The sequence below is a fragment of the Bavariicoccus seileri WCC 4188 genome (assembly GCF_000421665.1).
In the GTDB taxonomy this organism is placed as follows: Bacteria; Bacillota; Bacilli; order Lactobacillales; family Aerococcaceae; genus Bavariicoccus; species Bavariicoccus seileri.
In genome coordinates this window covers 1-51,584 of sequence record NZ_ATXL01000012.1, presented here as the reverse complement: position 1 = coordinate 51,584, position 51,584 = coordinate 1, and the positions used below count along the sequence as shown (strand labels likewise).

The 51,584-nt window shown below is 38.3% G+C and carries 45 protein-coding genes and 2 pseudogenes; 19 read left to right on the top strand and 28 right to left on the bottom strand.

The genetic code is table 11. The features are described from left to right. Window positions 1-19 precede the first annotated feature (19 nt). The 5 genes from H541_RS11525 to H541_RS0104090 all read right to left on the bottom strand — a co-directional run bounded on the left by H541_RS11525 (window position 20) and on the right by H541_RS0104090 (window position 5,696). Window positions 20-2,398, bottom strand: coding sequence for an LTA synthase family protein (locus tag H541_RS11525; RefSeq protein ID WP_022796076.1), 2,379 nt, complete (start codon window positions 2,396-2,398; stop codon window positions 20-22). Window positions 2,399-3,094: 696 nt separating this feature from the next. Beyond that, a complete protein-coding gene (locus H541_RS0104105; RefSeq protein ID WP_022796075.1) occupies window positions 3,095-4,312 on the bottom strand; it encodes a tyrosine-type recombinase/integrase in 1,218 nt (405 codons plus the stop codon). 81 nt (window positions 4,313-4,393) lie between these two features. Beyond that, complete coding sequence (locus tag H541_RS0104100) at window positions 4,394-4,597, bottom strand: excisionase (protein ID WP_022796074.1); 204 nt, start codon at window positions 4,595-4,597, stop codon at window positions 4,394-4,396. A gap of 449 nt (window positions 4,598-5,046) precedes the next feature. Next, a complete protein-coding gene (locus H541_RS0104095; RefSeq protein WP_022796073.1) occupies window positions 5,047-5,277 on the bottom strand; it encodes a helix-turn-helix domain-containing protein in 231 nt (76 codons plus the stop codon). Next, entirely contained in the window at window positions 5,274-5,696 is a 423-nt protein-coding gene (locus H541_RS0104090) for an RNA polymerase sigma factor (protein WP_026501610.1), read from the bottom strand. The genes H541_RS0104095 and H541_RS0104090 overlap by 4 nt, the downstream gene beginning before the upstream one ends. Window positions 5,697-6,242: 546 nt before the next feature. Between H541_RS0104090 and H541_RS0104085 the strand changes: the two genes are divergently transcribed. Then, on the top strand, window positions 6,243-6,596 hold the full coding sequence (locus H541_RS0104085) for a helix-turn-helix transcriptional regulator (protein WP_022796071.1): 354 nt from the start codon (window positions 6,243-6,245) through the stop codon (window positions 6,594-6,596). Between the two features lie 56 nt (window positions 6,597-6,652). On the opposite strand, the gene H541_RS12915 is transcribed toward H541_RS0104085, so the two are convergent. From H541_RS12915 to H541_RS0104055, 7 genes are all read right to left on the bottom strand, one after another. Then, entirely contained in the window at window positions 6,653-6,823 is a 171-nt protein-coding gene (locus tag H541_RS12915) for a cysteine-rich KTR domain-containing protein (protein WP_084684519.1), read from the bottom strand. Window positions 6,824-6,898: 75 nt separating this feature from the next. Beyond that, window positions 6,899-8,326 (bottom strand): ABC transporter ATP-binding protein, encoded by a 1,428-nt coding sequence (locus tag H541_RS0104080; protein WP_022796070.1) that lies wholly within the window; start codon window positions 8,324-8,326, stop codon window positions 6,899-6,901. Then, window positions 8,327-9,058, bottom strand: coding sequence for an energy-coupling factor transporter transmembrane component T (locus tag H541_RS0104075; protein ID WP_022796069.1), 732 nt, complete (start codon window positions 9,056-9,058; stop codon window positions 8,327-8,329). It lies immediately after the preceding gene. Continuing rightward, window positions 9,059-9,637 (bottom strand): MptD family putative ECF transporter S component, encoded by a 579-nt coding sequence (locus H541_RS0104070; protein WP_022796068.1) that lies wholly within the window; start codon window positions 9,635-9,637, stop codon window positions 9,059-9,061. Window positions 9,638-9,683: 46 nt separating this feature from the next. Continuing rightward, a complete protein-coding gene (locus tag H541_RS0104065) occupies window positions 9,684-11,408 on the bottom strand; it encodes an ABC transporter ATP-binding protein (protein ID WP_022796067.1) in 1,725 nt (574 codons plus the stop codon). A gap of 1 nt (window position 11,409) precedes the next feature. Continuing rightward, the gene (locus H541_RS0104060; protein WP_022796066.1) at window positions 11,410-13,146 is read right to left on the bottom strand and encodes an ABC transporter ATP-binding protein; all 1,737 of its coding nucleotides are present in this window, start codon (window positions 13,144-13,146) and stop codon (window positions 11,410-11,412) included. 168 nt (window positions 13,147-13,314) lie between these two features. Then, a complete protein-coding gene (locus tag H541_RS0104055) occupies window positions 13,315-14,277 on the bottom strand; it encodes a helix-turn-helix transcriptional regulator (RefSeq protein WP_022796065.1) in 963 nt (320 codons plus the stop codon). A gap of 303 nt (window positions 14,278-14,580) precedes the next feature. On the opposite strand from H541_RS0104055, the gene H541_RS11520 reads away from it, so the two are divergent. Further along, the gene (locus H541_RS11520; RefSeq protein ID WP_022796064.1) at window positions 14,581-15,231 is read left to right on the top strand and encodes a metal-dependent transcriptional regulator; all 651 of its coding nucleotides are present in this window, start codon (window positions 14,581-14,583) and stop codon (window positions 15,229-15,231) included. Window positions 15,232-15,343: 112 nt separating this feature from the next. On the opposite strand, the gene H541_RS0104045 is transcribed toward H541_RS11520, so the two are convergent. From H541_RS0104045 to H541_RS13380, 10 genes and pseudogenes are all read right to left on the bottom strand, one after another. Beyond that, the gene (locus H541_RS0104045) at window positions 15,344-16,258 is read right to left on the bottom strand and encodes a conjugal transfer protein (protein WP_026501608.1); all 915 of its coding nucleotides are present in this window, start codon (window positions 16,256-16,258) and stop codon (window positions 15,344-15,346) included. Between the two features lie 16 nt (window positions 16,259-16,274). Further along, window positions 16,275-17,273 (bottom strand): bifunctional lytic transglycosylase/C40 family peptidase, encoded by a 999-nt coding sequence (locus tag H541_RS0104040; RefSeq protein WP_022796062.1) that lies wholly within the window; start codon window positions 17,271-17,273, stop codon window positions 16,275-16,277. Then, window positions 17,270-18,907 (bottom strand): annotated as a pseudogene (locus H541_RS11515) (CD3337/EF1877 family mobilome membrane protein); the annotation flags it as partial. The gene H541_RS0104040 and the pseudogene H541_RS11515, both read right to left, overlap by 4 nt. Before the next feature lie 181 nt (window positions 18,908-19,088). Continuing rightward, entirely contained in the window at window positions 19,089-19,997 is a 909-nt protein-coding gene (locus H541_RS13505; RefSeq protein WP_205617802.1) for an IS3 family transposase, read from the bottom strand. Next, complete coding sequence (locus H541_RS13500) at window positions 19,988-20,671, bottom strand: helix-turn-helix domain-containing protein (protein WP_026501606.1); 684 nt, start codon at window positions 20,669-20,671, stop codon at window positions 19,988-19,990. Before H541_RS13500 ends, H541_RS13505 begins: the two co-directional genes overlap by 10 nt. 35 nt (window positions 20,672-20,706) lie before the next feature. Then, window positions 20,707-21,315: pseudogene (locus H541_RS0104020) on the bottom strand (CD3337/EF1877 family mobilome membrane protein); the annotation flags it as partial. Beyond that, window positions 21,312-23,765 (bottom strand): conjugal transfer ATPase TcpF, encoded by a 2,454-nt coding sequence (gene tcpF / locus H541_RS0104015; protein WP_022796059.1) that lies wholly within the window; start codon window positions 23,763-23,765, stop codon window positions 21,312-21,314. The pseudogene H541_RS0104020 and the gene tcpF, both read right to left, overlap by 4 nt. Beyond that, complete coding sequence (locus H541_RS11510) at window positions 23,749-24,141, bottom strand: conjugal transfer protein (RefSeq protein ID WP_033420767.1); 393 nt, start codon at window positions 24,139-24,141, stop codon at window positions 23,749-23,751. Before H541_RS11510 ends, tcpF begins: the two co-directional genes overlap by 17 nt. A gap of 163 nt (window positions 24,142-24,304) precedes the next feature. Next, entirely contained in the window at window positions 24,305-24,577 is a 273-nt protein-coding gene (locus tag H541_RS0104005) for a DUF6809 family protein (protein ID WP_022796057.1), read from the bottom strand. A gap of 19 nt (window positions 24,578-24,596) precedes the next feature. After that, window positions 24,597-24,764 (bottom strand): hypothetical protein, encoded by a 168-nt coding sequence (locus H541_RS13380; RefSeq protein WP_022796056.1) that lies wholly within the window; start codon window positions 24,762-24,764, stop codon window positions 24,597-24,599. Window positions 24,765-24,898: 134 nt separating this feature from the next. On the opposite strand from H541_RS13380, the gene H541_RS0103995 reads away from it, so the two are divergent. After that, on the top strand, window positions 24,899-25,135 hold the full coding sequence (locus H541_RS0103995) for a helix-turn-helix domain-containing protein (protein ID WP_026501604.1): 237 nt from the start codon (window positions 24,899-24,901) through the stop codon (window positions 25,133-25,135). A 136-nt stretch (window positions 25,136-25,271) separates the two neighbouring features. Here the strand turns inward: H541_RS0103995 and H541_RS0103990 are convergent, their stop codons facing one another. From H541_RS0103990 to H541_RS0103965, 6 genes are all read right to left on the bottom strand, one after another. Next, the gene (locus tag H541_RS0103990; protein WP_022796054.1) at window positions 25,272-25,769 is read right to left on the bottom strand and encodes an antirestriction protein ArdA; all 498 of its coding nucleotides are present in this window, start codon (window positions 25,767-25,769) and stop codon (window positions 25,272-25,274) included. A gap of 116 nt (window positions 25,770-25,885) precedes the next feature. Next, window positions 25,886-26,107 carry a hypothetical protein gene (locus H541_RS0103985; RefSeq protein WP_022796053.1) on the bottom strand — a complete coding sequence of 74 codons (222 nt, stop codon included), beginning with the start codon at window positions 26,105-26,107 and terminating at the stop codon, window positions 25,886-25,888. A gap of 44 nt (window positions 26,108-26,151) precedes the next feature. Then, a complete protein-coding gene (mobT, locus tag H541_RS0103980; RefSeq protein WP_026501603.1) occupies window positions 26,152-27,348 on the bottom strand; it encodes a MobT family relaxase in 1,197 nt (398 codons plus the stop codon). Window positions 27,349-27,522: 174 nt separating this feature from the next. Next, on the bottom strand, window positions 27,523-28,917 hold the full coding sequence (locus H541_RS0103975; protein WP_022796052.1) for an FtsK/SpoIIIE domain-containing protein: 1,395 nt from the start codon (window positions 28,915-28,917) through the stop codon (window positions 27,523-27,525). 39 nt (window positions 28,918-28,956) lie between these two features. Continuing rightward, a complete protein-coding gene (locus H541_RS0103970; RefSeq protein WP_022796051.1) occupies window positions 28,957-29,343 on the bottom strand; it encodes a YdcP family protein in 387 nt (128 codons plus the stop codon). A gap of 15 nt (window positions 29,344-29,358) precedes the next feature. Beyond that, the gene (locus H541_RS0103965; RefSeq protein ID WP_026501602.1) at window positions 29,359-29,673 is read right to left on the bottom strand and encodes a YdcP family protein; all 315 of its coding nucleotides are present in this window, start codon (window positions 29,671-29,673) and stop codon (window positions 29,359-29,361) included. Window positions 29,674-30,174: 501 nt separating this feature from the next. Here H541_RS0103965 and H541_RS0103960 point away from each other — a divergent pair. The 16 genes from H541_RS0103960 to rlmD all read left to right on the top strand — a co-directional run bounded on the left by H541_RS0103960 (window position 30,175) and on the right by rlmD (window position 51,408). Beyond that, window positions 30,175-31,365, top strand: coding sequence for a class I SAM-dependent rRNA methyltransferase (locus H541_RS0103960; protein WP_022796050.1), 1,191 nt, complete (start codon window positions 30,175-30,177; stop codon window positions 31,363-31,365). 105 nt (window positions 31,366-31,470) lie between these two features. Continuing rightward, complete coding sequence (locus tag H541_RS0103955; protein ID WP_022796049.1) at window positions 31,471-32,172, top strand: ABC transporter ATP-binding protein; 702 nt, start codon at window positions 31,471-31,473, stop codon at window positions 32,170-32,172. Between the two features lie 10 nt (window positions 32,173-32,182). Next, a complete protein-coding gene (locus H541_RS0103950) occupies window positions 32,183-34,924 on the top strand; it encodes an ABC transporter permease (RefSeq protein ID WP_022796048.1) in 2,742 nt (913 codons plus the stop codon). A 157-nt stretch (window positions 34,925-35,081) separates the two neighbouring features. Further along, on the top strand, window positions 35,082-35,594 hold the full coding sequence (locus tag H541_RS0103945) for a hypothetical protein (protein WP_022796047.1): 513 nt from the start codon (window positions 35,082-35,084) through the stop codon (window positions 35,592-35,594). Between the two features lie 346 nt (window positions 35,595-35,940). Next, on the top strand, window positions 35,941-36,855 hold the full coding sequence (locus H541_RS11505) for a M15 family metallopeptidase (protein WP_022796046.1): 915 nt from the start codon (window positions 35,941-35,943) through the stop codon (window positions 36,853-36,855). Further along, window positions 36,852-38,216: a CapA family protein gene (locus tag H541_RS11500; protein ID WP_022796045.1), complete on the top strand. Its 1,365-nt coding sequence runs from the start codon at window positions 36,852-36,854 to the stop codon at window positions 38,214-38,216. Before H541_RS11505 ends, H541_RS11500 begins: the two co-directional genes overlap by 4 nt. A gap of 2 nt (window positions 38,217-38,218) precedes the next feature. Then, a complete protein-coding gene (locus H541_RS0103930; RefSeq protein WP_022796044.1) occupies window positions 38,219-38,839 on the top strand; it encodes a glycoside hydrolase family 73 protein in 621 nt (206 codons plus the stop codon). 67 nt (window positions 38,840-38,906) lie between these two features. Further along, window positions 38,907-40,052: an ATP-grasp domain-containing protein gene (locus H541_RS0103925; protein ID WP_022796043.1), complete on the top strand. Its 1,146-nt coding sequence runs from the start codon at window positions 38,907-38,909 to the stop codon at window positions 40,050-40,052. Window positions 40,053-40,180: 128 nt separating this feature from the next. After that, complete coding sequence (gene pcrA / locus H541_RS0103920) at window positions 40,181-42,412, top strand: DNA helicase PcrA (protein WP_033420769.1); 2,232 nt, start codon at window positions 40,181-40,183, stop codon at window positions 42,410-42,412. A 95-nt stretch (window positions 42,413-42,507) separates the two neighbouring features. Continuing rightward, window positions 42,508-44,520 carry an NAD-dependent DNA ligase LigA gene (gene ligA, locus H541_RS0103915; protein ID WP_022796041.1) on the top strand — a complete coding sequence of 671 codons (2,013 nt, stop codon included), beginning with the start codon at window positions 42,508-42,510 and terminating at the stop codon, window positions 44,518-44,520. Then, complete coding sequence (locus H541_RS11495) at window positions 44,513-45,691, top strand: CamS family sex pheromone protein (RefSeq protein ID WP_022796040.1); 1,179 nt, start codon at window positions 44,513-44,515, stop codon at window positions 45,689-45,691. The genes ligA and H541_RS11495 overlap by 8 nt, the downstream gene beginning before the upstream one ends. Before the next feature lie 104 nt (window positions 45,692-45,795). Further along, window positions 45,796-46,104, top strand: coding sequence for an Asp-tRNA(Asn)/Glu-tRNA(Gln) amidotransferase subunit GatC (gene gatC / locus H541_RS0103905; RefSeq protein WP_022796039.1), 309 nt, complete (start codon window positions 45,796-45,798; stop codon window positions 46,102-46,104). Then, window positions 46,101-47,570: an Asp-tRNA(Asn)/Glu-tRNA(Gln) amidotransferase subunit GatA gene (gene gatA / locus H541_RS0103900; RefSeq protein WP_022796038.1), complete on the top strand. Its 1,470-nt coding sequence runs from the start codon at window positions 46,101-46,103 to the stop codon at window positions 47,568-47,570. The genes gatC and gatA overlap by 4 nt, the downstream gene beginning before the upstream one ends. Then, complete coding sequence (gene gatB, locus H541_RS0103895) at window positions 47,567-48,997, top strand: Asp-tRNA(Asn)/Glu-tRNA(Gln) amidotransferase subunit GatB (RefSeq protein WP_022796037.1); 1,431 nt, start codon at window positions 47,567-47,569, stop codon at window positions 48,995-48,997. The genes gatA and gatB overlap by 4 nt, the downstream gene beginning before the upstream one ends. 61 nt (window positions 48,998-49,058) lie before the next feature. Next, window positions 49,059-50,045, top strand: coding sequence for a diacylglycerol kinase (locus H541_RS0103890; RefSeq protein WP_022796036.1), 987 nt, complete (start codon window positions 49,059-49,061; stop codon window positions 50,043-50,045). A 7-nt stretch (window positions 50,046-50,052) separates the two neighbouring features. Beyond that, window positions 50,053-51,408 carry a 23S rRNA (uracil(1939)-C(5))-methyltransferase RlmD gene (gene rlmD / locus H541_RS0103885; protein ID WP_022796035.1) on the top strand — a complete coding sequence of 452 codons (1,356 nt, stop codon included), beginning with the start codon at window positions 50,053-50,055 and terminating at the stop codon, window positions 51,406-51,408. Window positions 51,409-51,584: the final 176 nt, after the last annotated feature.

The following is a 51,584-nucleotide window of genomic DNA, read 5'->3' as shown; positions in this document are numbered from 1 at the left end:
TTAGTTTTAAAATATGAAATTATTGTTCTGATGACCCTGATGTATCAGTTGTACTCTCTTCGTCTTTTGGTGTTAGTGGAGACGATTCGATTAAATCATTATAATCAGGAATATTTTTACGCTTACTATTTTCTTTAGCGGCTTCTATCGTTGATTCTAGTTCAGGAGCGGTTGTACGATACAAGCCCAAGCTCGTTTCCCCATTGTTTTTATACAACAAGGATGTGTTCTTATCTCCTATTTCTTCGTTCACTTGCTTAATGCGTTGTAAGTTCTTCGTGTAATCATACTGCGTCTTATCAACAGCTTTCAAGCCTTCAGGTTGGTAGAAACGGAGCAAGTCGTTAGATAGGATATCTTGTGAGTAGCCAAGTGGCTTTTGAGCATCCTCCACCATCGCTTGGACCTTTGTTTGTTCTTCCTCTGTTAGATCTGTTAACAATTCACCAGTCTTCGTATCATAGATTTCACTACCAATGACAGTATAGTCTGGTGTGACGAGATTCCCGTTACGGAAAACAACTTGTTGTTTACGATCTGTTGCAAGTAAATCGTGACCAAACATGATGTAATCTTTCGTATCAATCCCTAGCAAGTGTAGGAGAGTTGGAAGCATATCGATTTGACCGCCGTAGGTCTCACTGATGCCACCGCTGACACCATCTTCCTCGCTCATTCCTGGGATGTAGAACATCGCAGGAACACGTTGTAACATAGCGTTATCATAATCGTCCCAATTATCGACGTCAGCATCTGGTAAGACCGTCGCCAGAGATTTATTTCTAGAATTAGAAATGCCATAATGGTCGCCATAGAAAACAAAGATTGTATCATCATATAAACCAGATTCTTTCATATAATCAAAAAATTCAGACAACGCTTCATCTGCATAATGTACAGTTGAGAAGTATCCGTTAACCGTTTCATCTCCAGTTTCTACTGGTGGGTAATCACTATTTTCTTCATCATATGGGAATGGGAAGTGATTAGAAACCGTTATGAATTTCGTATAGAATGGTTGTTGTAATTGTTCAAGATAAGGAATACTGTCTCTATAGAATAGTTTATCTTTTAGTCCGTATTCTAGAGAGTTTTCTTTTGTTAAAGTGTAATAGTTAGAGTCGAAGAAATAGTCAACACCAAAGGCTTTGTAAGTATCATTTCTATTCCAGAATGATCCAACGTTTCCATGGAATACTGCACTAGTATAACCACCATTTTGTTTCAAAATAGAAGATGCAGCTTGGAAGGTATTATCTGAACCGTATTGTGATAGGGCAGATCCTTGAGATAATCCAAAAATCGAATTCTCCATCATCAATTCAGCATCGGATGATTTACCTTGTCCAACTTGATGGAACACATTATCAAAAGCAAAGGTATCTTTACTATGGTAGATACTGTTCAAGAAAGGTGTGACAGGAACATCATTTCCAGCTTCATCCTTAGCTGTGTAATCGATTAAGAATTGTTGCATACTTTCTAAGTGCAAGACAACTACATTTTTACCTTTTGCGACGCCGTAGTATTCCGGGTTACCTTCGACTTGATGGCTATCAATGTAGGAGGTTATCTCTTCCATTTCAGTGCCATCCGCATTGGCTCTCACTTGACTCGCATGGGCAGTCTTAGCAACGTCATAGCCTGAGAAGAAGTTAAGGCCTAAATACTTAACGATATAGGTACGATCAAAGGTCCGAAGTAACAACTGCGGGCGACTGATATCTGCTAATTGCAAGTTGACAGCGAAGAGTAATCCGGCAGTGATGAAAATAGTAGAGGCATAACGTTTGCTGAATTTATAGCTAACAGCATCTCTACTAAGTTTCTTCTTGGTGACTATAAACAGAATAGGAATATCTAAGAAATAGATGATATCATGTGGTCGCATCAGCTTAGCGAGTGAACCGACAATGCCAACTAGATTTCCAGCATTTTGTGATCCAAATAACGCTTTGAAGGTCATAAAATCACTGAACTCACGGTAATACATAATATTTCCATAGAGAATAATCGTTTGAAGTACGACCAATAGAAGTAACACACGTCTCGTCGTTTTGTTATTCGAAAATAAAAGGCTAATGCCATAAAAAGCTAAACCTGTAGCAAGAGGGTTGATCCACAAAATTAGATGTTGGAACCAACCATCGACTCCAAGAGAGAAATCAAGGTAGTAAGCAATAATCGTTTTAACCCACAATAGTAAAACAGCAAATAAAACTAGTTTCACCCGTGGGTGGCGCATATTCTTTTGGAAAGAATTCCAGTGACGACCTACTCGTTCCTTAAAAGGTCTTTTTTCTTGATAGTCATCATGATTATCGTTGTTGTCATTACTATTGTTAGTTTGTTTGGGGTGCCGTTTTAGAAACGACATCCAGTTTTTATTATTAGTCATAAGTTGATCTCCTATTAATAAGCTAGCGACTAGTCATGCTGTAACACTTAGTAACAACACGTCTCTGATAGCTCTCTTCAGATAGGTGTTTGATATGAGAAACAAGTCACATGAATAGCCAAAAATGTTACTATCAACGCTATCAAATTTCGTCACGAAATAACAGTATAAACTCTTAATAAACAAAAAGCTACTCACTCTCAAAATCTTATAAGAGACTTAAAGAGTGCTTTTAGCATGCAAATAGGTATGAAGGGTCATTGGCCAAAAAAATAGCCGACGTCTTCATAGCTAGGTCAAAAAGTAACTGTTTGGTCGGTAATACGACGATATACTAAAAAAATGTAAATCATTGATGTATTGTAAATTATTGATGTATTTAATGTAATGATAATGACAAAAAAAGTCAATGAAAAGGGCTAAGTGCTTTCATTCAACAAAACGTCTCTAAAGATTGATATGACAACAAAATTAACGTATTATCAGGAGTGCGACGTGTAGGATAAGTTAATAGTTTATTATAAACAAAGTATAAATTTCGGATTATCTTTTTATATATTCTTATATGCTCGTATAGCTTTATTCTATGGGCTTTCGAGCATTTTTACTGTCGGTAGATACTTCACGTTTCTTTGCACATTTCCTCATGTCTTAGCTGTCAAAAGTGGTAAATAAGTAGTAAGTTCATCTGTACTACTAAGCAATAAGACGCTCCTGTTGCTTCCCTTTTTCCAAGCGTACCACTTCTCCCATTGCTGAATCGAACGTTGCATGTGCGTAATAGTTTAGTGTCATGGTTATATTTGCGTGACCCATGATGTACTGTAATGCTTTTGGATTCATACCCAAATTTGCATAGTTGGTACAGAAGGTATGTCGCAAAATATGTGGAGTGATGTGCGGTAACTTTTCCTCGTTATACTTATTGTACTTCTTAACAAGGCGTTTCAGCATAGAGTAATAATCACCTGATGTTTTAGGATAGTCCTTTCTATTAAGAAAGAGGAAATCACTATATCCATCAATCTCAACACACTTACCATTTTTACGATTGGCTAACACCCGCTTAAACGCTTGATAGACTTCTTCAACCATTGGAACTTGACGCTCGCCACTTTTGGTCTTTGGTGTTTCAATGTAGTACCCAGTTTCAGTATCTCTCAATAGCTGATGGTCTATATTGATAAGACGATTCTCAAAATCTAAATCTGAAAGTGTCAAACCACCAAACTCTGAAATACGAAGACCTGTTTTTAAGAGTATCAGAATTTCATCATAATTCTTACTGTAGGTCTTATCAGCTTTCGCATAGGCTAACAGTTTTTCTTCCTGTTCTTTTGTTAATACAATTTTAGGAATAGTATCATCATCAATGACCGTATTCAGTTGAAAGTCAAAGGGATTCTTCCGAACACAATCATCTTCTATAGCAATATAGAATGAAGCCTTTAAGGAACGTTTATAGTTATTGATGGTTTGATAAGCATAACCATTTTCGCTCATTCTTATCGCCCATTCCTTAGCGTCAGATGGCTTAATACTGTCAATACTTCTTACGCCCAACTTGTCATTCTTCAAAATATCCATAAGATATTTACGTCCAGTTTGAGTGGTTTTTCTAACCTTTGGTCTTTGAGCGTTTTGTTTTGCGTAAAGCTGGCAGAGTGTCATTTTCTTGCCTACAACATCAATACCATCATGAATGTCTTTCTGTATTTCTGCGATTTTCTCTCGAAGAGGAATACAATCTCGTTTTCCTGCTGGTATTCTATCTGTAGGTACAAGTTTCCATGAGTAAACAAATTGTGGCTCTCCAAATGAATCCGTATATTTGTATAAGTATCTTCCGTCTTTTCGTTGGCTCTCTCCAGTCTTTAAAATTCGACCTTTATTGTCACGTCTTTTTTCTGACATGGCATTTGCTCCTTTCCTATATGGAAAGAGCCTTGACACGACTTAATACTATTTTATCATATACAAGACCCTTTGGCGACGCTAGATTGCGTCTAATTTATCTATCACTTTTTCAAATTGTTTTCGTTTAATCTGAATGCGATTGCCATTCATAATAAGCCAACCTGCATTCTTATTTTCTTCTGCCAAACGACGTAATTTGTTTTCGCCAATACGAAAATATTTTGACGCTTCTTCAATGGTTAAGGTATAACGCTCCCAAATAGGAATGTCAGTCTGCTTCATAAAATCTTCCTTTCCAAATCACTTGTTGGATTTCATAAAAGTTGTTTTACAAGTAATCGAACAGCTTTAGCAAAGCTCACGGGAGTTCCACCCCTGCATGGTTCTCATGTAGCCATACTCATTACCTGCGACGCTTTTAACGCTCGGACTATGACTGTATGGGAGTATCATTATCACGATAAGAAGGTCATCGCTGGCAATCTTGCTACAGATTGCTCTCGGACACTAACATGAATCGCTTACTATCTTCATAGGTCATGGCGTGTTGCCTGTCGGCTCTTTTCTTATCGAAACGTATTCGATTACTTATATTTAGTTTTCAAAGAACAATGGCTTGTTCGCCTATCAAAGCATACTGAAAGAACAATATGCTTTGATGGAATAACAAATCTCCCTGTTCGGGAAGCGTGGGAACGGTTTGGCACGCTTCCACGAAAGGAGAGAGGATATTACTTAATTTCAAATGATAGAATCTTTGTAATCAGTCTGGTTTCCATTCTTCCACGTAAGACTTCATCAACGACCATACTTTGATTGCCAAATTCATCTTTCATAAGACGTAGGGAGCGTTTTGTGATATACCCTCGATAATGCTGTAGAATCTGGTTAATCGCTTCTGTATCGCTATCTGTCGCCTTTACAATGAGAGGAAAGGGAATCATAGGATATTGTGTTTTCATTCTTCAAATTCCTCCATAAACTTTTTTATTAAGGCTAGTCCACTTGTTCTATGCCGATAGATAGTTGAACGATTCAGTTTTAATAATTCTGCAATTTCTGAATCGCTCATATCCATGAAATAATACAGCAGTAGAATTTCACGTTTCTTACTTGGTAACTCACGTAATGCTTCACTCAACAAGTCATTTTCAACGCCTACATACAATCCATTGAGTGTAAAAATCTGAAAGTCCGTTGAATAGTTATCTGTTGTCGCAAACTGATTGACGAGATAGTCGCCAACATCTGAAAAGGACACTTCACGCTTTGAAATCCTTGAAAGATAAATTAGATAATTCTTTCGCTCGTCTTCCATAGCACGTTTACAGATATAGTCAAACTGATTTTCTATCGTTGTTTGAAAAGAAGATGGTTTCATGTTTCTCACCCCCTTTCTTTTGAAAGGAAGTGAGTCTTGCTCTTTTATCTCCTTTCACTCTTAGTCCCAATGTGAAAGGGGGATTTGTTGCATTACTGATGAATAAATTTTGAAAAAAAGCTCTAAATAACCAAAAAAGCACATAAACAGATTGATTTCTCTGTTTACATGCTTTAATAATTCTATCTATGTAATCTATAAAACCACATTGATGGTCGTACTTATCTAGTGTAGGGGGACGACTTTTTTTGATAAGACCTCAAAATTGGAAAGTTGATTATACGTAATATATTTCATGGCGACATCGACCTCCAACAAGTCACCAGTTTTATCTACTATTTTATAGAGAATTGCAAAACTCAATTTATACTTATATTAGGTAATAAATATTGGTAAATAAATTAGCGACCTTTCTATTTAAGATTGGATTCATAATGTCATTGAGTATAGAGAGTACATAACATGAACTATTAAACCATATAATACGTTTTTCTATACCTGTTTCTAAATGAATAGGAACAGTAAAATGTATAGAGGTGGTTTACTATGCGTAAAAGAGAAGATAAGTATGATTTTAGAGCCTTTGGTCTTGCGATTAAAGAAGCTCGATTGAAACGAGGTCTAACTCGTGAACAAGTGGGAGCACTGATTGAAATAGACCCACGTTATTTAACAAATATTGAAAATAAAGGACAACACCCAAGTATACAGGTTCTTTATGACCTTGTATCATTACTTCATGTGTCTGTAGACGAGTTTTTCTTACCTGTTAGTGATCTAGTAAAAAGCACCAGACGCATACAGGTAGAAAGACTTATGGATAACTTCACTGATAAAGAGTTAGCACTTATGGAAGCATTAGCTAACGGTATCAAAGAAGTAGGAAGTGTAAAAGACTAATCACAGAATCTATACAAAACAGAAAAAGCCGATAAGATGAGATTCAAATTCTCAAATTATCGGCTCTGCATCTTTGCGTCTGGCTCTTTGATAATACTTATGTTCATTTTCCTTACATTGATTAAAGTTTCCTGTTTGCATTTAGGACAATATAAAGGGAAATGAATCAGAATGGTATCCTTATAAATTTTTATCCTTGTTTTATTGCCACAAATAGGGCACCGCACCCATTGTTTATTCCCATTTAAACTCCTCCTTTTTTACTTGCTTAATTAAATCAAGCATCACCTAGATGTTTAAAATTAAATTGGAAGAACATAGTTAACTAGTTGAAAGATGATCTCTACATCATGTGTAACAATAAAAATAATATTGTCTTTATTTGAAATTTCCTTAATTTGATGACAATAATCATCAAGCGATTGTCTATCTAAACCAGACGTTGGTTCATCAAATACGAGAATTTTCTTGTTAGATAATAGAGCAGATGAAACTGCAACTCGTTGTTTTTCACCTCCAGAAAGGGAAGCAGGGTGACGATTTTCTAAATCATTCAAGCCAAACTGTTTAAGTAACTCTTTTCCTTCTAGTATCGATGCAATACTCCCTAATCTAACTTCGTTTAATACAGTGTCTGAAAAGAGTTGTTGATTAACGTCTTGCATAACCATAAATCCTTGTTTATTTAAATCTTTACTATTTTGCTCTTGTTGATTAAGTTTTATTTTTCCTTTGTGTTTCATGAATCCTAGAATGGTATTAACAAATGTAGTTTTCCCTGCACCGTTTTTTCCTACTATTCCAACAATAGTTCCACTTTTGAATTTTAAGTTTGGAATATCAATTACAATTTTGTTTTTCTCATAGGATACCATTATATTTTCTAAGCTTATTTCAAATTCAGAAGAATTACTGGGTTCAGTAACCTTAAATAGTTTCCATTTTTCTTCATTTAGTATTCGCTCATACAATTGAAAGCTCTTCGATAAGTGGAGACTTCTTAATCCCATGGACGAAAATTTATCCTCATTTTCTGAAAGGGATTTATAACTGTAAATTTGGTCAATTTCACCAGATTTTAGATATATAAATTTATCAGCCAAATCTTTGAGCCAGTAAAGTCTATGCTCAGCAATTATAATGGTATATCCATTGTTTTTTAATTCAGTCAGTACAATTTGTAATTGCTTAATTGATTTATAATCAAGATTTGCAGTGGGTTCATCTAAAACTAATATTTTAGGTTGCATTGAAATAACAGAACCACATGCAATACGTTGTTTCTCTCCACCTGAGAGTTGAAAAATATTTTTATTAATTAAGGATTCCAAAGATAAAAAAGAAACTACACCGTTAACTCTAGACAAAATTTCGTTACGGTCTAAATCTAAGTTCTCACAGCCAAAAACTAATTCATTCGAGGTATCGATATTAAAAAATTGTGATTTTGGATTTTGAAAAACTGTACCAATAACTCGAGAAAGATCACTCTGTGCTTCATCTGTTAGCTCTTTACCAAATATTTTTACTGAACCTTCTTTATGAAGGGAATCATAGAAATTGGGAATAAGACCATTAATTACTCTCGTAATCGTTGTTTTTCCACAACCGCTCCTTCCACATAACACAACACATTCGCCTTTTTTAACATCAAAAGAAATTTTGTTTATTAGTTTGTAAGAATTATCATTCGAGGAAACGGAAACATTTTTAAATTCTAATGCATTCACTTAACTAAACCTCCCAAAGAATATAAATATAGTTATCATCATACCACTTACTAAAAAATCAACAAATGTTAGTTTGAAATTAAGAACAGGATTTCTTTTTCTACCAACATCTAATCCTCTTGTAAGAGCTGCGGCAGATAACTCTTCGATTACTTTTCCTGAGGAAATTAGTAGAGGAACAACTATACGTTCAATCGCCATGGCAGGTTGTGTCAAAAAAAGTATTGGTCCAATTTTTAAATTTCTAAATCTTAGTGCTTTTTGGATATTTACTATATGTTCTTTTAATGTTGGAATAAGGCGGAGCATGACAACAAAAGAAACAGCGAAAGAATCCGGTATATGAAATCTCTTAAACATAGATAAATATTCACTAGCTGATGTCCTTTCTGAAAGAACATAATATAAAGATAGCGTTGGTAAAAATAAACGAATAATCTTTAGTAAACCAAATACAAATCCAACGAGATTTGAAATTGGTAATGATTTTATAACTAATTCAAATAAAATTGTCCCAAAATATACTGATGTAAATAGTAAAGCCCGTTTTTGAGCTTTACTATTTATAAGAATCAAGGTGGTAACTACTCCAACAATTATTTCTGAACATAAAGATCTGTTTTGAAGCATTAAAACTGATAAAATCACAAAAATGATGATTTTTGTTAGTGGTGAAACATCTATGAATGATTCACTTTTAAATCTTAGTTGTGTATCTATATTGCTTTTCACTTATACCAATCCTGCTTTTTCAAAATGTTTTTTACTAAGTTTCTGACCCAATTTTGCTCCAATGAAGCCACCAATTAGTGCTAAAGCAACTAGCACAATCAAGATCCACGACGGTGTTAAAGAGGCAATTTTATCTACATAGTCTTGTCCATAATATTCAAGTGATGTTTGCATAAACTGTTCTCTTGCAAATATTAGTAATGTAAATGGTGCCATAGTTAATATATTGAAAATACTGTAAGCTAATGTAAACTTACCTTTTAAGTTCTTCTCACGATTATTCATAATAATCTCAGCAACAATTCCACTTGCTAGTGCAATAATAAACGGAATCGGAGAGTATGCAGTGATTAGTAATCCGCATAAAATTGATAGCAATAATATGGCTCCACGTTTAGGCACTTTTGATGTATATAGAGCAAAAACTGGTCCTTCAATAATTCCAACAATTAATGGTGTTAATAGATACACCAAAGGGTTAATTGCAAGTATAGTTATTGATGCAAATAAAACCACAATGTAGATTGCTGCAAATGCACCAGAAAAGATATAGTCTTTTGTATTCATTTTTTTCTTCATAATTTTTTCCTTTCATAATGTTAAACTAACATTTATATTTTTAAATCTAAGAGTTTAGTCCATACAATTTAGAGTATAAATTGTTTGATTTTACTAATTCCTCGTGTGTTCCTTCTTCTACTACATTTCCATGGTTAATGACAAGTATTTTGTCTGCTGATTTAATTGTGTTTAACCTATGAGCAATAATAAGTAGTGTTTTATCTTTAACTAATTCAGAAATAGCTTGTTGGATATAATATTCATTATCCGCATCTATACTTGCTGTTGCCTCATCAAGAATGATTATCGGCGCATCTTTCAAAATACATCTTGCAATTGATATTCTTTGACGCTGTCCTCCAGAGAGACTTTCGCCTCCTTCGCCAATAACTGCGTCTAGCCCATCTGGGAGTTCTTGAATAAAGTCATAGCAACGAGCTTTTTTTGCTGCTTCAATAACTTGCTCTCTTGTGGCTTCTGGCTTACCTAATTTAATATTGTTGAGAATTGTATCTTGGAACAAGTAAGTTTGTTGGAATACAACACTGATTGAGTTCATTAAATTTGCCAATGAAATATCTTTGATTTCTACACCTCTAATTTTGATTTCTCCTTGTTGTAAATCCCAGAATCTAGCTAACAAATTTGCAATCGTACTTTTTCCTGATCCAGATGGACCAACCAATGCAGTCATGGTATTTGGAGAAAGCTTAAAACTAATATCTTTTAACACTAAGTCTGCATCATATCCAAATGAAACATTATCAAATTCAATTTCAGTTGATCTTTTACTCTCTTGTGGAACAGTGTTTTCTCCTTTATCTTCTAAGATTTCAACATTAAATACTTCATCAATGCGATCTAAACAACTATCCATAATCGCAAACACTGCTACTTCATTACTAAGCGTCTTTAATGGAACAAAAAGACCTAGATAGAAGAGAGAAAGGGCAATAAGAGATTCAACCGAAAAGCTACCAGAATTATATAAATATAGAGATAACCACAATAAAATAGATGTGGAAATAGCTAATAACACATACACTTTTCCCATGCTTCTTGTGAATATACTTTCCATATCCAATGCCACTTGTTTACTCTTTTTGAATGTAGTTCGTAAAGACTTTGAGCCAGAGCCTAAACGATTAAAACTTTTCATAACTGCAATTCCTTCTAAAAAGAACAGAACTTCATCAGTGAGTTTTTCATTTTGTTGTTGTTTGATTTGTCCTTCGTTTAATGATGATCGAGCTAGTTTTTCAATTAAGAAATAGTAGATAATCAGTGTTGCTGTCACAACGAGTCCAAGTCTATAATCTAAAACAAAACTAAAAATAACTAATACTAATGTGTTGAATAAATAATTTGCCACTTGAGATATTGTTTTCATAACATTCTCTTCAATGAATATCATATCTGAACTTAGTACAGAGCTTAATTTACCAACATTACCTTCAGTATAATAACCCATCGGTAATTTTCTTAAGTGATCTGCTAACTTAATTCTAAGGTCTGCAAAAACTTTATATCCTGCGTCGCTTTGCAATTGATCATTAATATAATGAAATATCATTTGTAAAATTACAGCAACAACCAATACCCCAAGTATTGAAATACTATCAACAGAGGATAATTCACGATTCATCAGTTTCACAATTGTTATAAATGCAAGAGCAATAGGAACCTTCTGGCAAATTGATTCTAAAATTGAAAATACAAATGAAAGTCTGATGTTTTTTCCATATTCTCCAGAGACCTGTAATATTCTTTTTAAAAATTTGAATATCATGTTAATGTCCTCCTTTCGGTTGCCACATCTCACTCTTAATTGCAGCATTCCATAATTTCTGGTAAGTTTCACTTTCACTTAAAATTCCTTCATGCGTTCCAAAACATTCAACTCTACCTTTATTCAAAACATAAATTCTTTCAGAATCTTTGATACTTTTTAAGCGATGGGCAATTGTGATTACTGTTTTATTTTCAGCTAATTTATTGATTGCTTGAGTAATAACCTTTTCATTCTCTGAGTCAATATATGCCATTGCTTCATCAAGTAATAAAATTGGCGAATTTTTAAGAAAAGCTCGTGCGATTGAAATGCGTTGTTTTTCACCACCCGATAATTTACCGCCTTTATCGCCAACAACCGTGTGTATACCGTTGGGTAGATGTTCAAAAATAGATAAACATTGAGCCTGTCTGGCTGCTTCCAATACGTCTTCATCTGTAGCACTAGGGTTTCCTATACGTATATTCTCCAGAATTGATTGATTAAACAAGAAAACATCTTGCGAAACATAAGAGACTAGCGAACCTAACGTTGATAAACTTAACTCTCTAATGTCTTGTCCACCTATCGTGATTTTCCCTGAATTAGGATCATAATAATGTACCAATAGTTTTGCTAAGGTACTTTTACCACTCCCTGATTCTCCGACGAATGCAGTAGTTTCGCCTTCTTTTGCAGTAAGTGTCAAATCACGAACTACTGGCGTATCATCATAAGAGAATTCGATGTTTTGGAATGAAACATCATAGTTCTCTCCTGTAAATTCATTATCACCCACTTGAAGAGGCTCAAAATTCATTACATTTTCTAACTCATCAATTTTATAGTTTATTTGCATAAGTGCAGGCAAGAAAGAAACCAATCTTAATAGCGGAGCCCCCAAGCTAGTTGCTAAGCAAAAAACTAACACCAGATTAGAAATAGAAGCACTTTGATTCATAACTAAGTATGAACCAACTGGTAATAAGGCAAGCGATGATGCAGCGAACATTACTCTATAAGTTGCAACAGAAGGTCGAGTGGCTTTATATTGAGAGATTGTTTTATCGCGATAATTCAGAATACTCTCCTTATACTTTCCGAAATAATGACCATCTTGATTAAATACCTTAACAACTTCCATACCATTAATGTATTCGATAATGTTATTGTTCATATTTTGACCTGCTGCATAATATTCAGCCATATATTTCGAACCAATTTTGAACATAAACATAAATCCAGCTATTGCTATAGGGAAAGAAGCTAAAGATAATAACCCTAAACGAATATCAACAAAAAGCATACTAATAATTACAATCAAAGTAACCAAAAGATTTGAGATTCCCTCTGGAATAGCATGTGCTAAAAGCGTCTCAATACTATCAATATCTTCTACAAACACTTGCTTCATTGTTCCTTTCCCTTTGTCCTGTATATATCCGATTGGCAAAGCTTCTAATTTTTCCTGAAGACTCTCTCTGATATTTTGTAATACATTGAATGCAAAGATGTGAGAGTTACTTAATCCAGTTAAGTAGAAAATATTCTGCAAAATAAGGGTTACAAGAACTGTGATACCAATAATCAACAAAAATCGTCCATCCATTTCTTGATTTGTAACAAGCCTATCAATAACTAAATAAGTCATGAAATAGGGAATAATGCTACATACGATACTTAAAATGCTTTGAAAAATTGACACCTTAAGTAGTCTATTTTCATTTCCTGAATATTTCAGGATTTTCTTAAACATATTTATTCCTCCTCGTACAAATAATATGAAAATATTTTACTCTAATTGAGAATGATTCGCACTTCTGATTAGTCATGAACATACTAATCAGCCACCCTTTTTGATTTCCGCACAAAAAAATCTCCAAAGTGATATTACTTTGGAGATTAAATTAAAAATAATCTAATTTTATTGAGTTTTAGTAAATAGCTTATTTTCTCGGAATTTACTAGGAGAAGTGTTATAAATTTTTCTAAATGCACGAGCAAAGCTACTGGAGTTTACATATCCAACCTCTAAAGCTATGGACAGAATGTCTTGCTTTGTATTTTCTAACAATTCTGCTGCTTTCGCCATCTTTGTCTTTAAATAGTATTCGTATGGCGCATGCTGGAACAACTCTTTAAAACAATTTTTGAATAATGTAAGAGTCAAATCAAATTTAATACATAAGTATTCAACAGTAATATTTTTATCTAAATTTTCGTCCATATATGCTCTTGCCTTTCTTGTTTTCTCAATGGTTTCTTTCGTAAAACTCCTATAAATATGAATTTGATCTAGATTTGTTTTATACAATAATAACAGTAGTTCAATCGTTTTAATTCGCATTACACCAATCATTTCTTCTAAAATATTTTCATACAATTCTTCACAAATATGAACAGCATTGTCAAAAGATTTAAGTTTAAACATGGGTCTTAATCCATGAATTTTTTTATATAAATCAGCGATGCTTAGTTTAAAATATTTTATAAAATAATCATGAGTTGCTTTATCAATCATATCAGGCGTAATTATCAAATGAAAACCATGAAAATCAGTTGTTAAAATATCAGAATAATGTCTTTTGTTAATATCATGAAAAACATATAAATCACCAGGATCACACCAAACAGTTTTTCCTTTATTTAGTTCAAGTTGAAATACTCCGTTATGACTATAGGCGATTTGAAAATATTTTGGAACTTTAAAGGTCGCAGGTTTAGACCACTGATCATTATTAACAAAATTACAATGCATTACTTCAATCCCTGAGAACAACTTATAAATAGTGTATTTAAAGCCTGATGATTGGTCTATATATATTCTTTTATTTTCATTTTCATAGAGTAAACTCATCTTCCATTGACTATAATCAATTTCTTTCATAGAAATCCTCCTAACTTAAATTTTGGTATTTATTGTATGAGGCACTAAATTTAATTGTAAAAAACGTGTCATTTCTTTGATGTTTCAAATATTATATCATAAATTAACGTATACAATATAATAATTTTAATGTAATCCTTAAATTAAAAATATGTGCTATAATACTATTATAAGAAGAGAGTCAGAAATCATTGGCATTAGTAGACAAACAAACTTGCGTTCATTTGTAACACCTTGAATAAGCATCGGTTCTGATACACGAAATATCAAAATGATTTATAAGGAAATTAGGAGGAGATTGTTTTGTTTCGTTCTGAGGAAGATTATTTAAAGCAAATATATGAGTTATCAGTTGAAAGAGGAAAAGAATTGATTACAATAGCGGAACTTGCTGAAAATTTTGGCTATTCCGATCAAAGTGTGAATGAGAAAGTAAAAAAGCTTGTTGGGAAAGAATACGTGATTTTTAAACGTTACAAAGGAATCTCATTAACAGAGAAAGGACTGAACGAAGCACTGAGAATGGTTAGAGCACATCGTTTGTGGGAAGTTTTTTTACAGAAAGAGCTACAGTTTTCATGGACGCATCTTCATGATGATGCGGAAGAACTAGAGCATTCCAGTAGTGATAAAGTGATTCAATCTCTTTATCATTATCTAGGAGAACCGAAGTATTGTACTCATGGTAATCCAATTCCTGATTTATCTGGAGAATCTGCTCCTATAGCTGATAAAAGATTATATGATTGTAGAACAGGAGATATATTTATACTTAAGAGAGTCCTAGATCATAAGGAACTTTTAGACTTATTGAAAGAACTAGATATTAAAATTGAATCAAAATTAGTTTTGAAAGAGAAAAATGACTTCGCAGGACAAATCTATGTTGAACATAACAGTAAAATAAAACAGCTCTCCCCACAAATAGCAAAGATGCTATTCACATTTTCATAATCTTCCTAAAATTTGTTTCTTTAAAAAAATATCAAGATGATGTTACTATTATACAATTTATTATTAAAGATAGCGTATAGTATACAAGTATGTAAGCTATACGCTATTTTTATTACTCAATAATCTTCCAGTTATCCCCGTTCTTTTCTAGCACCAAATCAAATTGTGACACTTGGGTTGCTTTGGTCTGCTGGTCGAGATACTTCACTGCCAGTGATACCATGACTTGATTATCCTTTTGATTGTAAATAGGATTTACTAGTTCTTCAAATACATAATCTTTTCCGATTGGCTTCAAAATCCCATCATTTACATAGTAAGAAAGTTCTTTTACTGTTGCGGTCGGGTAGAGTTTAAAGAACGTTGTTAGAAACTCATTGATTTCATTGGTTGTGGTGGAATCAACCATGCCATCACTTTCTTTTATCTTTGGTGTATAATCTGATTTTTCTGGAACGCTGGTAATCGTCGGATTTTTAATCAGTACCATATTTCCATCACTGTCAACATAGACCGTTACTTCATAGGCAGAATGAACGGTCTTTTTATCTTCGTCTTCTGTAATCAACTGGTCTACACTGTAAGTCACATCAAACTCATTGTCGCCAGTTGGTTCTACCGTCCATATCTGAAATCCTCTTACAGAAGACGATACAGGAATATCTTTACGAATCGTATCGACATTGAGAGCCTGTAGTTCATCTGTTAGATAGTCTTTCAGATTTTCCATTCGATTATCAATGGACTTGTCGGATTGCTCCCATGAATAGTAGACTTTCCCAAAGTTCTCTACAAAGTTTTCTACATTATGGGTATCGACATATTCCTTTTCTATGATGGTTGTGTCGTGAATGATATGGGTATCAATGGCTGTAAAGTGCTTGAATATGGCAAAGCTGAAACTAAGCCCTAAAAGCACCCATAAGGCAATCACAACCTTTTTACGAGGATTGACTTTATAGACACGAGGTTTCTTTTCCTTTGGTGTCTGTTTTTCTTTATTCTGCTTTTTCCTAAATTTCATTATTCATCTTCCTTTCTCGTTATTTGATTCGTCCTGCTCCCACTAAATGCTGTTGCCAATAAGAGCTAGTTAAGTCAGCGTAACCGATAGGGTCTCCTGCGTGGTACATACGGTTATCGCCAAGATATATGCCCACATGTGTAATATAAGAGCCAGCGTTATAGGTAGAGTGAAAGAAAATTAAATCGCCAGCTTGTGCTTCAGATAGTGGGAGATGTTGGGTCACATCATATTGTTGTTGTGCGGTTCTTGGTAAGTTGATTCCAGCTTTGCCATACGTCCATTGGGTCAGTCCGCTACAATCAAATGAAGTAGTGGGGGAAGCTCCACCATAGACATATTTCCAGCCCTCAAATTTCAAGGCTTCGTCCATAATGGCTTGTACGGTATCATCATCAAATTGTGTTGTGACAAGATATTGGGTTACCAGTTGTACATAAAACATATTGCCATAGTTGTATCGCCAGCCCCCATTGATGGGTATGGCTATTGGATTAGGATAAGAAACTTTTTCGCCACCCGAATATTCCCTAGAGAAACTTTCAGCCAGTCCAAAGGTATATTGACTGCCACGATTGGAAATGTAACTGAGAAAACCACCGCCATAGTTATAGGACTGAATGACTGCGTTTAAATCACTGCCATTGTTTTCTGCTGTTTGAAACAAGGACGCAAAGTATTTCACGCCTTGTTTAATGGATTCTTCTGTACTAAGTGAATTAGGAGGAAGACCGAGGGATTCCGAGGACTGCATAACATCTTCCGCAGTACCGCCCGATTCCACCTGTATAATCGCTAGAAGTACGTTGACATATTCCTCAATCCCATATTCTCTAGCGTATTTTTCTACCAAAGGTTGATGAGCCAGTACTTCTGGGGAAACACTCACACCGCCATAGTGAAAGTTAGAACCGTCGCCACTTTCTTCATCAGAAAATAAAATGGCGACAAACAGAAGTAGAGAGAAGACCATCAAAAACAGTCCAGCACCACCAATCACTAGATATTTTAGTTTCATGATTTCCTACCATCTTTCTTGATAGTGGCGGTTTTTAGTGGTGGTCTTGTCTTGGTATTTTTTATTGGCACTCTCTGAATGGTAGTCGGACGGTCTTTTGTAATTGGACGTTGTGACGTTCTATACGTTGTGGTGGTTGATGGCTTTTGAAATGTTCGCTCTTGTGCTGTATTGTTTTGACGTTCCACTTTTGGACTTGAAGAATCTGGCTTAACAGTAGAACGCTCTTGTTTTGCTTGTTGTGATTCCATGTGTGAAGCCTGTACAGTCGCTCGTTGTGTCGGTTGTTGATGGGATTTCTCTTCTTGTCGTTGTTGAGCAGTAGTCGGACGCTCATGGAATTGTTCCTGTCTGGTAGTAGGTCTTGTATGAGTTGTAGAAGCAGGCTGTTTTTTCTGTTTGACCTGTTCCATTTCAGAGCGACGTTCCGCAATGGTTTGTCGTCTTTGTTCCTGCTGTTCCTTGCGTCCACTGGCTTTATCCGATTTGGTTTGTGAGATACTGGTTGTCAAGTCACGGACATTATCCGCCACTTTGGCTTTTCCTTGATAGACTGCATATTTTGCATTGGTCGGCATATCCTTTACCTGTTCTTTTAAGTTGCCAGCACTATCTTTGATTCTGTCTTTGGTATCTGCTACCGTACCGATGGTTTGCCCGACACGTTTTCCAAGGGACGCTTTTTCCTGTTTGTCTGGTCGTGAGTGATCTGCTTGTGTTCTGGCAGAACTTCCCGAACCCGACTGTCCTTTTTTACCTGTCGCACTGGCAATGGCAGACCCAACTCCTAAAGCAGTCATGGAGCGTCCAAGCTTACGCTGTAGTCGGTGCATGTAAGCGTTCATAAGCATACGAGGTTTTCTCATGATACGACTACCGACACTTTGAGAATCGTTGCTTTGTAGGGAGAATAGACTCATTAAATCGCCCAACTTAAAGTAGATTCCTGCAAAGGTCACAATCTGTAGAAAGGCAATCAAAAAGAACGGATAACCTGTCGATAAGGTATAGAGCATGGTTGAAATACTAAAGGCTGTTGTAATAATCAATGTGATTCCAGCCCTTGTCAAAATGGTATTAAAGAGTTTGGTAATGGCTCGTTTGGACATACCATCAAAGGACGGAATCATGCTTAAAATAAAGCTTATAGGCAGAAACATGGCATAGATGATAAAGAGTACCTGGGAGAAAATCATGATTCCTGTTAAAAGGAATACGAATATGGAAATGCCAATGTTAAAGACAAAGAGGAAGAAGACTGTTCCTAAACGGTTAATAGTCTTTGTAATGGTTAGATTGGTATTGTTTCTATCCTCAATTTCTTCAATCACAATATTTTCTCTGTCTTCGCCATTATTAGAATCTGGACTGGTTGAAAGCAGGCTTTCCACTCGGTCTACCCCGATACTTTCCATATCTGCATTATTGTATTGAAGCAGTAACCAAGGCTGTTGAACCTGTATTGAAAATAAGCTATCTCTGATTAAGTCCACGCTGTCTTTGCCTTGACTGTCGGAATGGGGCATGACAATTTTTGTACCCAGTGACAAACTGGCATGACTGATGTCTGATGAAAAGTCATTGATTTTCCCGATATAGTCGGGAGCATAAGCAATAAAAGAAGCCGATAGGATAATGGTTGGCTCCCCGTCAAGTGGACACGGAAATATAATAAAATTTTTAGAGAGCTGTTTGCTAATTTTGTGGCAAACAGTTCTTTTGTTTTTCTTTTTTTTAAACCTCGGCTGCGCTCGGTTGCGTATCTCTTAGCTGTGTGAAATGTCCTTTGTTTCGCACAGCTAAGAGATACGATTATTACGCTGCCATTAAAAGCTGTTGGTGAACTTGTAATGGAGTTTTGGATTTCAAGCATCGTTGGTAACGACCATTGTTATAGTAGTTGATGTAATCTTCGATCATCGATACGAGATCTTCGCGTCTTGTAAATTTATGACGATAGTATTTTTCTCGTTTCAATGTTCCCCAGAACCCTTCCATTGGCCCATTATCAATACAATGGGCAACACGAGACATGCTTTGTTTCATCCCTTGATTTTTGATTTTAGTTCTCATGTTTTTACTGGTGTACTGAAACCCTCGATCGCTATGAAATAGCGGATGAGCCTCAGGCTCAAGTCGAATCGCTTCGTCAAAGGTATCAAAAGCCAACTTATTATCATTTCTATCGCTAATGATGAATGAAACAATACGCCGATCTGCTAAGTCTAGAATGGCACTAAGGTAAATTTTCTTTACTTGGTTTTCTAGAGTGTACTTGAATTCACTGACATCAGTTAGCCATTTTTCATTTGGTTTATCTGCATGGAAATTTCTATTTAGATAGTTCTTGGCAATATGATAAGGATTATTGGAAGCTTTTGTAATTCCGTTTGGATGGTGTTTGACGGTAGATTTAATTTGAAGACTACGACAAATCCGCAATACTCTTTTGTCATTGACGTGCAAACCAAAGTCTTGGACCAAATCGTCGCGGATTCTCCGATACCCCTTGTCGTTATCTGCTTCATAGATATATCTTACTAGGTCTGCCAAGTGCTCGTTAAAGATAGTTTGAGCTGGTTTTGGTTGCTTTAACCAACGGTAATACGCTGATCTGGAGACGTGTAAAAAATCACACATTCGTTTTATCGAATAACTTTTGAGATCATGGAGTTCCTTAATTGCTTGGTATTCAAAGATATGACGGATGAGTTCTAGTCCCACTTCCTTTCTAACTCCCTGACTTTTTTTAAGAGATCATTTTCCATTTCTAACCGTTTGATTTTGCGTTCTTGTTCAGCCAGTCGATCACGCAGTTCTTCTTCAGGTGTCCGACTGGGTTCTGTTCCAGCTCGATGTCCTCGGCGATCTTTTAGGCCGGCTTCGCCCATTTCCTCATATTTTAGTACCCAATTACGTACCTGTTGGTACGATACCTGATACTTGATAGCCGTTTTACCATAGTTATGATCATGCACAATACAATAGTGGACAATTTCCACTCGTTCTTTGAAGGTTGTTTTTCTTGATTGACTCATTTGACTTCCACCGCTTTCTGTTTTGAAGTTTCCATGAGTATTATATATCTTTATCCAATCTCGTAGTTGGTTAAGATGTCTTAGTCCGTATTTCTTAGTAATTTCCGACAAACTCCCTAAACCATTTAGGTAATCAGTTACAGCCTGAATCTTTGTTTCAATCGTATAGTGTGTATTCTTCCGTCTTGCTAATAAGCCAGTAGGGCCCCCATTCTCATAAAGCATAATCCAGTTACTTAAAGCACCCCGACTAATGCCTGCAGTGCGAGCTAGGCTGGTCATACTGTCTTCACCATTCAAATAGCTCTCTACTAGTTCTACTCGTTTTTCTGGAGTGAGTTTCATCTTTCTTTGTGGCATACAAAATCCCCCCTATACAGGACTTTTATATTTCAGTGTCCTATATAGGGGGAGCATATCATAAAGACCATGACAAAATTCACAAGAGCATGAATCGCCTTTGTGGTTTCTCTCTTTATCAGTCCTGTATAGGCAACGTAAATCCCAAGAACCAAAATCAAGATTAAGAGAAATCCCACATAGAAGCCCTCTGTTGATAATCCACTAGGCGTAACCCCTGCAAGGGTCTGCATATTCTTACCGATAGAATCGGCAGTTGCGGAAATGAAGTCTAAGGAATAGGCTTCCTGTACCAAAAATCCTGTTGCATTGGAAACATATAGGCTAATCGTCCAAATAAAATTAGTAATGGCATATAAGCCATACATGACCTGTTTTCCAATCCCGTCCGACCAATTCCAAGGTAACCAACCCCAAGAATTATCAACATAGAAATCCAGTTGATAGTTTTCTAAAGGGTATCGGCTGTACTCATTTGCCACATTGACCGTATCATCTACCAATCCCCCAGCTTGAACCACTGTTCCCAGTACCGACAAAAGAAAAATGGCAATCACTAGTGTGAAAGCCACTGTTATTGCCACTTTACCTAGACGTTTCAGCGTCCAGTTTAATTTTATTCTATTGAATATTGATGGTTTCACATTGACACCTCTTTTCGCACAGGCGGTCTGGTATCAAAGGCATGTAACAATTCTTCAAATACAGGGTGGAACTGTATCACACCTACACGACCATATAAATCACTGATAAGGCACTGTCCATTTTCCAAATCACGCAATCGCTTCTGATTATTTTCGTCCTCTGGGTCAACGCCGAAAAAAGCAAGGGTCTTTTTAATCTCGTTCAGGTCAGTGGAACGAAAGGCAAATTTTAAGCCCAGATTGTTTTTCAATTTTTCATCTAAGAGGTCATCTGTATTCTGGGTTACAAAATAGACCCCTGCATTCATGGCACGACCAGCACGAACCAGCTTCATAGATAAGGTTTTACCTTGTGCCACTTGCAAAAAGCTCCATGCTTCGTCTAAGTCCACAATCTTAAAAATACTACGGTCTGTATGGATAAAGTCCAAAGCAAAGGTAGAAATGACAATCAACATGGCAACGGATAAAAGCTCCATTGTGGTATATTCCTCAAAAGAGGTTTCCTTGTCGGGAAGTACCAAGTCGGCAACTTGTATAATATTCAGTTGTTTTTCAAGACTGATAGAGTGTTCCACATAGCCATCACTAAAGAGTAGATGGGCAAAGTCATAGTCTGTAAAACTTTCGATATGGTCGGCTATACTGGTACTCATTGGCGTACCCTCAACCCGTAATTCCTCGATAACTTTCAATAAGCCCCTTTCTTCACTATTAGTAACCGCACGAATGGCTTTTCTTAAAACGGGGAAGCGTTCGCCATCACGAGAGGAAATCCCAGTAAGGAAGGTCAAAATGTCGATTGCCAGTGATTCAGAATCCTTTGGGTTTTTCATAATCACATAAGGGTCAAGTAGACCTTTGTTTTTCTCATCAGAAGTCAGATTGACGATATTAATTTCATGAGCGATTTCTGGCAAGGTTTCTTTCCATCTGCCACGTTCTCCTTTCGGGTCAACAATCACTGCTTGTGCCCCATAAAGAACTGCATAATAGACAATAAGGTTATTGGCAAAGGATTTACCACCACCTAGTGAACCCACAAAGGCAGACGCTAAAGCATTGGTTACAGAACCCTTAACCCCTTGACTGGCAAGGGCAGGTTTGAGGTAAACATTGCGTTCTGTATCTAAGCTGTAGCCAACATAAATGCCCTCATTTTCGCCCAGCATTTGAGTAGCACCGAAACCTAAACCAGCTAAGAAATCAGAGGTTACATACTGAATATAGTCGTTCATGTATCGTTTGCTGGCAGGTAAAAATTCTTCATGTAAGCCCAACATATCCCCAAAGGGTCGAACCAGTTTCACGCTTAAATCGTCATAAAAATCTTTGACTTCATTGCAACGACGTTTCAGTTCGTCCAAGTCATTTGCGGAAACACGTACCACATAAGAGAGCTTATACATGGATTCCTTGCTTTGGTCTAAATTGGTTTCCAGCTCATTGACACTTTCCAGAGCTTCCGCCACATTAGAACTGGTTTCGTTATCACTTTGCCATGCGTGGTTGTCCAGGTCTTTTAGTTCTTTCTTTTTATTACGGACAGTGGTTAAGGCTTTGCGATTCGCCACAATTTCCACATTCATTGATGTATCAATCGGAAAGGTAAATTGCTGTTGCTGGTAGTAGAAGATTTCAGAGGACGGGAAGTCCAATTCGCCGACAATGCTGTTGATGGTAAAGTAAGCAACATAAATCGTTTCGTCTTCCTGCTGGATTTTCAAGTAACGCTGTTTTTCCTCCACCATACAACGAGTAGGCTTAATGAGGTCATAATATTTAATCAAGGTTTCCTTATCCAGTTTTTTCTTTGATAGATGGTACTCATAATCTTCATAGGCAGTACCTGTCTGTCCGTAAAGATGTTCAATCAGATAGCCGAAGTCGTCCTTATCCAGTCTGCGGATTTTGAAACGACGGGAGATTTTATTTTCCAAGAGTTTTTCCATCTTTTGAAAACGCCAGATTTCATCATTACTCATACTGACAAAATCGCCCATGAGCTTATGGTTCACATCATAGACAAAATCAGACAAAGCATTTTTTGCTTCAACGGTAAGATTTTTCATGGAAAACTCTTGATCGTTGAGCAGTAACTTAAAGCCAATGAAAAAGCGATAGTCCACTTGATACTCGCCAATCATGGAGATTAGAGCGTCTGTTTGCTGGTCGATTTTGTCATAGGCAATCGCTTTGAGCTTGCCAGCGACTTCATTTTTAGAACGCTCTTGTGCAGAACGTATGCTGGATTCTGTACTGATTTGTAAGGCATGAATCTTACCATCTCGATTTTGTGCGATTAACTGTCTGAAAGAATCATGAACTTGTATTTTCTGTTCTGGACTAAGAAAGGAATAATTGTAAGGAACAAGCTCATAGTAAGCGTAACATTCCCCATCTTTATTCCAGACCAGATTATTTTCAATGTATTTAATTGGATATGCCATAAAATTCACTCCTAACTGTTGTAATGGCTTCTTGTGGCTGATTTTTATTGAGTTTTATAGTTTTACCTGCATAAGTTAGCTTTGGTCGTACTAGATAAGCAATCATGGACTTTAAAAATCCATAAGGCTTTTTACCATCAAAGGTTTTTGTAGACATAAACCACGTGAAAGCAAGGGGAATACCAAAGTATTTTAAAAATGCCCCCTCTATTAGTGAAAGGGGTGGCAGGTTGCCAAGTAACATCACTGCAAAGAGCGACACGACAAACCATGTCATTTGAGTAAAGGAGATGGGAAACGGTAGTCTAAAGTCATTGATGGAATAGAGTACCTTTTCCACCGACCAGATACTGGTGTAACTTCGTATTTTCTTCATGCTATCAATCCTTTCATAAAAAATAGAGGTAGCCACTTGACTACCCCGTAAAAAAGAAAATCTATTTGTTTTAAGTTTGGAAAAAGCGACTAGATTTGATTCTCTAATCGCTCATTTAATTATTCATTTGTTTAATCTTTTGAATTGTATTCGTTATTTTTCTTTAATCTTCGTCGCCCAAAATTTCTATCATCATTCTTGCTCCAAGACGGAAACCATCAAGAAACGTCTCTGACAATTCAAGAGGGAACATATCCATCTGTTGGTCTAATATCTGAATAAATTGTTTATCAAGAGGACTTCCGATTTTCTTTATAAAATCCTCATGATTTTTATAATACTCTTTCCACAATTTTTCATATTCCATAGTCTTAGGACGATACTGTCGTTCTGGATAAATCTCTCCTCCATATAGTGCCTGTAGAACCTTCCCCATTCTTTACACCCACCTTTACCTATTTCCTATCAGGCTTTTCATCTTTTACCTTATCAATATCCCTGATGTCTGTCGGTTCAGAAGATATACACATTTCCTCTGTCTGGCGTTGAACATTTTGTAATTCTTCTATCACACCCGTAACCTTTTGAAACAATACGGTATACATTGCTTGATAATCCGTCATAACAACCCTCCATTCAATATAAATTGCTTTATGCATAACTATTATTGTTTTTTATACAATAATTATTGTATTACATCAAATACAAATAGTCAATATCTTTTGATAGAATTTTATATATGAAATGGGGTGGTATCTTGAAAGAAGGACATAAAGTAAAATACAGAAAATTAGGTTTAAAAATCAGCTATTATAGGAAATTAAAAGGTATGACACAAGAACAACTAGCGGAAAAACTGGATAAGAATCTTTCCTTTATCGGTGCAGTGGAAGCTCCTAATATTAATCGAACGGTATCACTTGGTACGTTATTTGATATTGCTGAAATTCTAGAGATTCCTGCTCATAAGTTTTTAGATTTTGATGAAGATTAAATACTTAATTTTAAAACAGGGTGCAATAACAAAGATAGGATTACTGCACCCGTATTTTCTTGTGTTTATTCATCAACCTAAAATCCTACAAACTTTCTTCTCTTATCCCATTCAACCTTTCTATTGACAGATAGATTTAGTATAAGATTTCAAAAATCCCACGATTGGTTGAAATGAATGTGCCCTCAATTTCCAAATCCCGACCATAGGCTTGATAATCAATATAGTTTTGTAGGTTTGCAGGAACTTCTCCTAAAGCTCCTGTTTCTTCAATGTAATAGCGTGCCACATCTTCCATATCATCACAATCGGAATGAATGATAATATCGTCTTGATGTTCGCTCAATTCTTCAATGCTCCCAAAATAGGGTTGCAAAGCGGATAACTCTGCTTGTAGTTCTTCGGGTAGTTCTGATACGATTTCCCATAAGCGATTGAGTTCGCTAATGGACATATATTCGCCAATCTCAAAGGGCAATTCGTAGTCATGAATAGCAAACTCCTCATATTCATCATTTAAGCCAATTTTCTCTTTGACTTCTTCAAAATCAATGGGAAAGGTAAACCAAGCACCGACCAATTCACCCTCATTGTATTTGCCTAAATTCACAATGTAGACTTGCATATCGTCCATGTATTCACGTCCTTTCTTTGTAGAGATTCAAAAACCCCTACCGCACTTCGTTTGGTGTACCATTCTTTTGCAGAACATAAGAAAACCACTTATCTTCCACAAAATAACGGTGTAATTTAAGACCCCAAAACTCGATTAAATAGTTCTAGTAACACGTCTTTCACACCAGAAGCATTGAAAACCAATCCTACCGCAATAATGGCAATGATGAGAAAGCCAATGAGTTTACTAAACTCACGCTTGAATCCAAGATACAAGCCAATCACAACGATTGCTAAAAGTACCAGTGATTGAGCGTTTGATAGAAACCAGTTATATAGGTTTTGTCCAAAATTCATAAAAATGTTCTCCTTTCTGTATTCAATGAGTTTGAGTTAAGGTTTTAAGTTATCACGTCCTTATGTCTTGTTGACTGTTGCTTCAAAATCTTTTCGTGTCGTTCCGTTAATTTTGCATGGTCGAGTATGTCTTTGATAATTTGCGTCTGATTGATTTCATCAAGTTTGATAGCAACTTTTAATGTAGGGGCGACTTGACGGGAAAGCCAGTTGAGCGTCCGCTGAAAAGAGTAAGGCTCTGGTTTTGTGGTTAATTTTAATCGTTCACGGTTATTTCCAATAAACCAAGCCCATTCTTCATTCAGTTGCCAATCGGAACGAGGTTTTGAATCGTCTTTATCCACGAAACGGAGATACCGATTGATAATCTTAAATGCGGTACGTTCTGGATTGCCATAGACTAATAAATCAGTGACTGCATAATAGGCACGTTCATTTTTTAGTCGGATTTCAAAACGGTTTTTTACGTCTGCGTCTTCAATGGGAATATCATTTTTCTTGTATTGCTCATAGTCCTTTTCATAGATACAGAAATAAACTTCACTTTGTAGTGAACCGATATAAAGGGTATTTCCCATACATTCCTTTTCATCTTTGCGTACCAGCTCGCCACTGCGATAGCTTTTGAAACTGCGAAAGACCGAGATACATTCTTCCTGTCTGCATTTTTCAGTAAGTACAGGGATATTCAAAATCCCTGTTTTATCGTTGATGGCAAGGTCAAGGCGTTTCATCACGCCACCAGCCACCAAAGCGTCCATAAAGAACTCATACCAGCTTCTTTGTTGTGCTAAGAGATAGCTTTCAAATTGTCTGCACCCACGACCTTTTAATTCCACCAGAACCCCTTTATCCAGCTCATGAGAGCATAGGACGAAAATATCGCCTAAAGCATAATGTTCTGTATAGGAATAGAAACCATAATCTTCATGAAGCATATAGGAAAGTTTCAAACGTAAAATTTCTTCGACCACATGCTGTACGTCTGTTGTTGGAAACCGAATCCTTACATAGTCAAAGAGCATTTCAAGGGGAGCGTCGGGATTGAAGCGTTCCAGTGTTTCTAAAAGGGACTGCTGTAAATCCTCTGATGGCTTGACCTTGCTTGTTTCAATGTCGCTAAGATATTGCCTTGTAATGCCTGTAGCAATAGCCAGTCGGTTTTGAGAAAGTCCATAAGCCAAGCGTTTTTCCTTTAAATGCTGTACCCAAGTTTGTTCATTCAGTTCAATTCCTCCAATCAAAAAGGCGTATGTCAACTTTTAAAGCTCATTTGACATACACCGAAATTTTCCAAATCCCTTGTAACCAAAGGATTTTCTACTGTTTTATTGCCTGTTTCCTGTCGATTTGTACCCCCCTGTTAGATACGGGGGTTAAGTGCTGGCGTGGCTATCGCCACACCAGCCAGCAAATCAGTCCACACCTGCGACTTCCGCTTCGCACGTCGCCTGCGTGGACTGTTTGCTGTTGGATAACCTTTTTATTTCCTCCAAAAAGTCATGTCCTTGTGGTACTAAGGGCGTGTAAAATTCTGATATGACACTTGTTCCTACATCAACATAGCCACGACCTTTGATTTGCTTCAAGAAGAAATCCTTTTGTACGTCACTTCCGAACATCATGCCATAACCCATTTCAGACATTCTTCCAAGTGCCACCCTAAAATTAAACTGGTCGCGAATTCCGTCGCCTAGATATTTTGCGTCTGGACGTTGGCAAGCCAGTATTAAAAAGAATCCAGCTTGACGACCTAGCATGACAATCTGTTTCAGCTTGTTTAAGACTGCGGTATTTTCTTTATTTCCCAGCATTTCCATGAAAGCCACGTATTCATCAAAGATAAGAAAATTTGCAGGAAGTCCTAAGTAGGCATAGTTCTCGCCTGTTTTGTAGTTTTCCATCTCTTTCATATCCTCACTGCGAGCCATCATGTCTTCATAAAACGTATCAATGCAGGAAAGCATATCTTCTTTTTTGTAGTAGACATTCCCCATCACAGAGTCTAAATCGGCAAGGTCAGCGTTCTTTGGGTCGAGGATATAGAGCTTAGAATCTGTATAAAGCAAGGCTTCAATGAGCGTTAGGATAAAGTAAGTTTTACCGCCACCTGTACCACCAGCTATGAGCATGTGAGGGAGCTTGTCATATTCCCACCACACATTTTCCATCAAGCGTAGTTTGCCATCTTTGGCTTGTACTTCATCAATAGAAATACGACTGGCGATGGTGTCATAGAGCAGGGTATATTCCACATAAGAATCTTTTAACTCTTTATCCGTCAGCTCACAGTACAATCCGCTTTCTAATTTCTTTTCCAAGTGTAGGAGCTGGTCTTGATATTTCCCCAGCGTGATTTCCACTCGTATCTGTATTAAACCATCTTTAAGGCGATAAAATATTTTGGGAAAGTAGGTTATCTTTTCCTTAGTACGACTGGACGAATCTTTGAAGAAGCCATCTGTTTTGACCTGTTCCGATTCATACCACTTGTTTTCAAGTACCATCTTAGCCAGCTTTTGACGGTGGTACAGTTGTTTTACTGTATCATATCTATATCTTTTGAATAGAAATGCCACCAGCAAGCAGACAAGAATTGCGACACTAACACTAATAACTAAATAGGGAATGTGAATCTTGTCTACTTGTGATAGGTTAAAGTCCTGCCAGTTAATCTGCTGGATTGTCTTCACATGAAACAGTCCCATAACCAGCAGGAAAATTGGCAGTAAGGACGCTACTGTAAAATGAAAGACTAAATCTTTGTCACTGGGACGAATCCTTTTACCACGAAAGACATGCTGTTTCATGTGGGATTTCCTCCTTTCTCTCTAATGGAAGTAGCATAATTATTTATTTGTAGCTGGTTCTTTTTTAGGTTGTGGCTGATTTTTAAAGGTATTAGAATCTTTCGTCAATACAATATCGTCTGCCTTGATATACCAGTCAACATCAGCCCCTCGAAAGGTAGCAGTGGCGACGGTATCTGCAACTGGATTGATGATTTCCACTTTTGCGTTATAGTCAAACTCTTTCAAAGGAACACTGGCAGGAATACTCACTTGAATCATACGTCCTTGCCCTTTGGATTTTAAATCATAGGTACGTTCTTTGATTTCATCTGATACCGTACCGTCGTCATTTTGGATTCTCACTTCACGACGGAGTGCTGAAAACTTTAATTCTCCAAATGTAGCGTCTTTATCTAATACAATGCCATTAGGTAATCTCATCATTTTTCCTCTCTTTCTTTATTCTTTTATCATGTCGTCCGCATGTAAAAGGTAATTTGTGAATCCACGAGTACCAATTTTATAGCCCTCTGCGGTAATACGTGGATTGACTAACTTTACACGTTCCTCAAAGCTGAAATGTTTTTCTCCAGCTTCAGCAGGAAGCACCACCACAATATCATCTGCTCTTTGAACGTCAGAATAGAGGTTGTAGCTTCGAGATAAGACAGTTAATTGTCCGTTGATTCTTCGCTGTTCTACTTTATCCTCGCCAGCAAATTCTAAATTGCCAAATGTTTTTTCCATGTTGGGAATCACAAATTTAAGTTCCATATTTTTACCTATCCTTTCTTTTTTTATAGTTGAATGAATCTTATCTGTTTGATGGTCTTTAAGGGAGGGGAGCGACCCTTTGATTCTTGATTTTCTGTTTTTATAAGTTCACTTCCTTTCAAAATTGGATAAAAAAATAGACACCTCATTTTTGAAGTGTCTACCTATTAAATATTCAATTTTTATTAGAAGTATCTTTGTATCTTCACTTTTCAAGGATAAATCGTCGTATCAAAGCTCATTCATAAGTAGTAAATTAGTAGTAAATTGAGTGGTTTTGACCTTGATAAAGTGTGATAAGTCCAGTGTTTATGCGGATAATTAGATTTTTATACTGTTTTTCTTAATAAAAAGAGAACAATTTTCAATTACTGACCAAAGAGTTAGTGACTCAAGCATTTCTCGCTTATAATAAAGGCATTAACTGTGATTGAGAGGCAGAGACTGTCACCAAGAGATAGAAACTGTGACCAAGAGACAGAGATCGAGAGGAAGTTAAACGTGAGAACTATCCAATTAACGAAAAGACACCAGATATCGCTGGATAATCCATTGATAACAGAAAATTCACTTAAAAAAGAAGAAGCATCAGATAATGGCGAGCTAGTACTGCTCAAAGACAATCGCGGAAAACTAATTGGAACAGCTTTATTAGGTCAACAGCAAAAAGGATTTGGCTGGCTGATTAGTGACGAAGCAATCAGTGATCTTCAATCGTTACTGCCTAACTTATTTGCTAGGGCTCTAAAAAGGCGAAAAGACCTATTTAATCAGAAAGACACAACAGCTTTCAGACTTTTTAATGGTGAAGGAGATGGCTTGGGGGGCGTTACACTGGATTATTATGATGGTTATGGAGTTATTAGTCTATACTCAAAAAGTATAGCGACCTATCTTAATGACATCGTCCATACCTTGAAAGAGTTTACTGATGTAGAGACAGGTCATCCTCTAATAAAGGGACTGGTTGTAAAACGTCGGTATCAAAGAGAAAAGGAAGCAGAAAGTGAATGGGTATTTGGGACACCGACTAGCGAACCGATTATAATCCTAGAAAATGGGGTTAACTATGCTGTCCACTTGGATGATGGTTGGATGACCGGCATTTTTCTCGACCAACGAGAGGTGCGAAAGGCACTAAAGGAGCAATATAGCACAAAAAAAGATGTCTTGAATGTCTTCAGTTATACAGGAGCTTTTTCGGTTGCTGCCGCAGTGGGTGGAGCTAACAGCACAACAAGTGTTGATCTCGCTAATCGCACACGTGCGTTGACAGAGGAGCAGTTTGACTTGAACAAAATTCCTATCACTGGGCAAAAAGTCTATGTGATGGACACATTTGATTACTTTAAATATGCCTCTCGTCACCAACTCTCCTATGACCTGATTATCTGTGACCCACCGTCATTTGCTCGCAACAAAAAGAAAGTTTTTACGGTCAAAAAGAATTATGCGGATCTTATTGCAGATAGCGTCAAAATCTTAGCGCCATCAGGATTATTAGTATTGTCCACAAATGCAGCAAACTTCAAAGCATCAGACTTTGACCGGATGATTACAGAGACTTTAGAGCAGTTAGGTTGTTCATTTCAATGGGTGGCTAAATATGGATTGCCGAGTGATTTTCCTTATCCAAAAGCATCACGACTTAGCCAGTATTTAAAAGTTCGAATGATTAAGGTCGATAGATGATGAACGACTAGTCAGTCTGGACAGTCCAAATGGAATAGGTAAATTAGAATCCTTAGGGTGACAAGATAGTCCATGCTATACTTTTTGTGAGAGGTGGGGGAAGGAATGGCTTATATCAGTTTAAAGCATGAATGTAAATATTATGGGAGCAAGGAAGCTCTGACTAAAGCAAATGAAGATATTAATTTTGATATTGATTCAGGTAGTTTTGTGGTGATTCTCGGACCAAGTGGCGCTGGGAAATCAACTGTTTTGAATATTTTGGGGGGGATGGATCGACCGACTAGTGGTGAAGTAATCGTTGAGGGGAAAGATATTGCACAACTATCAGACCGAGATCTGACTACTTATCGTCGTAATAAAGTGGGATTTATCTTCCAAAACTACAACTTAGTACCTAACCTGACGGCGCTTGAAAATGTTGAGCTAGCCGCAGAAATCACAAAATCGGACTTGAATGTCTTAGAGGTTCTTGACTCTGTCGGACTGAAAGATAAGAAAGATCATTTTCCCGCACAGTTATCAGGAGGAGAGCAACAAAGGGTGTCGATAGCCAGAGCAATTGCTAAAAAGCCGGCATTACTTTTGTGTGATGAACCTACAGGAGCGCTTGACTTTGAAACGGGTAAACAAGTATTAGCTCAACTTGAAGAAACCTGTCGTAATACCAAGACAACTGTTGTAGTAATCACCCATAATCAACAAATCGCTAAAATGGCGAACCACGTCATTCATATTTTTAATGGAACAGTTTCTAAAGAAGAGTATAATGACCACCCACTAGCAGTGTCTGAGATAGAGTGGTAGGAGCGATATGATGTTAACAAAAACCTTTCTGAAAACTATTTTTCGTGATATCAAGTCCAGTATGGGGCGATTTTTGGCTCTAGTCGGCATCATTTTGCTTGGTGTTAGTTTCTACGTTGGGGTGAGAGGCGCCGGACCAAGTATGCTTAAGAGTGGGCAACAGTACTACTCTGATACAAATCTAGCGGATTTTTCAATTGTCTCAACCTATGGGGTGACAGACGATGATCTCAAGGTGATTGAGGATGACGGTTATCAAGTAGAGTCACGCCAATCGTTGATTTTGACGGCTAATGATAAGCGAATCAATGTGATGAATTGGCGGAAGGGGTCAAAAATTACTGTTCCACTAGTGATAACAGGCCATTTACCAAAAAACGACCAGGAAATTGCGCTCGACGAATTGATGGCTAAAAACCTGGGCTATAAAGTCGGAGATACAGTTACCTTCAAAGATAAGACAACGCTGACAGAGGCGGTTGAAGGACAAGATGAGCCGTTAGCTTTAAAAGAAAAAGACTATAAAATTTCGGGCTTTGTGACGTCGTCCGAATACTTAGAGCGCTATAATCGACAATCCGCGCAAACTGCTGCAAGTTATGATTATTATGCTTATGTCTCAGACGAAGCCTTCAATAATGATACCTATACGAGTTTGTTAATCAGAAGTCCGAAACTCGAACATACGGTGCCGTATACCTCTGATTACGATGATCAGGTTGATCAAGAAACGGATGCGTTAGAGGACTTGCTCAGCAAACGACCAGAAGAAGTATTGGATGGTATTAGGTCTGATGCGCAACCGAGCATTGATGATGCAAAAAAGGAAATTGCGGATGGACGGAAAGCTTTAGAAGATGGAAAAAAACAATTAGAGGCCGCTGAAGCTGAAATCGAAGCAGCAAGGGCACAATTTGGAGAAGCCACTGTTGCTGAACAATCAGCAGAGTTAGAGGCGCAAAAAGCTGCATTTGATGAAGAATATGCCGAGAAAACTGCAGACTTAGATCAAGCAGAGGAAGATCTAAACGAAAAAGAACAAGAACTGAATGACCTAAAAATGCCTGAGTATTTTGTCATGGATCGCTCCCAAAATGTCGGTTACTCAGAATATCAAGACAATGCTGATCGCGTTTCAGCCATCGCACGGATATTCCCTGTTTTCTTTGGATTAGTGGCGGCCTTGATGTGCTTTACAGCTATCAAACGAATGGTCGATGAGCAACGAATCACTATTGGAATGTATCGTGGTTTGGGGTACAGCAAGGCACAAATTGCCTTGAAATATGTTGCGTATGCCTTTTTAGCAGCTATAGTGGGGAGTGCGATTGGAGTAGCCATTGCCTATCCGCTATTTCCACCACTAATTTTTAATGCCTACTCGTCGATGTATGACCTGCCTCACTTTTTGATTAAGGTAGAACCTCACGTCATAATGATTGCTGTATCATTCATCATGGTGACGACGCTTGGTGCAGCTTTATTTGCAGTCTGGCAATCGACCCATGAGAGCCCGAGGGAATTACTTCAACCCAAGCCACCTAAAAAAGGGAAGAAAATTGTTCTGGAAAGATGGACATTTTTGTGGCGTCATATTAGTTTCAATCGCAAAATGACGTTGAGAAATCTATTCCGTTATAAAGGAAGAAATGCGATGACAGTCATTGGTGTTGCAGGTTGTATGGCGTTGATCTTAACTGGTTTTGGCTTGAATGACTCTATTTCGCAAGTAACAACAGACCAGTTTGAAGATGTTCAAACGTTTGATGCGATGATCACATTTACTGACGCTGCCACTGATAACGACCGCGATGACATCAATCAAGCTCTCAAAGAAGCAGACATTGTCGGCGATGTTTTACCAATTGAAAGTAAGAATGTGACAGTCTCCAAAGATGGGATGAATGATCAAACACTGATGATCCTAGCGCCTTTATCGGGCCAATTTGATAAGATGTATCATTTGATGACACCAGATCGGAAAACGGATCTAGACATTACCAAAGACAGTCCGATATTGACCCAGAAGTTAGCTCAATTGGCTGATATTGAAGAAGGGGATACCTTGCATTTCAAAGTCAAAGGAGACCAAACGGATTATTCAGTTAAAGTCAAATCGCTAGCGGCTAATTATCTGAGCCATTATCTCTATGTCACACCAGAAGAATTTAAAAATATATTTGATGAAGACACTGTATCAACAGCCTATCTCGTGACCTATCATGATAAAGGAGAAGTTTCGACTCAAGAAGAGGATGATTTTGCGGAAAGCCTGTCGGAAAATAATAGCGTTCAAGCGATTACGTTGATGAGCCGACTAGGTTCGAGCGTTCAAGATACGATGGATGGTCTAGGAGTGATCACGATTGTGTTAGTTGTCTCGGCTGCTCTGCTAGCTTTCGTCGTCTTGTATAGTTTGACCCAGATTAATGTGTCCGAGCGGATGAGAGAACTATCGACAATCAAGGTGCTTGGTTTTTATAATGAAGAAGTATCGTGGTACATTTTTCAAGAACTGTTAGCATTGACGCTCATTGGGATTGGATTAGGAGCGTTGATGGGACGTGCACTAACGACTTTTGTCCTTAAAACGGCTGAAATCGATGAAACTGTCTTTAGAGTGGTGATCAATTGGACAAGTTATCTCTATGCTGCTGGCTTGACCCTCTTGTTCGCACTGATCGTGATGGGAGTTATGCATCTCGTGTTGAAGAGAGTTGATATGGTGGAAGCCTTGAAAGCACAGGATTAAGATAATTTAAGGCGACCTTAGACGACTTGGAACATTAAGAACTCTCACGTTGTACAAATCACTTTTTCAGTGAACTTACCACCCTACACGTGACATTTTAACCTTTTAGGTGTACAATACACCTAAAAAGTGATGTTAACGAGAAAGGGTGGATGATATGAATGAAGCATTAGTCGCAATCGTATTGAATGCAGTTAAAGAACGATATGTGAGTGAGAAGGCGTTTTATACCCATAAATTACAGATTACCGGACAAAGTTGGGATCGTTGGAAGAAAGGACAACAAGGATTGAAGTACGAAAATATGAGGATCCTTAGTACCCTATTTACCGATTACGAATGGATGTTGGTTCAAAAAGTCGTTAGAAATGCTGATATCCTAACTGAAGTCGAAAATGATCCCTTGTCTGAATATCGTGATTTAAAAATTGCGGTTGCTAAAAAGTGGTTGGCAACTGGACAGTGTAAAGTCGTCTGGTATACCAGTGATACTGACAATGATGTGATTCGAGATGGCATATCGACTTTACGATTAGAGTTGCCATTTGATTTTTGGAGTTATAAAGATGTGATTGAGTTGCACCTTCCAGGAGTTACGAGACAATACATCGAAGCACACCACCGCAATTTGTTAGAGTATTTTGAGACGATTGAAACGTCACGTGTTTAACAGATTAAAGCATAAAAATTTTGGACTGTGCCGACAATGTGGCACAGTCCTTTTTACAAGCACATATCAGGTGTGTTAAAGTCTACCAATATTCTTGTAGACAGTAATAATATAGATTACTATAAGAAAGAGGTTGTTTTTCGGGCGATTAGCTTTGAGCCATAAGGAGAGCTAGCGGAAAATGAGAAATTTTCAAGCTAGATGGACTTATGGACAAAAAGCTGCCAGAAAAACACTGAGAAAGAGGTTGTTTTTCAGGCGGTAAGCTTTGAGCCATCGTTTGATTAGTATTTATTTAATTATATTTTTTCATTAATAGATGTAAAAGTACATTGGAGGGTGTTCAATGACTGAAATGCTAATCGTCATAGGTTTGGCGGTCGTATTAATTGTATTACCAGGCTGCCAGGGTAAAGCTTCAAAAGAAGATAATGGCACGCAAAATGATAATTCAAGTGAGAAAGCTACGCTCAAACGTAGTGATGACAAGGATGATAGTAGCACTGAATCAGCTAGTCCAGAGGAACAACTAGAAACAGTTTCTTTTTACGACGATGGAAAGAAAGACCGTTATGCTGCTTATTGGAAAGACAATCCGAATGAATCGGCAGAGGAGGTAATCAGTTACGTCAACACGGATGCGGATGAGCCGTTGCCAGATGATCCTGAAGAAATCAGTATGCCAACGACAGTCTTAACGATAGCTAATAAACGTCACGCGCTACCAGCCGATTATGAACCAAAAGACATGGTCAGGGTACCTCAACCCTGTAGCGAAAGTGATTTTTCGTGTTATTTGGGGGATCAATTCATCCAAGAGGTCGCTTATCAACCATTAAATGATTGGACAGATGCTGTAGAAGCAGAGTTAGGACACACGTTGAAGACAATAGCAGCTTATCGTTCTTATAGTTATCAACAGTCCGTTTTTGATTACGCACTAACATCTATGAGTGAGGAAGAGGCGCGTAAGGTCATCGCAATGCCGGGTCTTAGTGAACACCAACTTGGTCTTGCGGTCGATGTAACGGTCGATGATGTCAGGTATGATCAACTAGAATCAATCTCAGATTATAAGGTCCTACTTGAGATTGCAGCCCAATATGGCTTTATTCTACGATATCCAGCTGATAAGACAGCTATTACCGGTTATGATCATGAGTCATGGCATTTCCGTTACGTCGGTGAAGAAGCTGCTCAGACGATTTATCAAAACAATTGGACGTTAGAAGAGTATGTTGGGAGAGGCAATCGATCATGAAGCGGCATAAGGACTATCTAAAAATAATTAAACAGCAGGTTGTTACTAAATTTTCAAATAAGTTCCTACTAAAATTGCCCCCGCTTTTGTTGGTCGGAGCTGTCCTTCTATTTTGGATGATTCAGACCACACAGCCTGTCAAAGCTAGCGAAGAGAATGACTCGGAAAGGGTCAGAATCATTGCAATGGGGGATAATTTGATCCATTCTTCGGTTTATGATGCTGCTGATGCTGTAGATGGTACGATAGACGGCCAATATGACTTCAAACCTTTCTATCGATTAATCAAACCTAAGATTGCCGAGGCAGACGTAGCATTCGTCAACCAGGAAACAATCGTAGGTGGAAAGGAATTAGGACTTAGTAGTTATCCGATGTTTAATTCTCCTGAAGAAGTTGCAACAGCACTAAAAGATACAGGCTTTGATGTGATAAATGGGGCAACCAATCATTCGTTAGATAAGCTAGATCAAGGTGTTATCAATGCCATTGATAACTTCCAGAAAGTAGGCTTGCCGTTGATTGGTGTTAACAAAACGGCAGCCGATCAAGACAAGGTGACTATTATAGAAAAGAATGGTCTCAAAATTGCCTTTCTTGCCTATACTTATGGCACCAACGGCATGGTAGCTAATGATAATTATCGTGTCAACTATCTCGACCAGGATCTAATCAAGAAGCAAGTCGAGATTGCAAAAAAAGAAGCAGATGCAGTGGTGGTGTCAGCCCACTGGGGAACAGAAGATTCTACAGAGGTTAATGATGACCAAAAAACCTGGGCCAAATTTTTTGCGGACCAAGGTGTCGATGCAGTGATTGGTACACATCCACATGTCATCCAACCAATAGAATGGGTGGAGGGCACTGAAGGTCATAAGACTCTAGTTGCTTATTCAATTGGGAATGGCCTAAATGGGATGCAGGATGTTGATAACGTCTTAGGCGGTTTACTTAACTTCACGATTCATAAAGATGGGGATAGCATTGTTGTCGATTCGGTCACGATGGATCCCATTATGACCCACTATCAAACTGTCAAAACGCCAAAAATAGATCAAGAGGCTCGTGATAAGAATGCTCCCAATGCGTTTTCGAGTGATCACCATTATGAATTTTTAGTCTACCCATTATCTCGATATACAAATCAATTGGCAGAAAAACACTTTATCCATCAAGAGTTCGATCAAACAATCACGAAAGAAATTTTGGATGTTCGCTTTACCCAATTATTTGACCAACAATTTTGGCCAAGAAATTATCGCTACTTCCACCGCACAGATGAGACCAATGAGAAAGTACGCACTTTACGTGACACGCAAAAGCAAACATTGATCAATGAACAACAATCAGGAGCGAACTAAAAGTGGTAAAACGTAAAAAAACCTATCAAAAGTACCATAAGAAAAAGTCGCTCAGCCTACTGCAAATAGGCTGTTTTGCGCTGTTGTTAGGTTTTTTACTGGTTGCCGCGCTTGGAACATGGTCCTATCAAACCTATCAACGCGAAGTAAAACAAGCGGATGATGCTCGCCAAGCTTTTATTGAAGCTATCGTGCCTGTCAGCCAAGATCTCTATCAGGAAACAGGCATATTGCCAAGCATCACCATTTCTCAGGCAATCCTAGAATCTGATTGGGGAAATAGTGAGTTAGCTGCCAATTATAACAATTTGTTCGGGATCAAAGCCGGTCCAGACCAAGAGAGCGTTAGCTTACCCACTTTAGAGTTTGAAAACAATGAATGGATCACAATCACAGCTGATTTTAGAGTTTATGAGTCATGGGATGAGTCAATCAGAGACCATGCGAATACCCTAGTATATGGAACGACATGGAATAAAGATCAGTATCGAGCTTTATTGGATGCCACAGATTATATTGGGCAGGCGAAGGGGTTGCAGCAAGGTGGCTATGCGACGGACCCAGATTATGCTACAAAAATCATTGATTTGATTAGAACGCATCAGTTATATCAGTATGATTAACTGATGTCTTTTTTTTGTATTCATGCTAAAATAAAACATGATTATGTCTGAGAAGCGGGGTTAATAAATGATGTCATTTGAAGTAGGAAAGACGATCGGAATCATCGGTGGAGGACACGAAGCAATTGGGTTAACGTTAGCTGCTAAGCAACTAGGACTCAAAGTCTTACTATATGTCGAAGAACAGGATGATACGGTTCGGTCATTAGGGATACCAGTGATAGAGGGTGCTTATGATGACCTGTCTCACTTAAGAGAGTTTGCTAGAAAGTGTCAAGTGGTGACCTATACCTCAAAACGTTTAGATCCAGATCTCTTGATTAAACTCTCTCATGAGACTTCCTTTCCTCAAAATCCTGACCTCTTATACTTAGAACAAGATTCTTTTTTAGAGAAAGCTCTCTATGAAGCAGCTGATGTTCCCATCTTGCCGTATGAATCTGTGGTCAGGCAAGAAGAACTACCAACTGCAATCGATCATATTGGCTTTCCCTGTATTTTGAAGGCCGCTCGTTTTATTGATAGAGAAAAAGCGGCTTCTGTCGTTTTGAGAGAAAATGAAGATGTGGATGATCCAGGAGTTGCACGAATTTTTGACCATGGGACAGCGATACTTGAAACATGGGTTCCTGACGCCAAAATCATCTCAATCATGACATGTCAGAATAATAATGGGGCTAGTGTTCTTTATCCGGTAGCCCAACATCAGTATGTCGATAGAGAGTTAAAATATACGATTACGCCAGGACGATTGAGTACCGATCAAATCATTTCTGCCCAAAGAATTGCTGATCAATTGTCGACCCGCTTCCAAACGGTTGGTATCATAGTGATTCAGTTTCTCGTGAGTAATTACGGCAATTTGACAGTTTTACACGCCAGTAATCGACCAACAATGGTGGGTGATTACTCCCAAGACGTCACGACAAATAGTCATTATACTTGTCACATTCGTGCGCTAGTGGATTTGCCATTACCTCGGATCGAGCTCTTTTCATTAGCAATCAACATGCCAGTCACCGAAGGGAATATCACTTATGTCACAGAAAAATTTGCGACGGAAGATACATGGCGCGGATCCTTTCATGATAAAGATCAAACCCAAGTCCCATCAGTAATGGGGAGTGTCACCATTTCGGCGGCGACAAAAAAAGAATTACAACATTTATTTGAACAATTACAAGCCGCTTATGAGGCAGAGAAAATCAGCTGATAAGTCCTCGTTTTATAGCCAATAAGTAATTATAGGCACAAAAAATAAGTCTGAGACAACGTCTTAGACTTATTTTTAAGAGAAAGGAAGAGTCGTAAAGAATCGTGGCAAACCAATTATTAGAAAAGATGAATCCTCAACAAAAAGAAGCTATTACTACAACAGAAGGACCCTTGCTAATCATGGCAGGTGCCGGAAGTGGAAAGACGCGGGTGTTGACTCACCGAATTGCCTACCTGATGTCTGAAAAGCAGGTCAGCCCTTGGCGTATACTTGCCATTACCTTTACCAATAAGGCAGCCAACGAAATGAAAGAAAGACTGGTTCAGTTAGTGGGTGATCAAGCTGAATCCATGTGGATTGCAACTTTTCACTCCATGTGTGTCAGAATTCTACGACGAGAAGCCAGTGCCATTGGTTTTGAACGCTCATTCAGCATCGCAGATTCTAGTGAGCAACAAACCCTCATGAAACGAATTATCAAAAGCTTAAATCTAGACCCCAAAAAATTTGACTATCGAATGATTCTCAATCATATTTCACAAGCTAAAAACAATCTAGAAACGCCAAAAACCTATCGTGAATTACATGATAACTTTTTAGGGAAAGTGATCTCTGATTGTTACGATCGCTATCAAAAAGAATTAAAAAAAAGTCAGACAATGGACTTTGATGATCTGATTTTTAATGCCGTCAAGTTGTTTGAAGAAAACGACGACATTTTGATGACTTATCAAGAAAAATTCCAGTATATCCATGTGGATGAATACCAAGATACCAACCATGCACAATATCGTTTGATCAAGTTGCTCGGAAAGGGTCTGAGAAATGTCTGTGTAGTTGGTGATGCAGACCAAAGTATCTATGGTTGGCGTGGTGCGGATATCTCAAATATTATGAACTTTGAATCAGACTACCCAGAAACAAAAGTCATCATGCTTGAGCAAAACTATCGCTCAACCAAAAAAATATTAGCAGCTGCAAATAATGTAATCGAAAAAAATCATGGTAGAAAACCCAAAAAACTTTGGACAGACAAAGAAGAGGGTGTTCCAATCACACTGTATGTGGCACAAAGCGAAACGGATGAAGCTCGTTTCATGATTTCAAAAATAACAGAAGCAGAGCAAAAGGGCGTCTCATTAAATGACATAGCGATTCTTTACCGTACTAATGCTCAGTCTCGGTCATTTGAAGATGCCTTGATGCGTTCGAGTATCAACTATCGTTTAGTTGGTGGGCAACGCTTCTTTGATCGACGTGAAATCCGTGATATTTTGGCCTATCTGAAGTTGCTGGTTAATCCAGCTGATGATATCAGTTTTAATCGTGCCGTCAATATCCCTAAAAGAGGAGTCGGTCCAGCCAGCATGGCTAAGTTCACTCAGTTTGCTACACAAGAGGATCTCCCCTTATTAGCTGCAGCACAACAAATTGCCTTAGCACCGATTACCGGAAAAGCAGCCCGTGGGATTGATGACTTTAAGAAGTTAATGAATGACCTGACTACCATGAGTCAGGCAACCTCTTTGAAAGACCTATTACAAACGACAATCGAGATGTCTGGGTATGAAGATATGCTGAAATCAGAGGCAACTTTAGAAGCAGAAAGTCGCCTTGAAAACTTATCAGAACTATTATCAGCTGCAGAACAGTTTGAAAAAGAAGCCGACGAGACCGACGAGACCCCGATACTGGTGCAATTCTTAACTGATTTGGCATTGGTGACTGATACCAATGATACTGAAGAAGAATCAGATGAAGCATTGACCTTGATGACCTTACATGCAGCAAAAGGGCTTGAGTTTCCCATCGTCTTTTTGGTTGGGATGGAAGAAGGTATATTTCCGCTCTCTCGTGCGATGCAGTCAGAGGATGAATTAGAAGAAGAGCGCCGACTCGCCTATGTCGGCATTACTAGAGCAGAACGAGAGTTATATTTGACACGCGCAAGTAGCCGTTTATTGTATGGAAAGCACCAATTTAATCGTCCATCTCGGTTTATCGAAGAAATAGATCCGTCGTTATTAAAAGAAGAGAGCCCACTGAATTCATTTGATAGGGGTTCTTCTAAAATGGGACAAAAGCAATCCAATGGTCACTATCAACGGGCGTTTAAGCCTGCCTATCAAACAAAACAGCACAAAGGGGTCCAAAAAGTTGGAGCACTCAAATCGCATGATTCAGATGACATTGCTGTTTTCAAAATTGGCGACCATGTGTCCCATAAAAAATGGGGTATCGGCACTGTTGTAGCCGTTAAGGGTGATGGCAATGACCAACAACTAGATATCGCCTTTCCAAAAATTGGCATCAAACGTCTATTGGCCGCCTTTGCACCCATCGAAAAAGCCAATTGATGTCTAATAGAATAGTGAGCATATCCCTGTGATTTAGTTTAAAATAAGAACAACGATTACAGCCAAAAGTGAGTTTATAAAGTAGGAGGCCACCTATGAATGCTACAGATATAAAAACAGTTGAAGATTATCAGAAATTAGTCGAGAAACTGAACCAGTATAGTCATGATTATTATGTATTGGACCAGGAAACCGTGACTGATAAAGAATATGATGTCTTATATCAACAGTTACTAAAAATAGAAGCTAGTCATCCTGACTGGGTCAGACCAGATTCTCCTTCTAAGCGAGTTGGTGGCGAAGTCCTATCGGGTTTTGAAAAAGTGACCCATGAAATCCCAATGTTGAGTTTGAGTAACGCCTTTAATCTCGAGGAACTACAAGCCTTCGATGACCGAAATCAAAAGGCGGTTGGACACCCTGTGACGTATGTCTGTGAGTTAAAGATTGATGGACTTTCGATTTCTCTACGTTATGAGAACGGCGTCTTTGTGCAAGGGGCTACTCGGGGGAACGGGACGGTCGGGGAAGATATCACCGCTAATCTAAGGACTGTCAAGTCGATCCCGTTGAGATTGAAGACTGATTTTACGGGTGAGGTTCGTGGAGAATGTTATATGCCTAAGTCTTCTTTTGAGCAATTGAATGATAAAAGAGAAGCGGAGGGCCAAGCAGTGTTTGCCAACCCTCGTAACGCTGCTGCAGGGAGTTTAAGACAGCTGAATACGAAAGTAACGGCTAGCCGTAATTTGACCGTTTTTTTATATCAGCTGTTAAGAGAAGAGCCTGTGACCTCTCAAGAGGAGGCACTTGAATCGCTGAAACAATTAGGCTTTCGCGTTAATCCAGATAGAACGGTCACACAGTCGATGGCAGCTATTTGGACCTTCATCGAACACATGACTGAGAAAAGACACCATCTCCCTTATGAGATTGATGGAATTGTCTTAAAGGTCAACGATGTGGCAGATCAACAAAAAATAGGTTTCACTGTCAAAGGACCAAAGTGGGCGATTGCTTATAAGTTTCCAGCCGATATCAAAGAGACTGTCGTCAGGGAAGTACGTTGGACAGTCGGGCGGACTGGAGTCGTGACGCCAACAGCTATTATGGCCCCCGTTCATTTAGCCGGTACGATAGTGCAGCGAGCAAGCTTACATAATGTCGACTTGATTGTTGCCAAAGATATTCGAATCGGGGACACTGTAGTTGTCCATAAAGCCGGGGACATCATTCCTGAAGTCACACATGTGGTGCTTGAAAAGAGGCCTAAAGATAGTCAGCCCCTTGAAATCCCTAAAACCTGTCCAGCCTGTCATGAGCCATTGACGCATTTGAAAGAGGAAGTGGCGTTAAGGTGCATGAACCCCAATTGCCCCGCTCAACTGGTTGAAGGACTAAGCCACTTTGTATCCCGCAATGCGATGAATATGACCGGTATTGGACCGAGACTGATTACCCAGTTATATCAGGCAGGGTATGTTAAATCATTAACAGATCTTTACCGCTTGGATGAAGAAAAATTAGTCTCATTACCAGGTATTAAGGAAAAGTCGGCAAAAAAAGTCTTAGATGCGTTGAAGGATAGTCGTAAAAGGCCCTTAAATGCTGTATTATTTGGATTAGGTATCCGGCATGTCGGTGCCAAAGCTGCTCGCTTGATCGCAGAGCATTTTGGCACAATGGATGCAATCACCCATGCCACGATGGAAGAGGTTGAACAAATAGACGGTGTTGGAACGATTATCGCGGAATCACTCACAACATTTTTCTCTTTACCTGAATCAATTGAGATGGTGAAAGAATTTGAGAAAATTGGGCTGACTTTGACGCTTAAGAAAGAAGCAGTTGATACGAGTCGTTCAAATGTCTTCAGAAATAAAACCATCGTATTGACTGGGAAACTCGCTAACTATACACGTCCTGAGCTCAAACAACTTTTGACTGATCTAGGGGCGGATGTCACTGGTTCGGTCTCTAAGAAGACTGATATAGTGATTGCAGGTGAAGATGCCGGTAGTAAATTAGAGAAGGCGGAACAACTGAACGTCTCCATATGGGACGAAAAGCAATTAGAAGCCAGATTAAAGGATTTGAATCATGAATAAGATATCTATCAATAACTCCAAACATAACCCAACACACAAATCGACACTCAAACATCAGACACTTACTGGTGTTGTAGCAGTTGCTACAAGTCTCTTATTGGCAGGGTGCTTTGGTCTGGATGAAGTCGGAGAAGATCAAACGACTACGACACAAAACGAGCAAGTTCCTGTTACGACTACCAATAATCAATTGAGTACCGATTACTATCGGGCGTTGATTGAGGACGGCAAGTATAAAACAAGTGCTTCGAGGGGAGCAAGTCTTAGTCTTAACTCTGCCTACAATGTCAAAAATTTTGAAAATGGCTTATTGGAACTCTCTAAATCTGTTTTTCCAACAGATCAATATTATTTCCAAGAGGGTCAATTACTTGATTCAAAAACAGTAAATGAATGGATAAGTCGCCAATCTGATGACAACCCAAATGGCTTGAATCCAAAAGACAACGGGGAAAAAGATGCGAGCAAAAGAGCACCTCTTTACTTAGATCAGATTCTCGAACAAAATTATGTGGTGAAACACGATAATGTTTATGAATTATCTGGTATCAGCATTGGACTTGCGATGAATTCTGTTGATAGCTATACGGTCGATGGAAAAGAAGTGAAACAATCGATCGATGATGGTGCGATGGAAGAGCAGGCTAAGGAAATGGCCGGGACGATTTTGCAACGGTTGAGGGAAAATAATGATTTGAAGGACGTCCCAATCACAATTGGGGTATTCAAAGAATCAGAGCCGGATGATATCGCTGGTGGTGTTTATATCCTGTCAGCAACCTCAACAGAAGGATCATTGATCTCAGATTGGACCAAGATCAATGATAAGATTGTCGTTTTCCCATTATCGTCTGGGGATCCGACACAAGATTCGACTCAGTTCGATAATTTCCGTTCTGAAGTAGAATCCTTCTTCCCGAATCTAAGTGGTGTCACAGGTCGGGCGTTTTATAAAAATGACAAAATGGATAAGTTGCAGATTGATATTATGACACAGTTTTATGGGAAATCAGAGATTATTGCCTTTGCGCAACATGTAACGGATGTTGCTAATAAGTACTTGCAATTTGATGCACCGGTCCAAATCCAGATCAATTCGATCAATGGACAAGAGGCCCTCCTGATTCAAGACCAAAAAGAACAGTCATTTACCTATTATATCTATCAATAAAGCTAGGATGGTTTTAGTCTAGCTATTGTGGTTTTTAATCTATTTACTATAATAAAGTATATAGAGTAGAAGAGAAAAATAAAACAATAGAAAGGAACGTTCTTATGAAATTAACACAAGAAGAAATCAGACACGTTGCAGAGTTAGCACGGTTAGCAATTGGTGACGATGAGATTGAATTATTCACGGAACAAATGCAAGCTATTATCAACATGGTAGAAGAATTAGAGGAGTTAGATACAACTAATGTTGAACCAACTACTCATGGTTATGAACAAAAAAATATCATGCGTGAAGATGTTGCTACTCAAGTGGATAAAAGAGATGAGTTAATGAAGAATGTTCCAACATCACAAGATGGCTATATTCAAGTCCCAGCTATCATGAGTCCAAATGAGGAGGTTTCAGCATGAGTCTAGCAGATAAATCGCTTGTTGAGTTACACGAGGGCTTGCTTCAAAATAAATTTACATCTGTTGACATCGTGAATGATATTTATAACCGCATTGCCGATCGTGATGATAGTGTTCAGTCTTTTATTACCCTGAGAAAGGATGTTGCCTTAAAACAAGCCGAAGAAGCTGATCGTTTGGGTTATAGCGACGACCAACCTTTACGTGGGATTCCAGTTGGTATCAAAGATAATATCGTTACTAAGGATATTTTAACGACGGCTGCCAGTCATATTCTAGATAATTTTGTACCGATTTATGACGCTACTGCTGTTGAGAAGCTAAAAGCAGCTGGAGCTGTGATTATTGGTAAATTGAATATGGATGAATTTGCGATGGGTGGTAGTACAGAAACCTCTTATTTCAAGAAGACAACAAATGCGTGGGATCATGAACGTGTTCCTGGTGGCTCATCAGGTGGTTCAGCCGCTGCTGTTGCAGCAAGTTTAGTACCTGTTACTCTTGGTACAGATACAGGTGGCTCTATCCGTCAACCAGCGGCTTTTAACGGGGTTGTTGGCATGAAACCAACTTATGGACGTGTATCACGTTATGGACTGATTGCATTTGCATCGAGTTTAGATCAAATTGGACCATTGACAAGATCAGTTGCCGATAATGCCTTAGTATTAAGTGCCATCAGTGGTGCCGATGCTCATGACTCGACCTCTGTTGATAAGGAAATTCCTAATTATTATAGAGACCTAAAAGATAAAGTTGATGGCTTAACCATCGGTGTTCCTAAAGAATATTTGGGCGAAGGCATCGATGATGAGGTTAAGGATAATGTCCGTGATGTAATTAAGACTTTTGAAAAGTTAGGCGCAACCGTCAAAGAAATTTCATTGCCACATTCTCGGTACGGAATTAATGCTTATTATGTCATCGCAAGTTCAGAAGCTAGCTCAAACTTGCAACGTTTCGATGGCATTCGCTACGGTTTCCGTGCGAAAGATGCCAAAGATTTAACCGATTTATATGTAAAGACGCGCTCAGAAGGATTTGGGTCTGAAGTGAAACGTCGGATAATGTTAGGAACCTTTTCACTATCCTCTGGGTATTATGATGCTTACTTTAAAAAGGCTGCTCAAACGAGAACCTTAATTAAACAAGATTTTGCCAAAGCCTTTGAAGAAGTTGATGTGATCCTTGGACCAGTTTCAACGTCTGTAGCCTTCAAGTTAGGTGAAAAATTTAATGATCCAATCAAGATGTATATGGCAGATTTATTAACGATTCCAATCAATCTAGCGGGCTTGCCATCTCTGGCAATTCCTAGTGGACTTAACAAAGATAACTTGCCATTCGGCGTTCAATTAATCGGTAATTATTTTGATGAACAAACCCTGTATAACGTCGGTCAAGCTTATGAAAAGGAAAAGGGTTATGAAAACCTACGTCCAACGTTTGAGGAGGAATTATTATGAACTTTGAGACAGTCATCGGATTAGAAGTCCACGTTGAATTAAAAACGAAATCTAAAATATTCTCTCCAGCACCTGTTTCCTATGGTGCGGAACCAAACACTTGTACAAACGTCGTTGACTGGGGCTATCCTGGCGTATTACCGACCATTAATAGAGGTGCCATTGAATATGGTTTACGTGCCGCCTTGGCATTGAACTGTGAAATCAATCAAGACACCAAATTTGACCGGAAGAATTACTTTTACCCTGATAACCCGAAGGCTTATCAAATCTCGCAATTTGATTATCCTATTGGTCATAATGGTCATATTGATATTGTGGTAGACGGAAAAACGAAACGTATTCGGATTGAACGAATCCATCTCGAAGAAGACGCCGGTAAAAACACTCATGGAACAGATGGCTTTTCATACGTTGACTTAAACCGTCAAGGAACACCATTGATTGAGATCGTTTCAGAAGCTGATATGCGGTCACCAGAGGAAGCTTATGCTTATCTTGAAGCTATAAGACAAACAATCCAATTTACGGGAGTATCGGACGTTAAGATGGAAGAAGGTTCTATGCGTTGCGATGCTAACATCTCTATCAGACCGTATGGTCAAGAAGAATTTGGGACAAAAACTGAATTGAAAAACTTGAACTCTTTTACGTATGTTCGTAAAGGGTTAGCCTTTGAAGAAGCGCGTCAAGCTGATATTTTGAGACAAGGTGGGATAATTCGTCAAGAAACAAGACGTTATGATGATGTGAACAATCAAACGACGCTAATGCGCGTCAAAGAGGGGTCCAGTGATTACCGTTACTTCCCTGAGCCAGACTTGCCTGGATTAATCATCTCGGATGAGTGGATTAATGAAGCTCGTTTAGCTATCCCAGAAATGCCTAGTCTCAGAAAAGAACGCTACACCAAAGAATTTGGTTTACCTGATTATGATGCGATGGTATTGACATTATCGAAAGAAATGTCAGATTTCTTTGACGATACCGTAGCAGCTGGAGCAGATCCTAAAGCAGCTTCTAACTGGTTGATGGGAGAAGTTTCAGCTTACTTGAACAGTGAGCGACTAGACTTGTCTCAAATCGAATTGACCCCACAAAGCTTGGCTGACATGATTCGCTTGATTGCGGATGGCACCATCAGCTCGAAAATTGCTAAGAAAGTCTTCCGCCTACTTGCTAAAGAAGGTGGCAACGCGAAAGAAGTCGTTGAAAAACATGGTATGATCCAATTGAGTGATCCTAAGCAACTATTACCAATCATCAATGACGTTTTAGATAATAACCAACAATCTATCGAAGACTTCAAAAATGGTAAAGATAGAGCATTCGGCTTCTTAGTGGGTCAAACAATGAAACAAACGAAAGGAAAAGCAAATCCTGGCGTGATCAACAAATTAATTAAAGAAGAATTGGCTAAACGATAATGTACTACTGAATTAAAAGAGTAACATGTCATGACCAATAAGAAGAAAGAGGAGTTGTCGAATGAGAGCACGTGTCATATATAATCCTACAGCTGGACGAGAAAGTTTAAAAAGACAAATGATTGATATTTTGGGCGTCCTCGAGGCTGGCGGTTATGAAGCGAGCGCTTTCGCAACAACACCTAAACCTCATTCAGCAAAAGAAGAAGCTGTTAGAGCAGCTAAAGCAGGCTTTGATGTGATTATCGCAGCAGGGGGTGATGGCACGATTAATGAAGTCGTGTCAGGCCTCTCGCCATTACGAAAACGGCCAAAATTAGGTATTATACCGGCGGGGACAACAAATGATTTTGCTAGAGCATTGAATATCCCTAGAAACGACCTCGTGAAGGCAGCCGAAGTAATCACACACAATGAAGCCATTGGGATCGATGTGGGTCAATGTAATGACCAATACTTTATCAATATTGCAGCAGGGGGTTACCTCACAGACTTGACCTATGAAGTACCTGGTAAATTAAAAACAGCTTTTGGGTATTTAGCTTATCTCGTCAAAGGTGCTGAGAAACTACCACAAGTTAAACCCATCATGATGAGGATTGAGTACGATAAAGGCGTTTTTGAAGGACTAGCTTCCATGTTCTTTATTGCTTTGACCAATTCAGTGGGTGGTTTTGAACAAATCGTTCCAGATGCCAATCTGACAGATGGTAAATTTTCATTGATCGTGATCAAGACAGCTAACTTGTTTGAACTGATGCAGATTGCGAACCAAATGCTGATAGGTGGGAAACATTTGGATAATCCAAATGTCTTATACGTGAAGACTCGTTATATCAAAGCCTCAGCAATAGACGGCTCCAAGTTGATGATCAATTTGGATGGGGAATATGGTGGTGACGCACCAGCGGTTTTTCGCAATCAACAACAACGACTCAAAATATTTGCGAATCTCAAGGATTATCCACAAGTAACAGCAAATGATGATCGCTTGAAGCAAGTAGAAGAACAATTTAGACAGGGTATGTCTGAATTGAATGGAGAATAAATTATAAATGAAGAAAAACGAGCGTTACGAAACAACTATAGTGGACCTAACGCATGACGGCATGGGGGTAGCTAAAATTGATGGCTTCCCTCTTTTCGTGCATGACGCTTTGCCACAAGAAACAGTCGAACTACAAGTTACTAAATTAGGGAAGAAGTATGGATATGGTCGCGTGATCAAACGATTGACCGATAGCCCTGACCGGATTGAAGCAAGAGACAAATTGGGGTGGCAAACAGGCACCATGCCACTCCAACAATTGGCTTACCCTGCACAATTGGCATTCAAAACGAACCAAGTGCAAGAAGCGCTTAAACGCATTGGTCACATTGAAGTAGACGTTCCGGAAACAATTGGGACGAAAAATCCTTGGGGATATCGCAATAAAGGACAAATACCAGTACAAAATGTGTGTGGACAACTGACAACTGGTTTTTATAAAAAAGGGACTCATACTTTAGTGCCGGTTGAAAATTTCCACATTCAAGACCCAGAAATCGATAAAACAGTGGTAGTCGTTAGAGATTTATTACGACGCCTACAATTAACAGCTTATAACGAAAGAAATCGTTCTGGTGATATCAGACATATCATCGTCAGACGGGGACAACGAACTCAACAGATTATGGTCATTATTGTGACGGCTAAAAAACGAGTGAGACCACTTCAATTGATTGCAGATGAACTGGCTAAGAGAGTAACTGAAGTTGTTTCAGTGATTCAAAATGTGAATCAAGACAAGACTAATCGTATCTTGGGACAAGTGAACCATGTGTTATATGGGAAAGATTATTTTGAAGAAGAATTACTAGGATTAACGTTTAAAATATCACCGACATCTTTCTTCCAAGTGAATACAGATCAAGCTGAAGTATTGTATCAAACGGCACTAGATTTTGCTGACTTGAAAGAAAGTGATACAGTCATTGATGCTTATTGTGGTATTGGGTCGATTTCATTACCCTTAGCGAAGCAGGCAAAACATGTTTATGGTGTCGAAGTTGTCCCTGAAGCGATTGAGATGGCGAGAGATAATGCAGAATTAAATGGATTGGACAATACTACTTTTGTGGCTGGAACAGCTGAAGAAGTCCTACCGAAGTGGGTGGAAGAAGGCTTACATCCAGATGTCATAGTTGTTGATCCACCAAGAAAAGGATTAGATGACGTTGTACGAAAGACCATGATTGAGGTGAAAGCGCCGAAAATCGTGTATGTCAGTTGTAACCCAGCAACCCTGGCTAGAGACTTAGCTGATTTCGTTGCAGCTGGTTATAATGTTGAGAAAGTCCAACCAGTGGATATGTTCCCACAAACAAGCCACGTTGAGACGGTAGTATTGATGTCAAGGGTTGATAAGTAAGAGTATAATAAGATAAGTAAATAAAGGCTTTCCGTGGTTTGAGATCTGGCTTTAAGCTGGAGGAGAATCACGGTTTTTTATGGTTCTACGTCAAATAGTGTTGTTACAGTTAAATCACTTAAGGAAACGCCCCGGCGTTTCTTTTTTTTCTAAATAATTTGGCAGATATTTTGCTG

Excerpts from the sequence above, each read along its gene's own strand:
- H541_RS11525 (WP_022796076.1), bottom strand. The coding sequence starts at position 2,398 with ATGACTAATAATAAAAACTGGATGTCGTTTCTAAAACGGCACCCCAAA.
- H541_RS0104105 (WP_022796075.1), bottom strand. The coding sequence starts at position 4,312 with ATGTCAGAAAAAAGACGTGACAATAAAGGTCGAATTTTAAAGACTGGA.
- H541_RS0104100 (WP_022796074.1), bottom strand. The coding sequence starts at position 4,597 with ATGAAGCAGACTGACATTCCTATTTGGGAGCGTTATACCTTAACCATT.
- H541_RS0104095 (WP_022796073.1), bottom strand. The coding sequence starts at position 5,277 with ATGAAAACACAATATCCTATGATTCCCTTTCCTCTCATTGTAAAGGCG.
- H541_RS0104090 (WP_026501610.1), bottom strand. The coding sequence starts at position 5,696 with ATGAAACCATCTTCTTTTCAAACAACGATAGAAAATCAGTTTGACTAT.
- H541_RS0104085 (WP_022796071.1), top strand. The coding sequence starts at position 6,243 with ATGCGTAAAAGAGAAGATAAGTATGATTTTAGAGCCTTTGGTCTTGCG.
- H541_RS0104070 (WP_022796068.1), bottom strand. The coding sequence starts at position 9,637 with ATGAAGAAAAAAATGAATACAAAAGACTATATCTTTTCTGGTGCATTT.
- H541_RS0104065 (WP_022796067.1), bottom strand. The coding sequence starts at position 11,408 with ATGATATTCAAATTTTTAAAAAGAATATTACAGGTCTCTGGAGAATAT.
- H541_RS0104060 (WP_022796066.1), bottom strand. The coding sequence starts at position 13,146 with ATGTTTAAGAAAATCCTGAAATATTCAGGAAATGAAAATAGACTACTT.
- H541_RS0104055 (WP_022796065.1), bottom strand. The coding sequence starts at position 14,277 with ATGAAAGAAATTGATTATAGTCAATGGAAGATGAGTTTACTCTATGAA.
- H541_RS0104040 (WP_022796062.1), bottom strand. The coding sequence starts at position 17,273 with ATGAAACTAAAATATCTAGTGATTGGTGGTGCTGGACTGTTTTTGATG.
- H541_RS13500 (WP_026501606.1), bottom strand. The coding sequence starts at position 20,671 with ATGCCACAAAGAAAGATGAAACTCACTCCAGAAAAACGAGTAGAACTA.
- tcpF (WP_022796059.1), bottom strand. The coding sequence starts at position 23,765 with ATGGCATATCCAATTAAATACATTGAAAATAATCTGGTCTGGAATAAA.
- H541_RS11510 (WP_033420767.1), bottom strand. The coding sequence starts at position 24,141 with ATGAAGAAAATACGAAGTTACACCAGTATCTGGTCGGTGGAAAAGGTA.
- H541_RS0104005 (WP_022796057.1), bottom strand. The coding sequence starts at position 24,577 with ATGGGGAAGGTTCTACAGGCACTATATGGAGGAGAGATTTATCCAGAA.
- H541_RS13380 (WP_022796056.1), bottom strand. The coding sequence starts at position 24,764 with ATGACGGATTATCAAGCAATGTATACCGTATTGTTTCAAAAGGTTACG.
- H541_RS0103990 (WP_022796054.1), bottom strand. The coding sequence starts at position 25,769 with ATGGACGATATGCAAGTCTACATTGTGAATTTAGGCAAATACAATGAG.
- H541_RS0103985 (WP_022796053.1), bottom strand. The coding sequence starts at position 26,107 with ATGAATTTTGGACAAAACCTATATAACTGGTTTCTATCAAACGCTCAA.
- H541_RS0103975 (WP_022796052.1), bottom strand. The coding sequence starts at position 28,917 with ATGAAACAGCATGTCTTTCGTGGTAAAAGGATTCGTCCCAGTGACAAA.
- H541_RS0103970 (WP_022796051.1), bottom strand. The coding sequence starts at position 29,343 with ATGATGAGATTACCTAATGGCATTGTATTAGATAAAGACGCTACATTT.
- H541_RS0103965 (WP_026501602.1), bottom strand. The coding sequence starts at position 29,673 with ATGGAACTTAAATTTGTGATTCCCAACATGGAAAAAACATTTGGCAAT.
- H541_RS0103955 (WP_022796049.1), top strand. The coding sequence starts at position 31,471 with ATGGCTTATATCAGTTTAAAGCATGAATGTAAATATTATGGGAGCAAG.
- H541_RS0103950 (WP_022796048.1), top strand. The coding sequence starts at position 32,183 with ATGTTAACAAAAACCTTTCTGAAAACTATTTTTCGTGATATCAAGTCC.
- H541_RS0103945 (WP_022796047.1), top strand. The coding sequence starts at position 35,082 with ATGAATGAAGCATTAGTCGCAATCGTATTGAATGCAGTTAAAGAACGA.
- H541_RS11505 (WP_022796046.1), top strand. The coding sequence starts at position 35,941 with ATGACTGAAATGCTAATCGTCATAGGTTTGGCGGTCGTATTAATTGTA.
- H541_RS11500 (WP_022796045.1), top strand. The coding sequence starts at position 36,852 with ATGAAGCGGCATAAGGACTATCTAAAAATAATTAAACAGCAGGTTGTT.
- H541_RS0103925 (WP_022796043.1), top strand. The coding sequence starts at position 38,907 with ATGATGTCATTTGAAGTAGGAAAGACGATCGGAATCATCGGTGGAGGA.
- pcrA (WP_033420769.1), top strand. The coding sequence starts at position 40,181 with ATGAATCCTCAACAAAAAGAAGCTATTACTACAACAGAAGGACCCTTG.
- ligA (WP_022796041.1), top strand. The coding sequence starts at position 42,508 with ATGAATGCTACAGATATAAAAACAGTTGAAGATTATCAGAAATTAGTC.
- H541_RS11495 (WP_022796040.1), top strand. The coding sequence starts at position 44,513 with ATGAATAAGATATCTATCAATAACTCCAAACATAACCCAACACACAAA.
- gatC (WP_022796039.1), top strand. The coding sequence starts at position 45,796 with ATGAAATTAACACAAGAAGAAATCAGACACGTTGCAGAGTTAGCACGG.
- gatA (WP_022796038.1), top strand. The coding sequence starts at position 46,101 with ATGAGTCTAGCAGATAAATCGCTTGTTGAGTTACACGAGGGCTTGCTT.
- gatB (WP_022796037.1), top strand. The coding sequence starts at position 47,567 with ATGAACTTTGAGACAGTCATCGGATTAGAAGTCCACGTTGAATTAAAA.
- H541_RS0103890 (WP_022796036.1), top strand. The coding sequence starts at position 49,059 with ATGAGAGCACGTGTCATATATAATCCTACAGCTGGACGAGAAAGTTTA.
- rlmD (WP_022796035.1), top strand. The coding sequence starts at position 50,053 with ATGAAGAAAAACGAGCGTTACGAAACAACTATAGTGGACCTAACGCAT.